Origin of the sequence: Shewanella sp. 10N.286.45.A1, from assembly GCF_041470405.1 — a bacterium.
Classification (GTDB): domain Bacteria; phylum Pseudomonadota; class Gammaproteobacteria; order Enterobacterales; family Shewanellaceae; genus Shewanella.
Window position 1 is genome coordinate 1 of record NZ_JBFRMK010000091.1, and the last position, 57671, is coordinate 57671.

Below are 57671 nucleotides of genomic sequence, written 5' to 3' on the forward strand. Positions count from 1 at the left end.
AAAACGCTCTGAGTAGATCAACTTCTAATACAGATTGGTATTACATTTCATTCTGCTATCACTTCGTTTGCAAAGTGTTAGCTGAGCCAAACAAGCGTTGCTTTAACCTTTTAATGCCGCTTTCAGTATCGGCTTGAATCATCAGCAACGACGGTGTTAATACTAAGGTTATCACTGTAGCAAATAGGATACCGTAACCTAATGCCGCTGCAGCAGGAATTAAGAACTGCGCTTGCATTGAGGTTTCACTTAATAGCGGAGCAAGACCTGCAAATGTGGTAATTGAGGTCAGTAACACAGCACGTAAACGTCCTGTACAAGCTTGCTCAATAGCATCGCCAATCGGCATCGACTTCTCACGTACTAACTCATTAAAACGCGATACCAGTAGTAGACTGTCATTCACCACCACGCCACTTAACGCCAAAATACCATTTAGCGATAAGATACTGATAGTTAAATCATTCCACCAGTGCCCCAAAATCGCCCCCACAATACCAAATGGAATCGCTATCATAATGATCATTGGCTGCACGTACGATTTAAGCGGTATCGCCAACAGCGCAAAAATTAATATTAGCGCCAATACAAAGGTCGCTTGCATTGAGTCGGTGGACTCTTTTTGCTGCTCAGCTTCACCTGTAAAGTCAATTTTTACCGTTGGGTAGTCAGCATTTAATTGTGGCACCATGCTTTGCTGCAATTGCGTGACCAACTCATTGGACGCAATCACTTCTTTATCAACCACAGCGGTAATGTATACCGCGCGCTGGTTATCAATACGGGTGATTTCTGACTGCTGATAATCAGAGTAAACGTTGGCGACCGAAATTAACGGCACAACAGTACCATCAGCGGTTCTGACATTGGCGGTCGTGACATCAGCAAACGTCTGACGGTTTTCCTCAGGGTAACGAACTCGCACTTTCACTTCATCTTTACCACGTTGAAAACGCTGGACAATATCACCACCAAACGCTTGCAATACTTGCTTGGCTAAGTCAGCGGTATCCATCCCTAAAGCGCGCCCTTGAGGTGTTAACTCAAAACGGTACTGCGGCTCACCTAAATCAAGGTTATCATCGATGCCACTCACGCCATCTATGGTTTGCAGTTTTTGCTTAAGTTTATTGGCCGCTTCAGTTAATAAGCCATCATCATTGGCTTTAAGCTCAACTTTAAAGTTATCGACCATTTCCTGCATCGACAATACTTTAAGCTTACTTACCCCTTCCATTTGCGCTGACATATCTGACCATGCATTGGCAAAATCACGCGCGGTATAAGCGGCATCACTGTCTAATTCGATGATCACCGAACCTGACTTATCGGCGCTAGCGGTAACCTGAATGCTACTAATATCAGAGTGTGAATCAGCACCAAAATCACTTAAAAACTCCGTCTCGCCTGCGGCTAAACGCAAGGTTTTATCAAGCTCAATGGCATTGGCTTCCAATGTCATCAAGTTAGTTTGAGTTTGGCCGTAGCTGCTGTCGTTAACCATGCGTATTTCAGCTCGCACTGTATCGCCTGCAATTTCAGGGAAAAAGGCCACGCGAACGCCACCGGTAAATGGCATACCAATCACTAACAAAAACAGTGCGATAAATACCATCACTACCGCATAACGCAACTTAAGGGCTTGGCTAATGACCTTTTTATAAACATGGTTGTTAAACCAATCTAGGCTATTATCAGCGCCTTGTTGAATCGTATTCCAAAACGTTTTTTTATCACTGCGCTGTGTATTCACATGCGCTAAATGGGCAGGCAAAATCAATTTAGATTCCACCAAAGACAGCAACAAACAGATGGTCACAATCGTGCCAAACTGTGCGTAAATCTCCCCTAGCTTACCTTCAATTGCGGCTATCGACATAAAGGCTACAACCGTTGTGAGTACCCCAAAAATCGTCGGTGCAGCAACTTTATGGGTACCGATAATGGTACTTCGGATTGAGTCGCCTTGTTGCTTACGTGTGGTATAGATACTTTCACCAATCACTACCGCATCATCAACCACGATCCCAAGGGCCATAATAAAACCAAAGGTGGTCATTTCATTTAAGGTAAACCCAGCAAAGGTGTCCGTCATAAAGAATAACGTGCCGCAGAAGACAAACGGTAAGCTGGCTGCCACCCAAAATGCGACACGGATATTTAAGAATAACGCTAAAATGATAAAAACTAACGCAATACCACTTAATGCATTTTTCGCTAACAGCGATAGCCGTTCAGTGATCAGATCACTCTTGTCATACCAACTTTCAATCTCAACATTTTCTGGTAATAGGTTGCTGCTACGCCATGTTTCGATAACCTGTTTTGCTTGTGCAACGATATCAACCACATCACTGTATTCATCCATGACGACCTGAATACCCATCGCGTTTTGTTGGTTATAACGAGATAAACTGAATGTATCTTCTTCAAACGTATCGGTAACCACGGCTATGTCAGACAGTAGAATATGACTGCCATCGGCATAGGTTAATACTGAGATATTTTTAAAGTCTTCAACTTCATAAGCTTGCTCAGACACTTTTAGGCGCACGGTTTTATCGGCATTACGTAAACTGGTCACGATACTGCTTGATGACTCAGCATTAATAGCATTAGAGACATCAGTCAACGTCAGGCCATATGCCTGTAGTTTGACCTCATTCACCTCAACTGAAATCATTGGATCAAGTTTAGCGCTAATCGATAAGTCACGAATAGCACTTTGACTTAACAAATCTGATTTAAGCTGCTCTGCTAAATCTTGTACGGTTTTGCGGTCAGCATCACCGTATAGTTGCACCCATATGGCATGCTCTTGGCGACGGGCTTTATCAATAACCGGATTGTCAGCATCGGTTGGTAAGTTATTGATCGCATCAACTTTGGTTTTAACGTCAGTTAGCAACGTATCTAGGTCATAGTTAGTTTCTTTTTCGATTGAAACATTACTGCCTGATGCATTAGAAGTTGAAGTAATACGCTTAACACCCGAAACGGTTTCAAGCGCTTCTTCAATCTTCATTGCGATACTTTCTTCAGCACGAATAGGGTCACCACTGTCGTAACTCACCGATACTGTTACTAAGTCTGGCTCAAGGCTTGGAAAAGCTTCTTTGCGAATATCATTAAATGAAAACAGGCCGACAATGATCACGCCCATCATTAATAAGTTTGCCGCTACTGAGTTTTGAGCGAACCAAGAAATAATACCTGATGGCAATGGCGCTTTGTCATTTACATGCTGACTCATTATAGTTCCTCAGTTGTTGGTACAACTTTCATACCCGCTTTAAAGTTGCTTAGTGGACGCTTAACCACTTGGGCTAATTCAGCCTCTTCTGTTGGGGTGACATAGATTTTATTCTGACGCTCGAACAAGGTATGTGCTGTTGATTTATGCAATAATCCTTGGGTATCAACCGTCCAAATTTCTCCTTGCTGTGAACGAGCTGATGAAGGCAGTTCCCATAGATAATCTAGTGTCATCCCTTCAATGGTTGCTTCAACAAAGGTGCCAGGATAAAGCGGCGCACCTTGCTCAAGTGGTTTCTCTACCACTAACACTAATGAACGTTGACGTGTGTCCTTGGCAACATATTGATGAGTACGTTCAACATAAGCAGACCACTGTTGCCCTTGTGTGGTGTCGCTGCCTGTTGCTTTAATTATTGCATGCCATTGCTGCGCACTATCACTATTAACAGTGGCAATATTAGTGCTATTACCCTCATTCATTTCAGCTTGCGGTAAGTTAGCCCATTGCTTTTCTGATAACGGGATCTCAATCTCAATGCGGTCAACGCTATACAACATCGCGACTTCACCACCGACATTAATAAAGCTGCCTAATTGCACATTACGGCTGACAATAACCCCATCAAACGGGGCTTTTATTTCTGTATAGTGAAGATCACGCTCAGCTTTTTCTAACGATTTTTGCGCATTCTCTAACGCAGCTTCAGCGCTTGCCAGTTGCGGCTCTCTAAGCACTAACGGTGAACTAGGTTCTCCACTTAACCCAGAGCGTTGCCACTCACTTCTTGCCTGTTCGCCTTCACGTTGCTCTTCTAGAAGTGCAAGTCTTGCTGTTGCGACATCGGCTTTAGCCTGTGACACTGCTTGCTGAAAACTGGTGTCATCTAATCTTGCTAACAGTTCGCCTTTTTTCACAACTCGACCAGACTCAAAGCTGTCAGCTAACCATGTAATTCGACCACTGATTTCACTGGTATAGGTCAGCTCGAAGCGTGGTTTGGTTTCGCCATATCCGGTGACTTGCGCCTGATAAGACTCCACAGTCGTCAGCTGTACCGCCACTTGCGATAACAAGGTGGTATTTGACGATGAAGCGGGTTTACCTTCAGGGCGCTCAGGTTGTTGTGCTAGAGTCGATGCCGCTGGCCCCTTCCCTTTTTCACCAGGTCCCATTTGACTGCCGTTATAAGCCGCGACGACAAATATTGAACCAGCAGCAGCTAAAGTGATAGCAATCGTTAAGGCATTCTTTTTTAATTTACGGGTAATGATTTGCTTCATGCTGATACTCCTAAACCTAGTGCTAGACCTAATTCAATTCGGTTTAATAATCTTTGATAAGTGGTGTTAGTTAATTGCGCTTCGATATCGTAAGCCTGTTGCTGAACGTTAAGTAAATCCAATATGTCAACTAAACCTTGGCGATACTTCTGCTGGTAACTGACGATGCTGCGCTGTGCACTTAAAAACGCATCGTCAAGATGGCTTTGCTGCAAGGTTAAAGCGCTTTCTTGGCCAATCGTATTCTCAACTTCGTTAACCGCAGTCAACAGGGTTTCTTGATAAGCCCAAAAGCTTTGCTCTGTCGTCAGCTGCGCAACTTCAGCTTGTGATTTAAGTTCGCCACCTTGAAATAACGGTGCCGACATTTGTCCTAACACACTCCAAAGTGGGTTAGACAGTAATGCTTCGCTTGGGGTTTGAGCAATATCAGTTAAACTTGCCGACAAGCTAAATGAAGGCAACATTGCTTTATAAGCTGCGTCAGTGCGCAAGGCTTCAGCTTCAATATTAAAGAAGGCTTGTTGTAAGTCAGGGCGGCCTGCCATATTTTGCACAGGCACGGCATCCAGCGGGTTAATGACATGAGGGAACTCACTGACAACATCAAGCGCTGGCATTTCACTTTCTGGCTGCCACTGACCAGTGAGTAACATCAAGCTTCGCTTGCTTTGGGCGACACTCTCTTGGTATTGAACCACTGTAGCGCGAGTTGAAGCTGTACTCGTTTTAGCATTATCCAACTCTTCTAATGAGCCTAGGCCAGCTTGGTAACGTTCAAGCACCAAGGTTTCATTTTGCGCAAGGATGGCTAAACGGCGCTGTTCAATATCTAATAATTGTTGGTTAACACTGATCTCAAGCCAACCTCGCATGATATTTGCTGCAAGCAGATTTTTAGCCGCATCTAAACTGGCTTGAGTCGCAGCAATATCTTTTGTGGCTGCTGCAGAGCTATCAGCCAACTTTTGCCAGATATCCAATTCCCAACTGACGGTGACATCAGCGCTATAAGATTCATCGCTATCTTCAGCGTTTTGGGCATCAAATCCAGCACTCACACTTGGTAAGCGACTAGCAGAGGTCACCCCTTGTTGTGCATAAGCAATCTTAAGGGCGATGATGCTTTGTTGTAAGCTTGGACTATGGTTTAACGCCGCCTCAAGGTAGGTATTCAATGCGGGTACACAGACTAAATCAGTCAATAACACATTGGCGTTAGTTGGTTGTTGCACGCCCGCATGACTCCCCACACTTTCATTGACTGTTTTAATCAACTTTTCAATAGTTTGAGTACGATTGTCTGATGCCTGAGTCGCAAAGTTTGCACTGTCATTGGCAGCGCAGCCGACGAGGCTTGTTAACACGATTGCAATGATGGAATGTCGAAACGTCATTGATGCTCTCCCACTAATATTGGGATAAGCATAATGAAGTGTGGGTTAAGGCAGGGTTAACGTCGATAAGTTGGTTCTGTCGCAAAGTTTAAGGTAGATGTAGGCATGCCGAACTCCAGAAGCAATTATACAGCGAGCGCGTAAAAGCGCTCCCAAACGGGTAAGCTTAAATCAGCAACTTGCTCTGTTTTAATTTGGGTTCAGATTTCCTGTCCTGACATGGTGGCAATCGCTCCATCTACGGGCTTCCAACCTAGCGTTTGTAGCATCTTCTGCTTAATTGGTCGATAGCTTTGCTCAACTATATGATTGAGGTATTTCACATCGACAACCTCTATTAAGTTCAGCATGAAAACTACACTTAGCCACGAGTTCACATTCATATTATGCAAGGCTAAAGCACTAGCACTGCTCTTATTAATAACCACTTTATCTGGTAATCCATTAGTCCCAATAGCCTTACGCAGAAAGGTTCGAGCCGCTTTTTCATTGAGCTCTTTGCTTAAGTAAAAATCAACAACGTCACCAAGTTTATCAATGGCTCGATAGTAGTACCATTCTCCTTTGATTTTGATGTAGGTTTCATTCATACGCTAAGATGATGAGACAGTTCGTTTAATTTGATGCGCTTTGGTTTCAATCATAGGCGCGAACTTCATAACCCAGCGGTTAATAGTAGAGTGGTCAACAAAGCTACCTCGCTCAGCAAGAATTTCCTCGATGTCGCGATAACTAAGCTTATAGGAGACGTAGTAACGAACAGATAGAAAAATGATGTCAGATGGATGTTGGTAGCCAGAAAAGTCCATGTAATACTCGATTTAATGTAAAAACACAACTTTGAGCATTACATAGATGATTTAATCCCCTGTCATGCGAAAAACCCTTTTTGGCAGATGTAGACTCTGTGTACTCATCTTCAAAGTCCATCATGTATTACACCAAATAGATGGATTACAAGTAAGATCATCATGATTCAAATCAACTTTTATCAAGCCTTCATTCATTTTTGCTAAATCATCTTCACGCTCGACTCCGAGCAGTACTAATAGGCCTTTACCTACCTCTCCAATGGTTTCACTGTCAACGACTACGTTAGCTTCACTTACACTCTATCCATTAAAAATTAACAACTTAAATAAAAAAGCGAAGACGAATGCTTCGCTTACGGATAACTGAACGATCGCAAATTCACTTACGGAAAATAGTTTTCCAGCATTCTGTAGGTTGGCATTTATACCGACAAATTCTAATAAAACAATTGATGGGCTAAGGCCCAACCTACAGAAGATACATACTTTTCGTAAGCACAAAGTTCCGTATGTAACCAAGTCACATCCGTAAGGTTATTTGCCTTAGCGTTCTCTAGGACCTTTCTTAGCCTGCCTAAAGCTTAGAGCTTTCTGCTCCTAGGCTTTATTTTCCTTGAGCCTTGTTTAAATCGACTGAATATTCTGCATTACTGGGATAGGTTTAATCACATCTTCCGAGCCTTCAGGTAGCGACTTGCCAACCTGGCGTAAACCTTCATCAGTCCACAGTATAAAGCGACGGATCTCTTCCATGCTAATCGTATCAACAAAGGTTGCCGCACCTTGCACTTGGATCACAGCCCCTCGCTCTCTCACTACAAACTTAGCAAAGTTAAGCTTCTGATTAAGGGTACCAATCATCACTAACATCTCTTTGCTACCCACATACTTAGGATGAATAGCATAGAAGCGGTTCATTAAAATGCGGTCAATCCCTTCAGGGTTAATGCTAGGTTGTAAGATAAACTGACTGTTATCAAAATTAACCGCCACACCATTTGGGCCCGCTTTTTTGGCTAAATAACTTTTACTCAATAGCGCTTCTAGAAGTTTATCGGTAGCCTCAGCATCCGTCATATCACCAAGAGTCACGCTATCAGGGGCTTTAGTCGTTACTTCAACGTCTGTATTACTCTCTGTTGCTGCACATGCTGTCAGCCCTAACATTAAAGCTATGATTATTAGTTTTCTCATTTATGCTTATTTCCTTTCTCTATTATTTGGGCCATTTCCCGAATCGCGCTTACCACGGCCCTAGTCATTTTTATATCAGCCAAGGCATGGTAACCGCCTTTAATTTCTACCAAGTTAATGTGTTGGTTGTTGTGATCTTGTAAAAAGCTAAATACCACCCCAACGGGGCAAACCCAATCCAGTTCTCCTTGTATAATGACGGTTCGCGTCTGAATATTTACCAATGAATCACATAGTTGCTCAAAAGCAGCAAAATAATTGTTAGCCACATAATAAAGCTCGATGCTTGCTAACACCTGACTGAGATTTGTATTTTCCTTATATTGCTTACAACCAGGGTAAGCCAAAGCCATTTCCCAACTGAGCCAGCGACGAGTAAAGTCCTGCCGAACACTGGCGCATTGATGCTCTAGTCCATCTCTATAACTTGTAAAAAGCTGCTGAGTATCAGTGGTTGCAACAACACTAAAATCAAGCTGTTCAGATGAAAATAACCGCGCAGCCCCCTGTTGACCATATAGCCACTGGATACTCTCCTCGCTAGGGATGAAAGCGCCCCACAACACTTGTTCGATGACCCTCGAAGGATATGCCGCGGCGTATAATAGCCCCAACGTTGCACCAAAGGAGCCTCCAGCAAGCGCCCATGTTGATATGCCCAGCCATTGTCGAACCTGTTCTATATCCGTGAGCAGCTTGCTAACATTATTGTGTTTAAGCTCTCCTCTAGGACGCGAGAGTCCCGCCCCCCTTTGATCCATGAAAATGACCCGATACACAGACAGATCAAACAAAGCCAACTCTTCGGTTGAGCAACCAGCTCCAGGACCACCATGCAGATATAACAACGGAATACCATCAACATTGCCATATTGAGCAATGTAGAGTTCATGCCCATCGCCAACAGTCAGCCAGTCCCTAGATATTGGCTGACAAGCCACTTTCTTAAGCTCCGTCTTCTGTTGTCGGTTTCGTCTGTTTTGCAGCTTGCTCCGTTCTTTCTGTCGCTAAATCTAATTCCTCTAACTGAGCAGCTTCCGCTATCCGAGCCGCTCTCGATAGTTGGCGCTCACGTAAATATTCAGGCATTGCAGCGGTAATTTCAGCGCCAACTAACACAATGATCCATGAAACATATACCCAAACAAACAAAATAGGGATCACCGCTAATGCACCGTAAATAGCTTCATAACTAGGAAATTGAGTCACATAAAATGCAAAGCCTTTTTTACCCAGCTCAAACAACATTGCTGCGACAATCGCTCCCAATAGTGCATGGAAAAACTTCACCTTCTTATTTGGCACGACCATATAGAGCAGCAAAAATGCCGCAACTGAGAACATCATCGGCAAGCGCTCGATGATTAATGGCACCACACCAGACAGCTCGGAGCCATTAAATAGCTTAAGCGACACTAGATAGGAGGTCGCAACCAGACTAGCCCCGACCAATACAGGCCCGAGTGTCAGCACCATCCAATACATAGAAAAAGACACGGCTATTTGACGCTTCTCTTTAGTACGCCAAATACTGTTGAGTGACTTATCTATTGCAGAAATCAGCATTAACGCCACCACAACCAAAGCGGCAATACCGACAGTCGTCCCTTTAGAGGCGTTATCCACAAATTCATTAATATAGATCTGTACCGTATCTCCAGCAGCAGGTAAGAAGTTGTCATAAACAAATCCTTCTAACTGACCTCGTATACCGGCAAAAACCGGAAATGCCGACAACATAGAAAACATCACCGCAACGATTGGAACTAAAGACAACAAAGTGACGTAAGCAAGATGTCCTGCCTTAATGTTGACTTGATCCTCTTTAAAGCGGCGCAGCAAATGTAAAAAAAATGCCCAAATACTCCACAAAAAAGACCGAAATTGATTTACTGCTATCTTATTTTTCACTTGTTACTCTTGATTCTGTTAAAGTTGTACCAAATCTGTACGACGATAAATGATTTATTTAGATCTATATTGGTACAATAAAGCTTATAACCTTCTCTTTACAAGTATAAGGATTGAATTGATGTCTCAACAAGGTTCCGCAGGCAATGTTATCGCCGCTATCGCCAGCTTTTTCTTTCCCGGTCTTGGGCAGTTAGTACAAGGTCGCATATTAGCCGCACTGATGTTTTGTATCGTCGCAGTAGTCGGTTATGCCATGTGGTGGTTAATATTCCCAGCTATCATCGGCGGTATTGCACATCTGTGGAGTATTATCGATGCGGCTAAATTTCGCGCCAACTAACGAATTTTACTTTAAGCCTAAATTTTAGAATCACTTTCAGGATTGAATAAGATGAAGAAAATATTATCGGTTGCCATTGTGAGTACCAGTTTATTACTGACTGGTTGTCAAAGTGCTTACTACGGTGCAATGGAAAAAGTCGGCTATCATAAACGCGATATCATGGTCGATCGTGTTGAAGACGCTAAAGAATCTCAAGAGGAAGCGCAGGAGCAGTTTAGCTCTGCACTGGAAGAGATGCAGGCACTGCTTAATCATGACGGTGGCGATTTAGAAAGTGCCTATAATAAGGCTAAAGATGAGTATGAATCAGCCCAAGACGCCGCCGATGATGTGACTAAGCGTATTGATAAAGTTGAAGATGTAGCCGAAGCCTTATTTGATGAGTGGCAAACAGAAATTGGTGAAATAAGCAAAGCCAGCCTTCGCCGCAACAGTGAATCGAAACTAAAAGAGACCCGTCGTTCATACACTCAGTTAGTAAAAAGTATGCGCCGCGCAGAAAGTAAGATGCCACCAGTACTCACCGCAATGAAAGACAATATGCTGTACTTAAAGCATAACCTTAACGCCCAAGCCATTGGTGCTATCAAAGGTGAGTTTACTAGCTTACAAACTGATATATCAGGTCTTATCAAAGAGATGAATAAATCGATTGATGAATCAACCAAGTTTATTGCTTCATTAGAAGGCAAATAAGCGCAGTCTAAAGTGAGGTTCCTAGATATTGAACTCTAGGAGCCATACTTGTGACCTTTCCCTTACTTTTTCACAAGCCATTTCCAATTACTCGATCCGCTGCACATCCTTGCTGCCGCAAAAGAACTTAATTGCTATAAAGTTTTCACATTAGTATCAATCATTACTAAACGTATTTGCTATGAGCTTTATCGAATCCTTAACGCTTACATTGGCACTCACCTACAGTGTTAGCCTGCTTTATTGGAGTGGCAAAAAATGGGGAGCAGCAACAAGCGGAGTCCTTGTTTCAGCCGCTGTCATATCGAGTCTATATTGGCCCCTAATAGCTGCTCTCGCGATTGCGGTCATCATCATAGGCTTGGTTAACAAGTTCCAGCCTCAAGTCGCTCAGGGCGGTATGAGGAGCAATAACCTTCGTGAAGGAGTTCAACATCTGCTGGCATTATCGATGTTGCTGGTTGGGGTGCAATTTGCCGTGAACAGTGCACTGCTCAAAGCTGGCGTGACCCCATGGCTAATGCGTCCAGATGTGGGCGACGCCTTTCTGCCCATTGCAGGCGGCATCGAACTAAAAGCCATTGTGACACTGGGTATATGGGATCAAACCCACCCTGCAGCCGCAGTCATGCTCACCGTCGTGCTATTAACTGGATTGCTCTGTAAGCGTGCTTTTTGCGGCTGGGCTTGTCCACTTGGGATCGCTGGAGAGTACCTGTATAAACTCAGAAAGCGCTTTATCAAAGCTGAATACTTGCCACCAGCATGGTTGGATTGGCCGCTAAGAATGCTCAAGTATCTAATCTTAGCCGGCTTGCTATACATTATTATAGGAATGCCAGCTGCTGGTATCCCAGGCTATTTAAATAGTAATTACCACAAGATAGCTGATCTAAAAATGGCGCTGTTTTTTATCACTCCAGGCTTAGTCACGCTGCTGTGTTTTGGCTTTATCTTGAGTCTGTCGGCATGGCGTCGACAAGGATTTTGCCGTTACATCTGCCCTTATGGTGCACTTCTGGGGCTAGTTAGCTTTCTAAGCCCCTTTAAAATTCGCCGTAGCACACAGCATTGCTTGATTGAAAGTAAAGGCATGAACTGTGATAAGTGCACTCGTGCTTGTCCGGCCAATATTAGCGTACATACTCAGCTTAATGTTCGCTCAGACGAATGCCAAGCCTGTATGAGGTGCGTGTCTGCTTGCCCGAAACCAGAGGCATTACACCTTAGCACTCGCAATGGCATTAAGTTGTCAGCACGAGGCCTTACCATTGGCTTAATAGTGCTACTGTTTTTAATCCCACTTATCGCCTATCTAAGTGGTTTCTGGGTCAGCCAGACTCCAACGGAAACGCGGATGTATTTGATCCAACATTTAAATTCGATAGGTCACTAGCGACTTATTAAAGCAAAAGCTATTGGGCAATTCATCACTATGAGTTGCCCTTTTTAAAATCTAAATTTTTGTTAATGGAGAAAGTTGGAACCATCTAAAACTTTCGCACTCTGATTATATGAGGCCAATGTTTACGCGCCAATTTTATTAGCTAACCACTGTAAAATGCTTTGCTAAATATTTGTTTTCTTGTTTTGTTCATCATCCCAACTGCACATTCCTAGTTAGGTTTGGCACCAGATTCAGTTTCGACGCTAGCGCACTCCAAATTGAACAACTTTTACGGCAATCCATATGGGTTGCCTTTTTTTTGTTTTAAACATTTACATGAAAAAGGCTAATTGATTCAGTTTGATAATATCCTTTTTAAGTTGGCGCTGATAATGTAACCAGCTCTTACAAACATGGAAGCTTTATCAAAGATGGAATTACAACAACAGTCACTACAGGGCAACAAGCTGTCGCTTGAGCCCGCCCGCAACGCTAATATCGATTCGATTAGAGGCTTAGCAGTGCTGGGCATTTTATTTATCAACATCTACTTCTTTGGTAATGGCTATTTGGGCTATGCCAATCATGAAAGTGTCCCACTGCATGACACCTTAACAATGCTGTTCAGTAACTTTTTTCTAGAAGGTAGATTCATTAGCCTCTTTTCAATACTGTTTGGTGTCGGGCTAGCCATTCAATACGATAAGTTGTCGACTCAAGGTGGAGACGCATACAAAGCCATGAAGTCCAGATTAAAATGGCTGCTACTATTTGGCGCGATCCATGCCGTATTTATCTGGTACGGTGACATACTCTTTACCTATGCCCTCGGTGGGTTTGTGGCACTTTGCTACCTTAAGCTCGATAATCGTAAACTGATTAAGAAATCAGTTATGTTCATCACTATCCCGCTATTTCTCATGACCATAATCAGTTTATTTGCACCAGAAGAGCCTATTATCCGTGGCACAGCCCTTTTTGAAGAGGACGTATCAATTTGGTCTTCAGCCTACAGTGAACAACTAATGATGCAATTTATCATCTTTATTGGAATACTGGTTATCACTCCGTTCACGACTATGTGGATGGCTGCAGGTTTAATGCTATTAGGAGTGATGCTGTATCGAAAAGGTGTATTTGAAAAAGGTTTTAGTCAAAAACAGCTAGTGGTGTTTGCCCTAAGTACCATACTGCTTTCTGCTGTTGATAGTTTATGTTCACTTGCCGCAGATCCTAAATTGGCCTCATTGTCCATGACGATAGTGATGGCCAGTGCTATTCCGATGGCGCTCATTTATCTCCACCTGGTGGTAAAACTATGCCAAAACCGTGCAAGCGTATTAGCTCCCCTACAAAAGGTCGGTCGCCTAGCATTTAGTCTCTACATACTACAGTCAGTTTGCGGGGTACTGCTGTTTCGCCATTTTGCACCAACATTAACGAGCACTCTCGACCGCCCAGAGTACATGTTGATTGCTATTGGCTTTTCTATCTTCCAAATCATTTTAGCCATTATCTACCTTAAGTATTTCAATCAAGGGCCACTGGAGTGGTTATGGCGCAGGCTAGCAAGCCAAAAACCGATAAAGCCAGAGTCAACGCCAATAGCTGCAATTGACAGCTGATATTGAGCCCTAAAGGGAGGAGGCTGGCGCCTCTCCCTTGTATGTATACTGCTGCTATTTACAGGTAATTATAATGGCTTGCCTTACTATGTTGGTTAAAGTCTAATAGGACTTTTATTAATTAAATCAGATTTATTCAAGAGGGAAGCATGAATAAACGCAATCTACTGAAGCTGTATGGTTTACTGCTAATTTTTGTAGTTTCTTTAAGTGGCTGCGCTAGCCAACAAGTCAATAGCAAAAGTAGTGTCATGGAATATCTATATCCTAACTCTACAGACACCTTTGAGGCCCCCTCTACGCCAAACTTAACACTCCCCTTACGTGTTGGTGTCGCCTTCGTTCCTGAAAGTAAAGACAGTGGTTCATCTCATCATTTTTGGGCAGGTAACTTGTATTCAGGCGGCATCGCAGAAGCGAAAAAGAGCCAGATCCTTGCAAATGTATCTAAACACTTTAGCTCGCTAGACTTTGTCAGCAGTATCGAGGTCATTCCAAGCGCTTACCTCACACCAGGCGGCAGTTTTGCTAACCTGTCACAAATCAAAACCATGTACGGCATTGATGTGATGGCTCTAGTATCCTACGACCAAGTGCAGTTCACCGATGAAGGCGCATTATCCCTTAGCTATTGGACCATCGTTGGCGCGTATATTGTTTCTGGAGAAAAGAATGATACCAACACTTTAATGGATACTGTGGTGTATGATATTGCCAGTAAAAAGATGCTCTTTAGAGCACCTGGCACTAGCCAAGTCAGTGGCAGTTCAACTCCGGTGAATTTAAGTGAAGAGTTAAGAGTCGACAGCATTAAAGGTTTTGAACTAGCAGCAGACAATATGACGCTAAACTTAGAGAAGCAATTAACGGTATTTAAACAGCGATTGAAAGACGATCCCAACCAAGTAACAATAAGCCATCGAGACGGTTATAGCGGAGGCGGTACTTTGGATTTGTGGGATTGTGTTGTATTACTGTTTTTATCACTGCTAGCTTGGCAACGTAAACGAGCTTTATACTCGCAGGAACTACAGCGCAGTTTTTAGAAGCCGTAACTAGAACGTTTACCTTGTATAAATACCTTTATTCCCATTCAAGGCTAGTTCTGACTTCCAAGGATGGAGGAAATGCCAGTAAATGAATGGAACACTCTTACTCATAAAGTGTTGGCCATGTATAAATACCAGCACTACCCATCCATGGGTACTGGCATAAATGTTCCAGACATAAGCCCCCTTGTAGTACATCCTGTACTTCGGGGATAAATACATCCATGTATAAATACCAGTACTACCCATCCATGGGTACTGACATAAATGTTCCAGACATAAACCCCCTTGTAGTACATCCTGTACTTCGGGGATAAATACATCCATGTATAAATACCATCACTACCCATCCATGGGTACTGGCATAAATGTTCCAGACATAAACCCCCTTGTAGTACATCCTGTACTTCGGGGATAAATACATCCATGCATAAAAAAGCCCCGAGCATTTTCATGCTCAGGGCTTTTATAACGTTATGCTTGAAACAAACTAACTGCGCAGCATCAGCTGCAGCAAATTATTTTGCGTCTTTAGCAGTACGGTTATGACGCTTACGTTCGTTTTCAGTCAAGTAACGCTTACGAACACGGATGTTCTCTGGAGTTACTTCTACTAGCTCGTCATCATCGATGAACTCAAGCGCTTGCTCAAGTGTCATTTCGATATGCGGAGTTAGTACCTGTGCTTCATCAGTACCTGATGCACGCATGTTGGTAAGCTGCTTACCTTTCAAACAGTTAACTGTAAGATCGTTAGCACGAGCATGTAGACCAACTACTTGACCTTCATAAACTTCTGCAGCGTGAGTGATAAATAGACGACCACGCTCTTGAAGGTTAAACAATGCGAATGTCAGTGCTTTACCTGTTGCGTTAGAGATCAATACGCCACGAGCACGTTGACCAATATCACCGCCTTTCACTGGACCGTAATGGTCGAATGAATGGTAGATAAGACCAGTACCAGAAGTCGCTGTCATGAACTCAGTTTGGAAACCGATTAGACCACGGCTAGGAATAACGAAGTCGATACGTACACGACCCTTACCATCTAGCTGCATGTCACGCATGTCACCTTTACGTGTACCAAGCTTTTCAATTACTGCACCTTGATGCTCTTCTTCAACATCAACAGTTAGTGTTTCGTATGGTTCACACATCTCGCCATCGATCTCTTTTTCGATAACTTCTGGACGAGATACAGCTAGCTCATAACCTTCACGACGCATGTTTTCAATCAAGATTGAAAGGTGAAGTTCACCACGACCCGATACGCGGAAACGATCTGGGCTGTCAGTCTCTTCAACGCGAAGTGCAACGTTGTGTACTAGTTCCTGCTCTAGACGCTCAAGGATGTTACGTGAAGTTACGTACTTACCTTCTTTACCCGCGAATGGAGAAGTGTTGACTTGGAAAGTCATTGTTAGTGTTGGCTCATCAACAGACAGTGCTGGCAATGCTTCTACAGAAGTAGGTGCACAGATAGTGTCTGAAATTTGTAGCTGACCAAGACCAGTAATTGCAACGATGTCGCCAGCGTTAGCTTCTGCTACTTCGTGACGCTCAAGACCCATGTAACCTAATACTTGGCCCATTTTACCGTTACGAGTTTTGCCATCAGCGCCAAGAATAGTCACTTGCTGGTTAGTTTTAACACTACCACGCTTGATACGGCCAATACCGATAACACCCACGTATGAGTTGTAATCGATTTGCGAGATTTGCATCTGGAAATCACCTTCAGCATCAGCATCTGGTGAAGAAACTTTCTCAACGATAGTTTCGAATAGCGGCGTCATGTTGTCGCTAGTTTCGTCTGGATCTAAAGTTGCAAAACCGTTTAATGCAGAAGCATAAACGATTGGGAAGTCTAACTGCTCGTCAGTTGCGCCTAGGTTGTCAAACAAGTCGAATACTTGATCGATAACCCAATCAGGACGTGCGCCTGGACGGTCAATCTTGTTAATAACAACGATTGGCTTAAGACCTTGAGCAAATGCTTTCTTAGTCACGAAGCGAGTTTGTGGCATTGGACCATCTACTGCATCAACTAGTAGTAATACTGAGTCAACCATAGATAGAACACGCTCTACCTCACCACCGAAATCGGCGTGACCAGGGGTATCAACGATGTTGATACGGTAATCGTTCCACTTGATGGCAGTGTTCTTGGCCAGAATCGTGATACCACGTTCTTTTTCAAGATCATTTGAATCCATCACCCGCTCAGTGGCTTCTCCTCGAGACTCAAGGGTTCCTGACTGCGCCAGCATCTTATCAACCAAGGTAGTCTTACCATGGTCAACGTGTGCAATAATGGCGATGTTACGTAAATTCTCTAACACGGCTAAACCTCTTACCATCGGTATAAAAATATAGGGTTACTGACAACTGCTAAAACCAGTTTAGTATAGTAGTTGCAATAAAAAGCGTGACATTCTACTCTAGGTAGCGAGTATCTCACAGGATTATTTTTAACCAATCGTTAAAAATAACGCTTGCGCGTTGCTTTTCTTCGCCATAACGCCCGCTTTATATACACTTTTTATCAATCAGTTTAATGATATTAATTATACTCTCCTCTCTGCTGCACTGCCCTTTTCAGCTGTTTGAGGTGATTTTTAGCCGTTGTGATGCCAAATATCCTGTTTAATTTGTATTTAGCAGCATCTCCTTGTTGTAGGCATTTCAATATAGATGCCCTTCTACAACACTTTACTGTCTTGTACTGAAATAACACTTATCTATATTTGGTCGACTTTTCTTTGACTTACACCCTATAAAAAATTCTTCTGCTTGCTATTCTGAGCGCCAGCTTTTGTATTTAGATAAGTTGCTTCTAAATAGATTGCACGATTATGACGCACGCACCAAAATGATCCACCGAGCGCACCATTACGGTGCAAAAAACTGCAGCGCCAGTTTTAAATTTTTACCATAACCGATTAATATCAAATAGTTATAGGTTTGGCACAACTCTCGCTTTAAACAAAGCAGAATCGCACTATGCGCTAAACATTAAGATAAGAACAAGGGATAACCCTTTACCCTACTCGGAGACTTTAGAATGTCAGCTGAATCAGTTTTACAACAACTAAAAGAATTAGAAGTTAAGTTTGTTGATTTGCGTTTTACCGACACCATAGGTAAAGAGCAACATGTTTCAATTCCTAGTCATCAGGTTGATGAAGACTTTTTCGAAGACGGTAAGATGTTCGATGGTTCTTCAATCTCAGGCTGGAAAGGCATTAACGAATCAGACATGGTATTAATGCCAGATGCTGCAAGTTTCGTACTTGACCCTTTCACTGCAGAAACAACAGCTAACATTCGTTGTGACATCTTAAATCCAGGCACTATGACAGGTTACAACCGTGACCCTCGCTCAATTGCTAAGAAAGCGGAAGACTACTTACGCTCTACAGGTATCGCAGATACTGTATTGATTGGTCCAGAGCCAGAGTTTTTCCTATTTGACGATGTTAAATATGGCGCTGACATGTCAGGTTGTTTCTACAAAGTAGATGCAGAAGAAGCTGCTTGGAACTCAGGTACTAGCTACGAAGATGGCAACAAAGGTCACCGTCCAGGTGTTAAAGGCGGTTACTTCCCAGTAGCGCCTGTTGATTCATCACAAGATATCCGTAGTGCTATGTGTTTAGTACTTGAAGAGATGGGCCAAGTTGTTGAAGCGCATCACCATGAAGTAGCAACTGCTGGTCAAAACGAAATTGCGACTCGCTTTAATACTCTTACGCTTAAAGCTGATGAAGTTCAGGTACTTAAGTACGTTATTCATAACGTTGCCCACGCTTACAATAAGACAGCTACGTTTATGCCTAAGCCAATCGTTGGTGACAACGGTAGCGGTATGCACGTTCACCAATCTCTAGCTAAAGATGGCGTTAACATCTTTGCTGGTGACAAGTACGGCGGATTGAGCGAAACAGCACTATTTTACATCGGTGGTATTATCAAGCATGCGCGTGCAATTAACGCATTTGCTAACCCATCAACTAACTCTTACAAGCGTCTTATTCCGCACTTTGAAGCGCCAGTAATGCTAGCTTACTCAGCAGCTAACCGTAGCGCTTCAATCCGTATCCCAGTGGTACCAAGTGCAAAAGCGCGTCGTATTGAGCTACGTTTTGGTGACCCAATGGCGAACCCATACTTAGCATTCTCTGCAATGTTAATGGCTGGCCTTGACGGTATTCAAAACAAGATCCACCCAGGTGAAGCAATGGATAAAGATCTTTATGATCTTCCTGCTGAAGAAGCTGCTGAAATCCCAACAGTTGCGACTTCACTAGAAAATGCACTTGAGTGCCTAGACGCTGACCGTGAGTTCTTAACTCGTGGCGACGTATTCAGCAACGACTTCATTGATTCTTACATCAAACTTAAGTCTGTTGACGTTGAGCGTGTGAACCAAACAACTCACCCAGTAGAGTTCGAGCTTTACTATAGCTTGTAATCTATAAGCCGCTGTGATGGCTTAACGGGTACAAAATACAAAGCCCTAAGCAGAATGCTTAGGGCTTTTTTGTGCAATGCGACTACAATGATCAGCAGCTATAGTTATGACAGTAAGTACTTGTCACACAAGAAGGAACTACTATGCCTGCTGGGATCTACGCTCAATGCCGCTTCATTTTTGCCGCTTTCACACTGATGTTGATTGGCCTAATTAATGCTAACGCTATCGAGTGGCCACAGGAAGTGACCGCTAAAGAGGGCAACATTGTGGTGTATCAGCCGCAGCCAGAATCGCTAGACGGTAATATCCTGCAAGGACGCGCCGCGATGTCTTTAGAGCTCATCGATAGAGATGACCCTATTTTTGGAGCCTTCTGGTTCAGTGCCCGCATTGACACGAGCGCTGATAACGCAACCGTTAGGGATGTAAAAGTGACTCGTGTGCGCTGGCCAGAATCAACTGCAGCCGACGAACAACGCTTTACCGAAGTGGTAGAGAAATCCATTGGCACCAGTAGCTTTACTATCTCGATGGAGCGTCTTTCAGCCAGCCTTGCCAACGCTAAACAGGAAAAGCAAAGCCTAGAGAATATTAAAAATGATGCGCCTAACATTATTTTTCGCCAGCAACTTACAGTACTCCTCTCCTATGATGGTTCACCGCAATTTAGAGAGATCGAAAATAGCCCTTATGAGCGAGCGCTAAACACCCCCTTTGCTGTTGCTCGCAATAAACAAACCAAGAAAATGTACTTGAGCAGCGGCACTTTTTGGTACACAGCTGACAACCCTATGGGGCCTTGGCAAGTTACTGAGTACCCACCTGAAGATTTGGTGAAAATGTTGCCAAAATCCGAGGACGCAGAAGCAAAAAGTAACGGGACGGCACCTGCCGTTATAGCAGTAAAAAACCCAACAGAATTGGTGGCAACCGATGGCAAACCCAAATGGAAGAGCCTAACCGAAGGTAAGTTGCTTTATGTCAGTAATACTGAGACGGCTTGGATAAGAGAGGTCTCTTCTGGTGACATGTACCTGTTACTTTCAGGGCGCTGGTTTAAAGCTAAAAAAGAAGCAGGACCTTGGGCTTTTGTCCGTGCTGATAAACTTCCCGCAAGCTTTAATGATATTCCGCCCGAGTCAGATATTGGTGGACTAAGGGTATCCGTCGCGGGCACTACCGAAGCAAATCAAGCGATGCTCGATGCCCAGATCCCTCAAACTGCTGCAATTAAACGCAGTGAAGCTAAGCTCAACGTCGAATATGATGGAGAGCCAAAATTTGATGCGATTCCAGGCACTAAAGTCGCTTATGCGGTCAATACCGCGACTCAAGTACTGAAAATAAATGGCCAATACTATGCCGTCGATAACGCGGTTTGGTTTGTTGCATCTACCGCCAAAGGGCCATGGAAAGTTGCCGATAATATTCCGACGGATGAAATAGCAAAAATCCCTCCAAGCTCGCCAGTTTATAACACCACTTATGTCGAGATTTATGACTCTACCCCCGAGGTTGTCTATGTCGGTTATACCCCAGGCTATATGTGGTCTTACCCCTATTACGGTGTGCCGGTATATGGCACAGGTTGGTATTACCCACCCTATTGGGGGCGTTACTACTACCCTCGCCCACCAACTTGGGGGCTGCATGTCGGCTATAACCCTTGGACTGGCTGGAACGTTGGCGTAAGTTGGAGTAACGGCTTCTTCAGCGTCGGTGTAGGCTGGAGCGCTGGCTGGGGTAACCATTATTATCCAGGTCGTTGCTGTGGTGGATATTACGGTGGAGGTTACCGACGCCCAGTGGTAATAAACACTGGCGACATCAACATTGGCAATAGCGTTAGTATTGGTAATAGAACTAACATCTCTAATAAGGTTGCGCGTAACAATAATATCTCAGGTAATCGTGTCGGTAAAAACAACCTATATAATCGCCCAGAGAATAGAGTTCGCAATGCTGATAGCACTAAAATAAACAGCAATTTCAAACAAGCTACTCATAATAGAGATCGCGCCAACAATGTTTTTGCAGATAAAAATGGTAACGTTGCGCGAGACTTAAACGGTGAATGGCAAAGTCGTGACAAAGGTAGTTGGACACCCGCCCCCCAGACTAGAGATCGAGTCGAAACAGGGCTAAATAACCGCGATATCAGTCAGCCGGTGACGCTGCCTTCTAGGCCAAATACGGAGTTAAACAGGCCTAACAATATGAATAGGCAGATGAATAACCGTAATTTTGATCGTGACAGCCTAAACCGCTCTCGTAATGCTCGTCAGCATGGCATGGTGCGCGAGGGGCGCAGAGGACGCTAACCCCGCTTTCACCATAGGAAAAGGCTTGCACATCGCAAGCCTTTTACATTTATGTATCCATACCTACGTCGCCCAGACTAAGTTGACACTCTGTTAATGGCTGGTTAGTTTAACGGTTAAAACACACCATAAGTCAGTGTTCTGACATCAAATAATAAGTGACTCCTGATCTATGTGGCAAAAACTTCAACCCTATCGTTCTTCGATAATTCTTTTGTCGGCGCTACTCATTGGTGGCGCTATCGGTATCGTGTTACCAGAGTTTGCTTTATCGCTAAAACCCATAGGCCAAGTGTTTCTAAATTTACTGTTTATGATCATTGTGCCGCTAGTCGCGATTAGTGTGACCTCCTCTATTGCCCGCATGACCGACTTAAAAAAGTTAGGCATCATTCTTATCACGTTGTTCATGGTGTCTATTGCCATGGCGATCATTCCTGCAGTATCGATTGTCGGTTTAGCATTGGCTTTTGACCCAGCACAAGGTGTGGTACTCGATCTGCATCAACAGGTTGAAGCCGGATCTGGCAACATGGATTTTGTTGGACTGCTGACCACCAATGACTTTGTCGGCTTACTGTCTAAATCTAACATACTGGCACTCATCATCATGTCAGTCATTGCCGGTATTGCGATAGGTCAATCAGGCAAAGATGGTGAGAAAGTCTCAGCCATGCTCGACAGCCTCAATACTGTTATTATGAAAATAGTTTCTATATTAATGGTCGCCGCGCCTGTAGGTTTAGGCGCTTACTTTGCCTCAACCATGGCTAGCCAAGATACCGAACTGCTCAGCACTTTTGCCCGCGCTATTGGCCTATTCTTTGTCGCCGCCTTTTTCTATTTTACTGTTGGTTCAACAATTTACGCATGGCTTGGTGGTGGAGTAACAGGCGTTACTCAGTTTTGGAAGAATGCGGTTGACCCATCGGTCACAGCATTAGGCACCAGCTCCTCGTTAGCCACATTACCAGTCAATATTCGTGCTGCAAATAAGATGGGGATAAAAGAGGAGATCGCCGACATCTGCATGCCTTTGTTGGTTAACCTCAATAAAGGCGGTGCATCAATGACTACCGCGTTGAAGATTGTCTTTATCTATTCAATCTTAGGCTTGGATTTTAGCGCCGATGTTTTTGCTCTGACAGTACTTATCTCAGTGCTATCCGCCTTTATTATAAGTGGCGTACCTGGCGGTGCATTTTTAGGTGAAATTTTCATTGTTACCACCCTTGGGCTACCTATCGAAGTGATCCCAATTCTAGTCATTATTGGCGCAGTTACCGACGCCCCGGCAACATTAATTAATGTCATACATGACCTTAATGCTACCCAGATCATCGAGCGAATTAATGGCAAGCGCTATAAAAGCGCAACGATTATTGAATAAGTGCTGATAACAAAATGAGTAATACAGATAAATTTAAGCTAACATTATCAGCTTCTTATAGATGTGACATTTGAAGTGTCATATGCCTATAGTGTGACTGTCATATCAATGACGCCGTAGACAATGGTAATTTGTGTTCAACTTGCTGCAATTCAAATGCAAACACAGCAAGGAGCACATTATGGAAAACTCAATGACTCGACATAAAATGGATACCACTATGGATATGCCCACAATTACTAATGGATATTGGTACTATTTTGAAGATGCTGGAGTGCGAGTTACTGCTCATGGTTCAGGGTATTCAGGCCAAGAAACCGTCTATGTTAATGATGAGGTGGTGAGTGATAAACGTAACCTTGGAATGAAAAGCTCGCACGAGTTCTGCCATATGGGTAACGATTACGAGGTGAGATTTCAAGTAACTAATCTTCTGACTGCCACTGTTGCTTGCGCCCTTTATAAAAATGGCGAGTATGTCACTACAGAAACCAAGGCCTATCGCAATATGGATGGCAAATCAGCCCTCAAGCCAATATCACTATTTTTTGTCGCAGGGCTCATTTTTGGTGGGCTAGCAGCCTGGTTAACCCATCAGTTTATAGCTTGATTAAAAGCTAGATATATCGAAAAAGCTAAAGGAGCAGTGGAGTAAAATATGGAGATTGATGCGATAACCGTAAAAGCACTGCGCCAGTCTAAAGGCTGGACACAACAGCATTTGGCCGATGCTTGTGCTATTAGCTTACGCACGGTTCAGCGAGTAGAAAAAGAGGGCAGCGCATCAAGTGAGACATTGTTGGGTTTGTGTGCGGTGCTGGAGGTTGAACAAAAAAACTTGTTACAGATCCCAATTCCCGACCGCCAACAGATGCAACAAGTCTCTTTGCGATCTCAATCAATAATACTCGCTATTGCAGTGGTATGTGGTGGCTGTATCGGTGCCATTATCACCTATCTAGCAATAAGCTAACACAAAGCCCAAGTTAAACACTTGGGCTTGTATGATTTCTTCATGTTGCTAAAAATTTTCCCTGGCAATTACTGCCTTTGTGGCATAGTAAATACTGCAACTCTGCCGTCATGCCCAGCAGCAATCACGGAGTCGTTATCAATCGCCAGCGAATAGTAACCTTGTTTTAATCCGTCTATCTGCAGCGGTTGCCAACTGTAACCATGGTCAAATGAAATATCGGTAGCGAGCTTTCCAGTCGCGATACAAGTGGCTTGATAACAAACCATTGCAGTGCGCAGGCCTGGGGTCGACTTTCGGGTTTTATGCCACACCTTATTCTTTAGATATACCATATTGGCATCATGTTTATCCCGTTGCTGGTAGTCGCCACCAACCACAAAAATATCATTAACGCTATTTTTAGAAATGCCATATCCGCCAGCAGTTTGAGTGTCATCAAACAAGGGGATATGCGTTCGTTGCCAATACTCGCCAAAGTCTTGCGAGGTATAAATCGAGCTACTGTAGCCGCCAGTAGTAAACCATGCTTGGCCAGACTCACCGACCATTAGGGTATTGCCACTGGCTGCAAATGCCACTTCCCTATCGAGCATTTCCGGCAATCTGCCCCGAGCAATTCGTTGCCAACTCTGTCCACCATCACGGGTTCGTAAGATAACAAAGCAGCCGTCAACAGGATCGCCTAACAACAAACCATTATTTCTATCCCAAAACGCAATCGAATCAAAAAAGCCTGCTTGATGTTTGTTTTCCAATAATAACTGCCATGAAGCGCCCTGATCTTCGGTAATGTAGAGTTTAGATAGCTCGCCTTCGCCAGCCCCCATCACTATCGCCGTATTGGCATCAAATACTTCAATATCACGAAAATCGGTTAATGGTTGGTTTTTAACAGAAACATCGAGCCAAGTTTTCCCTGCATCCTTGGATAGGAATACGCTATTTTTAGACCCACTAACCCAGAAGACACCGTCAGCAGCAGCGCTACCACGAAATGATAGATTGGCATCTATTTGCTGGGTATTCCACACACTGGAGGCAGCTGAAAAACTGAATAGACAAAGTAACGACATGATTAACTTCATTAAACTCACCTTGTAATACTGAAGTACTGTAACTATCACCTAATACTAGGTAATAGGCAACTAACGCTTAAAAGACAAAACCATATCAATCATCCTAATTCCCTCAGCGAACATTAGCACTCGGTTAATTAAGCCAATATTAAACAACAACTTAGCTTAAAGTAAATTCAAAAAACAGTGGACAATTATTGTGCAACACGCCTAAACTGTGACCTCAATCACAGTTTTATGGAAGGAACTAATAATGAAAACATCCCTTACGACTCCATTGATACTAGCAACACTTCTATTCTCAACATCAACTTTGGCAGCAATGGCGCCTGTGGCAAAGTGTAACGATTGCAGTGCAACAGCCGCACTTGATGCAGCCAAGGCATTAGCTGCAGACAATGTTTATGTCGTTGACTTTGTAAATGCAACAGCTCAGAAATTTGTATCTGATGATAAAGGCAACACTGTAGTCGCGAAAATGAGTCTGGGTGATATCACTAGATTAAACCAACAGTTTGACTACCGAAAAACACACTTACGTGCACTTAATCGCTAGACTTTGATGATCTTTCAAGGTTGTTGTTGCCGCAGCTTATGACTCTTTTGATAAAGCTGAGGCTATGGGGTTTAGTCAATCTCCGCAAGTAGCCTATAACGCAGTAAAAATTGCCAAGAAGCGCAACCCTTCGAGTTCGTTTCAATGCTTTTATCACTGCGTTACGCGCTTTTCACTTAGCTCGATGCCTTTAGCTGCCTATAGCTGCAGCAAAAGCGTCGCTTAGCTTTATATTGATTTAACCAGCTGTAAGAATCCTTGGATATCGGCCTCATCATTATAAATATGCGGTGATACTCGCATTCCCAAACTCCGCACATCAACACTCACATTAGCGCTTTTTAGTGTTTGTAAGACTTGTTGCTGCTTACCTGCAAAATCTAGAATGATGGTACCGCTACGTTGATTTTGTGCGCGAGGAGAAACCACTTTTTCTTCTAGTTCCTCAGTAATAACATCGAGTAACTGTTGGTTATGTTGCCGCAACGCAATCGAGCCCACGCGACTAAAATATTCAATGCTGTGAGATGCTATGGCAAAAGGAGCTATAGAGGGAGTACCGCCCCAAAATTTCAATGCTGTTTGATGATAACGAAAGTCATGAATATCAAATTCGAATGGATTCTCATGGCTAAACCAGCCGACATCTTTAGGTTGGCAATCTGCGAGATGTTGATTATTGACCCAGAGGTAAGCCGCTCCAGGCCCACCACATAGCCATTTAACGCTAGAACCTATCATGAAATCGGCCTGCAACGCGTTAAGATCTAGCGATACAACCCCTGCTGACTGTGCGATATCGATTAAGCTTAATGCCCCTTTTGCTTTAGCCGTTTCGACAATCTGTTCTATTGGCGATAGCTGCCCCGTATTTGAGTAAGCATGGCTAACAAACACCATATCAACATCTGAAGTTATATAGCTATCCCATACATTAGCGTCAGTAATGTCGCTTTCAGCGGGGATAAACCGCAGCTCACAACCACTAGGCAATGCCTTCTTCAGCGCAAACCCCATGCTGGGAAAATCAAGCTCACTCATTAACACTACAGCGTCATTTTGCTGCAAGCGCTCTAATGACATCACCAACTTTGTCAGTGCACTCGATAGGTTAACTTGCGGGCAAAACTCACTAGCAGGGGCATTAAACAATGTCGATAACGCCTGAGTAAAGCGCTCAATAATACCAAGCCAATCTCCCCAAGGTTCTACACCTGAATCTTGCCACGGGGTAAAGAACTGCTGTTTAAAAGATTGCTCTGCTGTTTTTAGTGGCCGCCCCACGGAGTGATTCAATAAGTAACAGCCCGGAGCCAACATAAAATCGTTTTTAAAGTCTTTCATATTAAAGCGCCTCTAAACTGGCTTTGAGCGACTTAATATCATCATAACGCGTGTTGATATCACTGCGCTCAGCGGCAGCTCGGCGATCGCGTAGTTTTTCTAATGCATTCAAAAGTACCGGTAATGGTGGACCACTGGCGGTCACCTTGTCCATATGCTGTTGTTGCAGTTTCTTTGAAGGAACAGCAATGTACTTGTTCACTAGCTCGTTATGATGTTGAATTGCAGTATCACCATGCAAGGCGCAAACCTCTAAGAACAGTGTTACATTTTCTGTAAACCAGGATTGCTGATTCAGATGCTGTAGTGCTAGAAGCTCATCCATAAAGCTAGTCCGGCGCATGCAATCACGCAAAATGCTTTGATCTTCTGGCATCATATACAAAAACTTATCCACCAGCATTTGCGAATAAGCAGGTTCGTTGGCCTCGCACAGCCCTAACAACATATCGATGACGTTAATGCCGGCAAAATCACCCGCGTTGGCACCACGATACACCTGGCTGCCCACTCTATATGGCTTGTAATAGGGTCTTACACAATAGAAAAAGTCATCAGTATCGAGCTTTTTAAATAACTGTTGATTTGATTCTTTAACATCAACTAACGCTTGCTTCGCTACCTTGAGTAAATCAGCTGCAATAGGGTGAGTGATCCCGAGAGGCTCAATTTTAATCAGCGCGTCGGCTGCACGCTTATACGCCAAAATACCCTTAGTGTTGTAATCAACAAATAGCTTTTCAGCAGGCAGGTTAGTAAAGCGTTTATAGAGACCATTTTGCGCACTGTTATGAGTGGTTAAATGGGCAGTCGCAAACCTTGGCGTTACACCGATAGAGGCACCAATGTGCATTGCTAACGCCGATGCTTCAGTGAGTGGTGATACTCTTTCTCGCGAAGGCTCAGTGATCTCATGACGGCGACAAGCCGCCATATACAAACCTACATTACCCAATAGATCAAAAGCATGATCAAAGCCTTCATCGGTGTTTCCCTCTGCCAGCAGGGTCGCAATCATCTCACGCCCTTCTGCTTCCAAGGCTTGCTTTAGATGTTCACCAACACCTTCGACGTTGGCACGGTCAGCCTGCTCAGCATAAAGTTGCTCTAATTCAGTATTAATTTCGACAAATCGAGTGCGGATCCAGTGATCAAAGGCGCGGGTATTGAGAGTCATAGAGTAAATCCTATTATTGTTATTATTTTGTTGAATTAGCCTATCAGTATCTCTTGGGTTGAAATCATCATTTTTCGTTGAATAACTTCAGTTTAAGATCGGATTTCACTACAAAATATCGCTATAGTATTGAAATAGACTAAAAATAAATAATGGGATGACTCATTGGACAGTAAAGATCGTAATATTCTCGCTATTTTGCAAAAGCATGGTCGCATTGCAATCTCTGAGCTCGCCTCACGACTCAATATGTCTGATACCCCTTGCCTGCGCAGAGTCAGAAAACTCGAAGACAGTGGTGTGATCAGCGGTTACGCTGCTCAAATAGAGCCAAAAGAGGTTGGCCTTAACGTGGTGGTATATGCGTTTGTGCGCCTCACCGAAAACTCAGACCATCATGCTGAGCGCTTTGAAACTGCCATGCAGAACCTTGAGCAAGTGATGGAATGTTCAGTGGTAACCGGCGGACATGACTACGTTTTAAAAATCGTCGCGAGCGATCTACTTAGCTACGAAAGTTTTGTAAAAAAATCCCTTGGTAGCCTTAATTGTATTGCGGGTATTGAATCTACCGTGGTGCTAAAGCAAAATTTTTCTCGTAGCACCTTACCGTTGTAGTCAAGTTAACCAATTGACTATAAACAATTTAATTTGACGTATTTTCTAAAATTTAGATCGAGAAGATTATTGATAGAGTAAGTATGATAAATTAACTAGACGACCGGTCTAATAGAGGGTAGACTAATACCCATGAAAATTGAATCTCAGCAGACACGTCAACATATTATCGACTCCGGCTATAGCCTTATTTCTAGTAAAGGCTTTTCGAATGTCGGCTTATCGCAGATCTTAAAATTTGCCGATGTGCCAAAAGGCTCGTTCTACCACTACTTCAAATCTAAGGAGCAGTTTGGCGAGGAGATAATCAATAGCTATTTCAAAGGATACCTTAACAGTATCGATGAACTGTTTGAGCCTCGACATGGGTCGGGTCTTGAGCGACTGATGAGTTATTGGTTACGCTGGCAAACAACACAGAGCGATTGCAGTATCGACCAGAAGTGCTTAGTGGTTAAGCTCAGCGCTGAAGTTGCCGACCTATCTGAATCAATGCGTCTTGCGCTTGATAAGGGGTCATCGGCAGTAATAGCTCGCCTTGCTGGATGTATTCAAGCTGGTATTGAAGATGGCTCACTGCCAACAATGCAAGCAGATATAACAGCAGAAACCTTATATCAGCTTTGGTTAGGTGCTAGCTTAAAAAATAAGTTATCCCGTGATCCAAATGCAATCGAACGCGTATTGCAAGTCACCAAAGCCCTGTTGGCACAGCCTATCCCTCCGCTGAAATAGCCAACAGTTTTATCTCCCCCGCCTATGCTTAAGGCGGGTATTTTTTAACTATTTACTAGACGACTGGTCTACTAAATTGTATTCATTCGGTGTATAGCATCGATAGATAGGAACCATTATGAATAGCTTTGATTATTACAATCCAACCCACATTAGCTTTGGTGAAGGAAAGATTGCGGAACTGGACAACCTAGTGGCAAAAGATGCCAAAGTGCTAGTGTTATTTGGCGGTAGCAGCGCGGAAAAAACAGGCACTCTAGGCGAAGTAAAAGCCGCACTAGGACAACGTGAAATCGTTGAGTTTGGCGGTATCGAAGCAAACCCGACTTATGAGACATTAATGCAAGCTGTTGAAATCGTTAAACAGCAGAACATCGACTTTCTACTTGCTGTAGGCGGTGGCTCAGTTATCGATGGTACTAAATTCGTCGCGGCTGCAGCACTTTTTGAAGGTGAGCCATGGGATATTCTTTTAAGCTGGGGCGCAAAAGTCACTCAAGCAATGCCTTTCGGTACTGTACTGACACTGCCTGCAACAGGCTCTGAGATGAACAGCGCCAGCGTTGTAACTCGTAAAGAGTATCAAGCTAAGCTGTCATTTATGAGCGATCATGTCTATCCAAAATTCTCTGTTTTAGATCCAAGCAAAACCTTTACCCTGCCAGAGCGTCAAGTCGCCAACGGTGTGGTAGATGCATTTATTCATATCACTGAGCAGTACTTAACCTACCCTGTAAATGCTGCCGTGCAAGACCGCTTTGCAGAAGGTTTACTACAAACATTGATTGAGCTTGGCCCTAAAGCCTTGAGCGAACCAAAAGATTTTGATGTTAGAGCTAACCTAATGTGGGTAGCCACAATGGCACTTAGTGGTGTAATTGGCCGTGGTGTTCCCCATGACTGGGCAACACATATGATTGGTCACGAACTCACAGCACTTTATGACATCGACCACGCCCGCACTATCGCTATCGTATTGCCAGGCATGCTTGATTGTCGCCGAGAAGGTAAGCAAGAGAAGTTACTGCAGTATGCCGATCGTGTTTGGGGACTCACTCAAGGCACTAACGACGAAATTATCGATGCAGCAATCGCTAAAACACGCGAATTTTTCGAAGCTATGGGTATCAAGACTCGCCTAACCGACTATGGTTTAGATGCCAGCAGCATCGACAAAGTGATTGAACAACTAGAAGCTCACGGCATGACAGCTTTAGGCGAAAAGCAAGATGTTGATCTCGCCATGAGCCGCAAAATTTTAGAGCGCAACCTGTAAGCATAATAACTCTACTGCAATCAACTTATCGCATAGCCCGTTGGACAGCGGGTTATGCCTACAACAATTAAGCATGAATAAGGATTATTAAATGAATGTATTAATGGTATTAACCTCACACGATAAACTAGGCGACACAGGGTTAAAAACAGGTTTTTGGTTAGAGGAATTCGCCAGCCCATACTATCGCTTTAAAGACAGCGGGTTTAATGTCACCCTCGCATCACCAGCTGGCGGCCAGCCACCACTCGATCCAAGCAGTGAGCAACCAGACTTTCAAACTGCAGCAACAGATAGATTCAATAAGGACAGTGATGCACAGCAACAACTTGCTAGCACTCAAGTGCTTGCACAAGTTAACGCTGATGATTATGACGCTGTTTTTTACCCAGGCGGTCACGGCCCACTTTGGGATCTAACCAATGATGCGAATTCGATTGCACTGATAGAAAACTTTTATCAAGCAAGTAAACCTGTCGGCCTAGTATGTCATGCACCTGGCGCACTTAAAAACGTCAAAGCAGCTGATGGCACGCCATTAGTTGCCGGTAAAAAAGTAACAGGTTTTACCAACACAGAAGAAGCCGCTGTACAGCTAACTGACATCGTCCCTTACCTTGTTGAAGATATGATGCTAGCTCACGGTGCGCTCTACAGTAAGAGTGATGATTGGGCGAGCTATTTAGCCGTTGATGGCAACCTCATTACCGGTCAAAACCCAGCATCTTCTGAAGTTGTGGCCGATGAGATCATCAAGCAGCTTAAGTAATAGCCATCGCTAATGATAAGCGGTGTACTTTTGAGTCCGCCGTTCAATATATTTTGTAAAGGACAGCCAATGATCACTCTGCATCATCTCAACAAATCACGCTCAAAGCGGATTATCTGGTTACTTGAAGAGCTGGGACTAGACTACCAAGTTAAAGCGTATCAGCGAGATAGCCAAACCTTCTTAGCGCCACCAGAGCTTAAAGCGATCCACCCATTGGGTAAGTCTCCGGTAATTGAATATAAGCAACAGGTTATTGCCGAGTCAGGTGCGATTACCGAGTACCTTATTGATACTCATGCAGCAGGCAAGCTCGCTCCAGAAAAAGGCAGCAGTGATTATGTCGAGTATCTGCAGTGGCTTCACTTCGCTGAAAGCTCAGCCATATTACCTTTACTACTGAGAATGTTTGTTGCTAAAGATGGCTGCCAAACCAATTTCTTAGAAGGTTACGCGGCCGTAGAAACTGAAAAAATTCTTAGCTATGTCAACCACGCTTTAGCTGGAAAACGCTACTTAGTTGCAGATAAGCTCACTGGGGCAGACATCATGATGTCGTTCATCGTAGAGCTGTTAGTGGCCAGTGGTGAAGCGGAGAAATACCCTCATATCGCCACCTATGCCAAACAGTTAGCTCAACACGCTAATAGCATTAAGGCGGGTGAAATAGAATTAAAGTACGAGAATAGCTAAGCTTGCTTGAAGAAGTACAAAGGCAGCTTATAGCTGCCTTTATTATTTTCGGATTCTACATTTCGCCGCAGTGTCAAAATAGCGAACGCTAGCTTCGCCATGATGCTCCCAAAACTCAAAGTTTTGCCCCTGATACTTGGCGCCACTCGCACTGATCACATTGCTGGCAATCAACTGTTGATCATCAAAGCTAAAAACTGCAGTTATCGGGTCTAATTGAGTATAAAAAACGGCACTGATCTGTGGGAACTCACCGCAGTCAAATACGACACTTGAAGGAACCTCTAATAGCCCACCTTGGATCTGTAACTCAATGATGCGGCTTTGGTAGTTTTGCGCTGTACATTGACGAACATCTGCTGACTTCCAGCAATCATTGCGCCCTTTTATCCAACCTCTTTGCATCGCCTTAGGTTGCTCTGCCGCTGGGATATTGGCCAAGGCTTGGCGGTATACGCTTGCCAGTTGCCTATCTAACTTAGCCAGTCCTTCATCGTTGCAGATCAGTATTTCAACTTCACCACTTGCCTTACTACAGTCAAAACTTGGCGACGCCGCTAATGATGAGAAACTGATAAAAAGCGTCAACATCAGCCAAAATCTAATTGTCATAAAGCCCTCTTCGAAAATTATTCAGCTTAACTACAATCGGTTAGATCTAATTCAACTATCGGTAAGGTTCCGAGACCAACCACGTTACCACGGTTAGGGGTGTAATAATAAAGGTAGCATGCATCATTGTTGACATTATTCCCTTGTGGGTAAATAACAAAACCGCGACCACGCTCTACGCTATAACCACGGCTATTAAACCAATTACGATTTCTCTCTCGCGCGCACCAAGCTGTAGCAGAGTTATCTTCACTGCACTGGTTATTAGTCACGAAGGTCACGCTATCAAAGTCAACAATCTGGTCGAAAGTATCTTCCCATCTACCATCTGGATATTGACCACGCACCTCAATGACTTGGCCATTTTCAAGCGTAAACCTTAGATTGTCAGCACTTAAATTTTCCGGCCTAAGCGCTATTTGGGCAGCCACTAGATCTCGTGCTGACTTTAAACTACCTTGCATGCCTTTTAACACTGATGCGTCAGCATCTGTTCTTAAGTCGAGGAATTTTGGCGCTGCGATCACCGCTAAAATACCCAGTACAATAATCACTACAACCAGCTCAATTAAGGTAAAGCCTAGATTAGATTTTTTCACACCCTATTCCCTATATCTACTATATCCATGTACGCTGCACGCTTCTCTATTCAACAGTAGCACAAAAGTCGCCGTGGCTTAGGTTTAACATGAATAGTATAAGAGTCAGTATAAGTTAGCGGCAACAAAGTTCATGATTTATTGTTAAAAAAGCGTTAATCTGACAAAGCCAATGTTCATCAAGGAAACCACTATGCGCCTTAGTTTACTTATGTTAGCTCTACTCATTAGCCCGCTGATCCATGCGACGGTATACAAGTGGGTAGATGAAGATGGCAAAGTTCATTTTTCTGACGAGCCAGTAAATAATGCCGAAGTGGTGGAATTTAATAAAAATACCGAAAACCAAGTAAAACTTCCCCAGCCTTATAGCAAGGCAGAGTCCGCTCAACTGACGGCTGATCGCGTCAATTATAATATGCGTATCACTTCGCCAAGCGAAGAGGAAACCATTAGAAGTAACGAAGGTGAAATCTCAATCGCGGTACAGCTTGAGCCAGAACTCGCCTCTTCTCACCTACTTGTTCTATTCATGGATGGCAAGCAGTATGGAGATGCGCAGCAAAGAGGCTTGTTCCGAGTGACCAATATCGATCGTGGCGAGCATAGCTTTGTGATTAAGGCGCTAACACAAGACGGCAAACTACTTGCATCTACCCCACCAAGAAAAGTATTTCTTCATCGAACAATACAAAATAGAGCTAGATAGTACTTACAACAAAGGCGATAAAACACATTAAAACCTTTAAATACAAAGCCTTAATTATTAACGGTTAGTATTGTTGCTTCGATGAAGTCTAGTTGCAGAGCGCACCACTTTGGTGCACCATAGTGGTGCAACCGAATTAAAGTCCCAAAATGGTGCAACTGAATAAGGCGGAGTCGTAGATGGATACAGGTTTATTGCTCAATCACTTAGTGACTGCTGTGCTAGTCATAAATGATGAACTCGAGTTGCTTTATACTAATGTCGCCACTGAGCAACTTTTAGGCGTGAGTAACAATAAGCTGCTTGAGCTGAGCTTTCCTAACCATTATCAAACCTTAGCGGTCGATCTCCCCCTGTTGCAAGTTGCCATTAGAGACAATCAGGGTCTTACGGTTAACACTGTATCCCTCGTCACTTTAGATGGGCAACAGTATACTGTTGATGTCACCTTAACCCCAATTGAACAAGAAAATAGCCAAGCGTTACTTGAGTTGAGGCAGGTCGATCAACAGCGAAGGATCCATCAGCAACTCACTCAAGATGCTCAGCAACAGGCAGCACAATTTCTTGTTAGAAACCTTGCCCATGAGATCAAAAACCCACTAGGAGGGTTACGCGGCGCGGCGCAACTGTTATCACGAGAACTAAAAGAGCCTGAGCTCAATGAGTTTACCGACCTTATTATTGAGCAAGCTGATCGTCTACGGAGCCTTGTTGATCGGTTATTAGGCCCACAAAAGCCAACTCAGCACAGCCTCTATAACATCCACGAAGTGGTACATAAGGTATTGCAGCTAGTGAACTTAACATTGCCTGACAATATCAGCCTGACTCAAGATTATGATCCTTCGATCCCTGATATCGAAATGGATCCCGATCAGCTGCAGCAAGCTCTGCTAAATATTGTGCAAAATGCGGTTCAAGCACTCGACAAAGCCGGCGGAAATATCAGTATAAAAACCCGCACCCAACATCAAGTCACAATCGGTACCCAACGGCACAAATTGGTATTAATGCTATCTGTTATTGATAACGGTCCGGGCATTAACCCTGAGCTGATGGATACCCTATTTTACCCAATGGTTACTGGTCGAGAACAAGGTTCTGGCTTAGGTTTGTCCATTGCTCATAATTTTGCCCGGCTTCACGGCGGTCGAATTGATTGTGACTCATCTATAGGTCGTACCGCCTTCACCATCACCTTACCCATCAATAGTTAATTGAGGAATATATAAACATGACAGAACAAGTGTGGGTCCTCGATGATGATAGCTCTATTCGCTGGGTACTTGAAAAATCGCTCAAAAGTGCCAACTTAAGCAGCGCCAGCTTTGCTGCTGCAGAGTCACTATGGGATGCTTTAGAAATGGCGGAGCCCAAAGTCATCGTGTCTGATATTCGTATGCCAGGCACCGACGGATTAACTTTATTAGAACGCTTGCAAAACCACTACCCACATATTCCCGTTATCATTATGACGGCTCACTCAGATCTTGATAGCGCCGTTAGCGCCTACCAGGCAGGCGCATTTGAATACCTGCCAAAACCGTTTGATATCGATGAAGCTATCTCCTTGGTTGAACGGGCGATAACACATGCTAACGAACAGAATAGCAGTAATACGGCGGCAGAACCTGTCATTGCCACACCAGAAATCATTGGCGAAGCCCCGGCGATGCAAGAAGTCTTTAGAGCCATTGGCCGACTATCACGATCATCGATTAGTGTATTGATTAATGGCCAATCAGGAACGGGTAAAGAGCTGGTAGCAAGCGCGCTGCACAAGCACAGCCCGAGAAAAGATAAATCATTTATTGCCATCAACATGGCGGCTATTCCTAAAGACCTCATTGAATCAGAGCTTTTTGGCCATGAAAAGGGCGCTTTTACGGGGGCAGGCAGTGTGCGCCAAGGGCGATTTGAACAGGCTAATGGCGGTACGCTATTTCTCGATGAAATCGGTGATATGCCACTAGATGTACAAACACGTTTACTCAGGGTGCTAGCTGATGGGCAATTTTACCGAGTCGGTGGTCACTCACCAGTGCAAGTCGATGTGCGAATTATTGCAGCAACCCACCAAAATCTAGAGTTACTAGTGCAACAAGGTGAGTTTCGAGAAGATCTGTTTCACCGACTGAACGTTATTCGAGTGCATCTGCCACCGCTATCGCAACGCCGAGAAGATATTGCTCAGCTGGCTCGTCACTTTCTCGCGATTGCCGCAAAAGAGATCGATGTTGAACCCAAAACATTGACCAAAGAAACGGCCAATAAACTAGCAACTTTGCCGTGGCCGGGTAACGTACGTCAACTGGAGAATACCTGTCGTTGGTTAACCGTAATGGCCTCTGGGCAAGAGATCCTCCCCCAAGACTTACCGCCTGAATTACTACAAGATACCAATGTATCCACTGAGATAAATAGTCATGATAATGATTGGGAAACGGCACTTAAGCTGTGGATTGATCAACGCCTAGCAGATGGTGAAAGTGATCTGCTTACGGAAGTTCAACCAGCTTTTGAGCGTATCTTGTTGGAAACAGCACTAAAGCATACCAATGGTCATAAACAGGAAGCAGCTAAGCGCTTAGGTTGGGGACGTAACACCTTAACTCGCAAGCTTAAAGAGCTCGCAATGGAATAGCTGAAGCCCCAGGCTCAAAACTAAAAAAGGATATCAAACGATATCCTTTTTTATTACTAGCCAGATACAGCATCAACTCAGCTTAGAACTGGTAATGCATGCCTAGCGTAACGTTTGACAGATCCATATCAATATCTTGGGCACCAAAATCATCTGAATCAAGGTCTGCAGAGGTAAAGTCATAACCCAAGCGGATGTTTAACTTATCAGTGACTGCAGCATTAACACCTGCACCAACAGTTAAACCGAAACCTTGGTAATCAACATCACGGATAACGTTATCAGCAACAACAGCTACTGATGCCACACCGATTTTACCGTACAAAGAAAACGTATCGTTAAGCACAAGCGTAAACTTAGGCGCAACACTAAAAGATGCAGCATGTATGCTACCGAATTCATTATCAACAAAGTCGTTAGTGACGTAGATAGTACCTTCTAAACCAAACCATTCGTTAAAGTTGTATCCACCGTAAGCACCATAGCTTTGTCCAGACTCAGAATCGCCTTCAACATCTGCTGAAAAAGCACCAATTTGACCACCAACGTATGCGCCAACACGATCTGCCTCTGCAGAAGCAACTGTTGAAGTGGTTAAACCTAATACTGCTAGCGCTATAATTGATAATTTTTTCATGATTCATTCCCTACATCGTTTTTGATGCGAAGGAATTTACCATAGCGACGATACAAACTGCTACATTCATATGTAAATAATTATTTTAATTACCTTTTTGCAACCATCAAAGCCACATGCACAACATTTATTCAACGAGGTTGTGGCTCATTTCTGTATCAAACTAGCTCGATTTCATACTGGATCTTGGTGAATAATCACCTCTGCTTCAACAAACTCTTGTCGGATCCTGGCTGAGGTAGCAACCGCTATCTGATGGGCTTGCTCAAGACTTAGCGCTCCATCTAACTCTAAATGGAATTGAATAAACATGGTTTTTCCTGATTCACGAGTACGAAGATCATGAATACCTTTAACTTGAGGATCATTAATGGCGATACCAGTGATCTTATCTCGCGTTTCATCGTCAAGTTCACGATCAAGCAGCGATTGCACTGAGCGATAAGCCAGTCCAACCGCCTGCTGACCAATAAACAGTGCAATCAACACAGCAAACAAGCCATCAGCCCACCACCAGCCATACTGCGATAGCACTAAGGCAAGCAAAACCGCAGCATTTAAAAATAGGTCTGACTTATAGTGTAAAGCATCGGCTTCAACCACAGTGCTAGAGGTTGCTGCAAGCGCCCTTTTCTGTAGTATCACCAGTGCAAAGGTCATGATTATCGCAATAATAGAAACAATCACACCTAAAGTGGCATGCTTAACTTCTACAGGGTTAATTAGACGCTCTCCACCGTGGAAAAATAACAGGAAGGCAGAGCCTAAAATAAAGGCTGATTGCGCGAGAGCCGCTAAAGGCTCCGCTTTACCATGACCATAACGATGGTCTTGATCAGCCGGCACAATCGCATAGCGAATCGCAATAAAGTTAACGATAGAAGCCAAAGCATCAGCAAAAGAATCTGTTAAAGAAGCCAACATACTGGCTGAGCCAGAATACATCCATGCAGCAAGCTTAATAACAATAAGGGTTAAAGCTGTCGCAACCGCCGCGCGGCTAGCCAGCTTCACCCAGAAGTCATATTGGGAAGAGTCATTCATAAGATCGAGTTACTAATTCAGTATGGGAAGTCTAGATCTTAAGTTTATATCATACTGAGGGGAAAACTGATGATTCCCCTCAAGTTAATAGCAATCACTGTAATAGATAAATACTATGGGTATTTATCAGCGTTAGCTATCTTTTACCGTGCTTAGCAAAACGTTGCTTAAACTTCTCTTGCTGCTCAGGTGTTAATATTTGATAGGCTTGGTTTTGCAGTTTTAGCATATCTACGGCTTTTTGCTGACGCGCTTCTTGCTTAGCTGCTAATGCTTGTCTAACTTCATCTTCACTAAAGTTAGTGGCTGTAATAAAGTTCAACATCTGCTCTTTCTGTGCAGCCCTTTCCTCTTTTGATGGACGGCTCTGCTTCATCTCATCACGATGCGAAGTAAACAATGCCTTTAATTCAGTTTTTTGTTCATCTGTTAGATCTAAACCGCGGAACATTTTGCGCATGTCTTTATGACCGCCACGATCACCTTTCATTTGGTGATATCCTTGTTTACCATGACCGTCGTTAGAGTCTTTAGCGTTATCAGCGGCGTAAACACCTGCAGTTAATAGTGCCGTACTAGCCACTATGGCGAGCAAACTTGCTTTCAATGTATTGTTTTTCATAATGGTAGCCTCTTAAAATATTATTGAACTTAGCATCACTAAGCTGTAATTGACGCTTTCCAGTATAGTGATCGTAATGTAAGTGAGAGTTTTGCGCGCGTAAAACACTGTAAAGCTCCTGCAACTAAACGTGTCAATAAGCATCTTTACGTTCGATTACATTCCTAAACTGCAATTGACATCAAACAAGGTATACTCCAAATATTAAGTAAGCTAAAAAGGGTTAACATGAGCCGTATATTGTTGATAGATGATGACTTAGGTCTTTCAGAACTGCTGGCACAGCTATTAGAACTTGAAGGATTTGAACTGACGTTAGCCCATGACGGACAGGCGGGACTCGATCTAGCTGTTGGGCAGCCCTTTGACCTTATCTTGCTAGATGTCATGCTCCCAAAACTCAACGGCTTTGAAGTGTTACGTGCACTACGCACTAAAAAGCAAACCCCAGTGTTGATGTTAACCGCACGTGGTGATGAGATAGACAGAGTTGTCGGCCTTGAAATTGGCGCTGATGACTATCTGCCAAAACCTTTTAATGACCGTGAACTTGTTGCTCGAATTCGCGCCATCATTCGCCGCACCAATGTACAGCCCGATGACAAAATTCAAGCAGTACACACTTTTGGCGATCTCAACTTAGATCCTGCCCGCCAAGAAGTGCACTGCCAAGAACAGCTTATTGTACTCACAGGCACTGAATTTAGTTTGCTATACGAATTGGTTAAAAATGCTGGTGAGCTCGCCTCCAAAGAGACACTCAGCGAAAAAGTCCTTGGTAAAAAGCTGATGCCTTTTGATCGCAGTTTAGACATGCACCTGTCTAACCTACGAAAGAAAATGCCCGAACGCATTGATGGTCGCCCAAGAGTAAAAACGATCCGTGGCAAAGGCTATATCTGGTTACCTTAGATGCCAATAAGAAAAAGCCCCAATAATATTTTTGTAAAATTACTGCTTGGCTTCTGGCTCTGCAGCTCACTCATCATTGCGTTAATCGGCCTATTACCACTGTTGCAACAAAATCATGACCAGTCGGCACTGCCGCCTCATTTCGAAAGGTTGTTATCTAAATTTGCTAAAAGGATAACCGAATCACCACAGGTATTGCAGCCTGAGCGGATCAAACGTTTTCACCGTTTCAAAGAAAGCGACGGTCGCCCGGTGAGGATCTACCTTGTCGATGAGAATGCCAATGTGCTCAATACCCACAAGCCTTCACGTGCACTACGCCGATTTATGCTCTTAGCTGATGAAGCAGGTAAGCCAATAAAGCACCAATTTAGGGATGAGCTATTATTTGGCCCTTATGAATTTCAAGTCGAAGGTAAACAGTATGCGCTATACGGTCGGGTTCCTGAGCACCATCCCCGTCCGTGGTTCTTCTTCTTTATTGACAATAAACTGTTAACGTTAACCATTGCGATTTTATTGTCTGGTTTCCTTTGTGGGCTGTTTGCTTGGCACCTAGGTAAACCGCTGCGATCACTTAAAAACAGTGCCGATGCACTCGCTAACGGCGATCTCAGCAGCCGTGTCGATACAGCAACAGCTAAGCGTAATGATGAAATAGGTCAACTGGCGCAAGCTTTTAATGGCATGGCAGATTCCGTTGAAGATATGGTCAACAGCCAACAACGACTCATAAGCGATATCTCTCATGAGCTGCGCACCCCTCTGACACGACTAAAACTATCACTAGCATTGAGTCGTAAGAAAGGGCAAGACACACTGGAAACTGAGCGTATTGAATACGAGGCTGATCAACTAGAGAAGATGATTGCGGAGCTATTGGAGCTTTCACGGGTGAAGCTCAATGCCAATGAAGCTAAACACCAATTAGAGCTTGCCGAAGCGTTAAGTCAGGTGCTCGATGACGCTGACTTTGAAGCCCAACAACAGAACAAGCTACTGCATATTGATATAGATGAATCGATACAGCTGCCCATTTACCCAAGGCCGCTCACTCGAGCCGTAGAGAACTTACTGCGTAATGCTATTCGTTATGCAACGTCACAAGTCACCATTCGAACTTCACTTTCCGCTCAACAGCTGAAGCTTGAAATTATTGATGATGGCCCAGGGATCCCAGATGCTGCCGATTTAGAAGCTATTTTCAAACCGTTTTATCGACCACAATCTGCAAGAGATAGGGAGTCCGGAGGTTGGGGCTTAGGCTTAGCGATCGCAGAAGCGGCAATTAGCGCTCATCAAGGTCAAATAAAGGCCGACAATTGTCAGCCTAATGGCTTGAAAGTAACGATTACTCTACCGCGCTAACCTTAGCTTATATAGAGGAAAATGCAGCTATTCTCAAGCCGCGTTGGCAGAACCTTCTAGCTCGGCAAGCCAGTCGATATAGTAATTTAACGTTGGTAGGCGTTTATTTGAATGCCCGAGTAGCTGCGCTAACGCATAACTAAATTGATAGTAGAGATTTGGATCATTATATTGCTTATCAGCATCGTTACAATTTATCTGGGCGCCGCGCAAGTAGTTAGCCACCAGCTCAGCCCTGTTAAAGCCTTCCACAACCCCCATAGACTCAACCAGATAACGATTCCACTCAATGTATTCAGCATAAACCTGCTCGAAGGCATAGCGATTATCATCCGTGGCTTGCGCTAGTAATTCAGAGTTAGGCATCACTCGAGCTATGATAAACCGATCATGTAAAAGATCATCACGGATTGACCAACAATGGTGCATTAGAAAACATTTGAGATAATCCGGATAAAGTTCACTATCAATAGCCGCTCTTTCTAATCGATGCTTAAAATGTGCCGTCGCCACTGCAACCACCAAATCTGCTTCACTCGGGAAATGATTATAGATAGTCCCTTTAGAGATTTGGCTCGCTTCAACCAAATGAGACCGGCGCAAATCAAAACTTTTGTGACCGCGTAAACATCGCTCTGCCACTTCAGTCAAATAGCTTTCTCGCTGCTGCCAATTACTCATGTCGACCTCTTCACAAATCTAACAATAAACTTAAATAAACTTCACATTCATACATTAGCAGCCTAGGAGCTATAGGGTTATTGAGTAATACTGATAGCATCATGAATAAACTCAATAGCCCATGCTTAAAATTGAACTATTAGAAAGCTTTATTGCGGTAGTTGAATGTGGAAACTTATCCAAAGCGGCAGACAAACTATGTCGAACACAATCAACGATTAGCTTGCAAATCAAAAAGTTGGAAGAGAGTGTCGGCCAACCTTTATTGTTAAGAGACAATAAGGGAGTCAGCTTAACGGAGTCAGGAAAGACGCTGCTTAACTATGCATACAAGATGATGCAGCTTAGTTCTCAAGCACTTGACGAGCTTAAAGAATGTCAAAACCGTGAAGTCATACGACTCGGAGTACCGACAGATTACATCAATCGATATCTAGGTAGCTGCTTACTTGAGTTTATTCGCGAATTTACCTGTATTGAGTTAGTCATTGATACCGATGTAAGCGGCAACCTTTATAAACGCTTACATAACGGCGAATTCGATGTCATTGTGGCCACTCATTGGCAAGCGCCTGCGGCAGGTCTTGGCGAATTGTTGTTTGAACGCCGATTCCATTGGGTAGCCGCTAAAGGTGGCAGCGCCTATAAACGTGAGACAGTCCCTGTAGCGCTATATCCTGAAAACTGTCCGATACGAGCGCAAGTATTTGCCAACCACCAAATATCGATGCGACCAATGAGCGTACTGCTATCGACACCCTCACCAGCGGCAATGTGCTTAGCGGTAGAAAATGACATAGTCATTTCACCCATTGCAGAGTTTCGTATTAACGACAAGATGCAGATCCTCGATCCGGTAGAGCATAACATTCCACCGTTACCAGTATTCAATGAATCGCTGTACCTCAATCCAGAAACTCAAACAGATGCGACTCATCAACTGATTAACCTCATTAAAGCCAACGTGACTGAATTAGGTGAAGCATCACCTGCTAAAGAAGCTGATTCAGATTACCAATAAAGTTTTTTGAACATAAAAATGCCAACGATAACGTTGGCATTTTTGTTTAATACCTATATGTATTAAAAGCTTACCTAGAAGTAGTAAGCAAAGTTAATGTTGAAGCGATGATCCCAATCATCATTAGCTTGGGTCAATCCAAGGCTGTTGCCACCAAGCCAAAGCACATTTTTTGCTGCGTAATAATCAACGTAAACGAATACAGGTCCATAGCTTAGTGAAACACCTGTGGTATTCAGTATCGAGTCATCGTATTCATCAAAATCTGGCTGAACCATGCTGAAATCATTGTAGATAGTATAACTACCCCAAGAAGTCGCAATGTTCTTTGATAGGTTAGCCGTGTAGATATTACCTTTACTGGCTACTTCAAAGAAACTATCTAACATACCCATACCAATCTTATTTGGATCAATACGACCATCATCATATTGGTCATAGTCATAAGCTAGGTATTGTGCCTGAAAGCCCCAACCGTCGTAGTTCATATCTAGATGCACGGCGTAATTGAGTGTGTCACCATTTTCGCCAAATTCGGTATTGTATAGCTGACCATACTCAACCGATGCACCAATAACCGTGGTTAAATCTCCACTGTTTAAGGTGAAACTCTGACGACCTGCGATGGTGTTAGTTTCTTCGTTATTGTAGTCGATATCACCGATGGTGCCTTTAGCCACCGTACCGGCAAAATCTCGGTGGTCACTGCTACCGTATACCGCATTTTTAATAAATGCGAGTTCAGTTAATGAACTACCTTTTTGATATTTAGCAGCAACACCAACGCCATAGTCATCTTCAAAGCCTAGGTAGTAGTTTAAGCTATACCACCAGTTATGAGATGCATAACCTTTATTGCCAAAAGGTTTATTGATAACACCACCACTAACGGTAAGATCTTCATTAACGTCCCAGTAGGCATAACCATATTTTAAAAAGTCATAGCCTTGGTAAAAACGATATTCAGCAGCAACACCAATATCGTTCCATTTGTCGGCAAAAGTGATTGAAACCAAGTTAAAATCGAAATCGCCAGCTTTATCTTTTGAAGAATCAGAATAATCGCTATAACTGTAGTTAGCTCTAACAGAACCACCAATTTTTAAATCATCTGCAACTGCTGGAGCAACAAGCATTGGAAATAAAACACTTGCAACCGCTAAGCTTATAGTTTTATTTTTCATCATTACCTCTAATCGAATCCTTGCCGTCGCAATATGTTATTTTTATATTCGTGAAAACATAAAAATTTGTGCGACGGATATATGTAGATATTTCTTATAATTTAATTAAAACAATATTCCTTGGCGTTAGTGGCAAGGGGAGCTCTTGCCACTAACGCCTAAAATATATTTACCACTTCAACTTAGTTAAATCACACTGAATGACTTCACCACGTTTAGCGGGAGTACCAGGATTTGCAGCGGATTCACAAAGTAGAGTCGTTCCATAGTCATTACGCTTGTCATGAGCATTACTTCGAGCCCATACAGACACAATTGCGCGCTCTTCAGGCTTGGCTTCACAGCTGCCGTCGATGTCAAAAGCGTGAATAGTATTTTGATGGAAGTACATGAGTGGATCTTGCTCTGCACTTGCTGATAACCACATCGTTTGCGAATTATGTTGACCTTCATCGAACTGTACGCGACGCATACTATCGTCTTCTTTAACCGTCTTAACTAATGGTGAGTCTTCGCGCACAGCCATTGTTTTAAACTGATTAGTACATGCTGGCACACGCATGTTGTAGTATATTTCAGAGATAGCGTGGTTATGGAATGGGTAAAGAGTATCAACTGACTGCACTGTCATACCCACTTCAGCACCAACCTTTTCACCATTGATCTCGTCAATGCGCAGTAAACCCCAGTGACCAAAAATTTCGGCATAGGCGTAACCACCACGAATGTTGTTAAAGTTCTTGTCATTACGCTTACTTTCTTCGGCGTACATAGGGAACCAACCCGCTGCAGCCCATAGGTTTGGCAATGCTTTAGCGCTAATGTCATACGGGAATACGGCAGGCATTTTAACTTCATCACCTGTCACCATTTTGTAGAAGTTTTTGGTGAATTGCTCACCATATTTTTTAACGTTTTTGTCGGTGACTTTCTTATCAAAAAACTCTTTAAATGTCGTACGCTTAAAATGCTGCGCAACCGGTGAATTTTTAGTTAACTCTCCGCCTGGATTGTAGATCCAACTAACGTCTTCTCTGGCACCAAAACATTTTTTAGCTTCATCTTTATTATTCAATACTTGATAGATATTCTTCACCATGAGCTTCATATCGCGTCTATCCATAACGCACATGCTCTGGCCACCTTCAGTTGAATCAACCAAGGCAGTGTCTGAATTTAAACAACCGCTTGATTGGTCATTAGTCAGCGCGACTGCGTAGGCTTCTAAATAACTTAGCGTTTCATTCCATAAAGTATCAATGTACTTTTGATCTTTAGCTGAATAACTTGGTTGTTCCCCCAAACAAACAAATTCAGCAGACTTCACTTCTTTGGCATCTAGAAAGTCAGGAATATCTGCAGCAATAGCGCCATTAGATAATAATAGAGCTCCTAATAATACTTTAGTCTTCATACATCACACCTGTTTATTTATAATTATTTACATCAGGAATAATACATGTGGAACTGATTCCAAAAACTGGTAACAACCCAACTTTAAATAAAAAACAAAAATTAAATAACCGCATAAAAGAGTTAACAATATTACTAACGAATTATAAAGCTACAACTAAAAAAGAGAACAGAAAAATATAAAAACAAAAAAGACCTCTAATAGAGGCCGAATAAAATTCTTTGCAGGGAATTTTTAAATTTAAATAAAAATGGCTATAACTAATAACGGTTATAGCCACTACCTAATTTTTTAGGACAATTGAGATGGAACTTAACTCAAAGTAAAGCTAATTATTACTCTTTAAACTTATCAAACTTGAATGTATGACAGTTACTACAAAGTGGTTGCTTTGAAGTATGCTCACCATGACATTCTTGACAAGGTAACTCTTTGCCATAGTGAAGGTTATTATGTGGATTTTGCCACTTATCTTCTTCACTACGTGCAGTTTGCTCAGCTAAGTCATCAACATCATGACACTGCAAACAGGCTTGGTCTGATGGGAACTGCTTGATGCCATTGTCATGACATGTCTTACAGTCTTTACCAATCACTTCCTTATGGTGGTCACGTATTTCAACAGCTTGTACCGATAAGCTTAATAGGCAACCTAAGGTTAGTGCCAACATCGCTTTTAATTTAATCATCACTCATTCCTCTTATTATCTGGCAGAATTAGGCTTTCATGACACTGCGAGCAGCTGTCATACCCATCACCATGCATTCAGGAATTGAGCAACTACCTAAGCGACTCACACCGTGAATACCACCACACACTTCACCAGCAGCATACAAACCTGGAATTGACTGACCAGTAAAGCTATCTTTCACTGCTGCGTCTGTATTGATCTGTACACCACCTTGGCAGTAGTGAACTTTTGGCCACAAACGAACCACGGTAAATGGAGCTTGAATATACTTGTCTTTGGCTTTTGTCATATTCTTGCCAAACTGCTTATCTTCACCTGATTTAACGTACTCATTGTACTCAGCAATTTGTGCTTTAAGCGGTTTAAGTGGCACATCAAAATGCTTAGCCAACTCTTCAACCGTATCGAATTTCCAACCTACGTTGTACTTGATCACTTTCTTGGTATTTGGATGCTTTTTAGAATCCTTGTAGCTAGTAATCAAAATCGGAGGCAGTGCTTCACCTTTCTCATCACGACATGCTAGTTCTGCATCTGCACGAGTCTTACGGTCAGCAATTTCATTCATAAAACGCTTACCTGTTAGACGGTTAACAGCCATTGAATGAGGGAAATTGTAGATTGAGTAGTTAGATACGTAGCCGAAGCCACCTTCATCTGGTGATGCCCAAGGGCCAGATTGGATATGAGCTAAATGTACTGGGATAGCACCTAGACGGAACATCTCGTACATACCTTCACCGGTAGCGCCTGGAGCATTGGTACAACCCACTTCTGAAGTAAGTGTTGGATCTTGCGCCATACGTAGATCGACGTTTTGCGCAAAACCACCAGTCGCCATAATCACGCCACGTTTTGCACGAATATTACTGACTTTACCCGGTTGGTCTTCACCAAAGTGATAGTTCTCACGCATTTTAACGCCGACTATTTCGCCCTTTTCACCCACTAAGAAACCTTCAAACTTAGCGCGGTTATGAGTATGAACGCCTAGTTTACGACATTCATTTAGCAATGGTTGAGTAATACCAGCACCACAACTAACGGTAGTCTGATAAGTACGAGCGACCGAGTGACCACCAAGCTGTTGTAGGTACGGATGGTATTCAGAACCTGCATCTAATGTCATTTGCAATGCTTCAACGGCATGCTCTGCAACGTGACGTAGTAGCGCTTCATCGGCGATACCACGGCCAGATTTAAGCTGGTCATTAACCATACGATCAACTGAATCTTTAACACCTTCCTGCTTCTGCATAGGTGTACCTGGCGCAGCGAATAAACCGCCGTTAATCGCAGAGTTACCACCGAAGTAGGACATCTTTTCGAAAATATGAACGTCTTTTGCGCCTTTACGTGTAGCTTCAATAGCTGCCGCAAGTCCCGCAAAACCCGAACCAATAATTAGGACTTCAACTTCTTTGTCCCACTTAACGCCATCCGCTTTCTCAGAAATAGCCATTGCTGGTGCAGCCATTGCGACACCCGCAGCAGCTCCCATTCCTTTAATGAAATTACGGCGTCCCAGCAGATTGTTATTGCTCATCTGTCATCACCTTTTAGTTTTAATCGACAGGAACATAATATGACTGGAACCAGTTCCAAAACGGGAGTAAAACGGCGGAACATTTAAAACAATAAAATAACATCTGAGAATTCAAAGCTAGGTCTAATGTTTAAGGTTTTTACTACTTTAGGAGTATTTTGGAATCTATTCCAAACAATGCGCCATCGCAACAAGTTACCTATAAGTACCATTACAACGCTAATTTAGCGATTCCACCAATCTCAACTTTACTTTTATAACCACCAAAACCAAACAAAAGTATCTAAATAAGCCAATGGGGTTTCAATGGTTAATAAATCGTAAAATCCAGCAAGAGAAGAACATCTGAATGTAAGCAATAGTTCCGAGAAATACACTTTCATGCCATCATTAGGCCTGCCAAGCAGAGAAGCGACTGCTGAGCGCGCAATAAGCTAAGGAATCCAATGGAATTAGAAGAGATCTACCGCCAAGATCTGAGCCTACTGATAGCGCTACAAATTTTGGTAGAGGAACGCAGTGTCACTCAAGCGGCTAAAAGGTTGCACCTTAGTCAATCAGCCACCAGTCGCATTCTGGCTAGGCTGCGTGAGATGCTCAACGACCCACTGTTTTCTCGGGTAGGCCAACAGCTGGTACCAACACAGTTTGCGCTCGACTGTTACCAACAGCTACAGCAGCCAACTGGGCAACTCATTAATTTATTAACGCCGAAAGCATTCGTACCAAATGAGTGTCAGCAGCAGTTTTCTATTGCGGTAACCGATTATGCGATGCAGGCATTAGTGCCCTTCATCTTACCGAATATTTATCAGCAAGCCCCTAATATCAGGCTTGAGATTTTACCAGTGCAACACACTGAGTTGCAGGCGCAGCTCAGTGTAAAAGGTGCAGATATGGCGATATGTCGTGCTATAGGGCAAACCGCTAATTTACAACATATATTTTTAGGTAAAGTGGGCGTTAGCTGCTTACTGTCACCTAACCACCCTCTTGCGAATAACGACATAAGCTTAGCTGATTACCTCAACTATCCTCATGCAACGATAGCCATCAGTGATGGAGTCAAAGCACTACTCGATGATGCGATTAGCCACTACCCTGCGCGCACGGAGTTACTTAGAACGCCTCATATTGATACCGCCCTCGCCCTGCAATCGATTCATCCTATTATCATTACCCTACCAGAGGGAATGGCGGAAATAGTCGCTCAGCGTCATAGGCTTAAAGTAAAACCGCTGCCCTTTAAATTACCCAGCTTAGATTACAATCTTTTTTGGCATTCTCGCTGTGAGCAAGACAAAGCACAAAAGTGGTTACGGGAAGAGGTAAGCACTGCTACACAAAAATTGTTAGATCAGAGCCCGCAAAATGTATAACAATCTAAGATCTAGATATAAAAAAGCCCAGCATTTAGCTGGGCTTTACGCTATTGCTCAGTTAGAGATTAACCAAAACGCGGCCAGTAACTTGGCCTTTAATGATACGCTGCGCAAACTCTGGTACTTGCTCTAGAGCAATCGCTTCACAAGCTGCTTCAAAATAGCTTGCTGGCAGTAATCTAACTACATCTTGCCATGCTGTTTGACGCTTTTCGAATGGGCATGATACTGAGTCGACTCCCAATAAGTTTACCCCACGTAAGATGAACGGCATAACAGTAGTAGGCAAAGCAAAGCCACCTGCTAATCCACAAATTGCTGCTGCACCGCCGTACTGCATCTGTGCCAATGCTGTTGCTAATACTTTATTACCTACAGTATCGACAACGCCCGCCCAGCGCTGCTTTTCCAATGGCCTAGCATCAACTTCAAGCTCACTACGCTCTAATACTTCGCTGGCACCTAGCTTGGTCAATAGCGGTCCGTTCTGTTCAACACGACCAGAACTTGCCACAACCCGATAACCTAACTGCGCTAGCAAGGTTACCGCAACACTGCCTACACCACCGCTAGCGCCTGTCACTAAAATATCGCCATCGCTAGGCTTAATCCCTGCTTGCTGTAATGCCTGAACACATAACATGGCAGTCAAACCTGCAGTGCCAATTTGCATCGCTTTAGCTGCGTCGCAATTTTCAGGCATCGGCACTAACCAATCTGCTTTAACTCGTGCTTTTTCAGCTAAGCCGCCCCAGTGATTCTCACCAACACCCCAGCCAGTTAAAATAACTTTGTCACCTGCTTTGTAACGCTCATCGCTTGATTCGAGTACTGTTCCAGCAAAATCGATACCTGGCACCATAGGGAAATTACGGATAATTTTTCCTACACCAGTAACGGCCAAGCCATCTTTATAATTCAAAGAAGAACATGCAACTTCAACTAATACATCACCTTCAGGCAGTTCAGCCTCAGATATTTGACGAACGTTAGCGTGAGTAAGCTTTTCTTCTTGGGTCAATACAAGTGCGTTAAACATGACGAGTTCCTATTTAAACTAATACAGAGAGCATAGGCTATAAACAACTATGGCTGAAGTGCATATTTTGCATAGAAGCAATGCGCCACACGCATTAACTGCGATAAATTAAACTACCGAGCCTTAATATAACTAATTCCTCTGCTCACAAACTACCCGACTTTATTCCTATACCTTGACGATTGCTTTGGGGCTACACTGAGTTGTCGCATAAAAAACGTACAAGGAATAACAGTATGATTTATAGCAAACCTGGAACTGCCGATGCAGTCATTAATTTCAAACCACAGTACCAAAACTTTATTGGTGGTGAGTGGGTTAAGCCCGTCAATGGTCGTTACTTTGATAACCCTTCTCCTGTTGATGGCCAAGTTTTTTGCCAGATCCCGCGCTCTGATGCCAGTGATATTGAACTTGCACTTGATGCCGCCCATCAAGCTAAAGATAGCTGGGGGAAAACCTCAGTCACCGAACGCTCCAATATTTTGCTCCGAATTGCAGATCGTATTGAACAGAATATTGAAGCACTCGCCATCGCTGAAACATGGGATAATGGAAAAGCAGTGCGAGAAACATTAGCTGCAGACTTACCGTTAGTTGTTGATCACTTTCGTTACTTCGCAGGCTGCATTCGTGCTCAAGAGGGCAGCGCTGCAGATATAGATGCCAATACTGTTAGTTACCATTTCCCTGAACCTCTGGGAGTTGTCGGACAAATCATTCCATGGAATTTCCCTATATTAATGGCTGCATGGAAGGTTGCTCCCGCACTCGCAGCGGGCAATTGCATCGTATTAAAGCCAGCAGAACAAACTCCGGCTTCTATTCTAGTCATGCTTGAACTCATTGAAGATCTACTTCCTAAAGGCGTACTCAATGTTGTTAATGGCTTTGGTAATGAAGCGGGTCAGGCATTAGCTACGAGCACTCGTATTGCCAAATTGGCATTTACAGGCTCCACTGAAATCGGTCATCATATTTTAAAATGTGCCGCTGAATCTTTAATCCCCTCCACGGTAGAGCTGGGCGGTAAGTCTCCTAATGTCTATTTTGCCGACGTAATGGCTCATGAAGATGAATATCTCGATAAAGCAGTGGAAGGCATGTTACTAGCCTTCTTCAATCAAGGGGAAGTGTGTACCTGTCCATCTCGAGTATTGATCCAAGAATCTATCTACGACAAGTTCATTGCCAAAGTCATAGAACGTAGTAAAACGATAAAGCAGAGCAACCCACTCGATACCGAAACTCAGGTGGGTGCTCAAGCCTCTCAAGAACAGTTTGATAAAATTCTGAGTTACCTGCAAATAGGCAAGAATGAAGGCGCTGAAGTACTAGTAGGCGGAGACTCTTGCAAGCTTGAAGGTGAACATGGTGAGGGCTTCTACATTCGACCAACGATCTTAAAAGGCACTAATGACATGCGGGTCTTTCAAGAAGAGATATTTGGCCCTGTTATCTCAGTCACCACCTTTAAAGACGAAGCAGAGGCACTGGCTATTGCCAATGATACTGAATACGGTTTAGGTGCCGGCGTATGGACTCGAGACATGAATACCGCCCAACGAATGGGTCGTGGTATTCAAGCAGGCCGGGTGTGGATAAACTGCTACCATGCCTACCCTGCCCATGCGGCATTTGGCGGTTATAAAAAATCTGGTATTGGCCGTGAAACCCATAAGATGATGCTCGACCACTATCAAAACACCAAGAATTTGCTTGTTAGTTACGATGCAAATCCACTTGGCTTCTTTTAAAAACGATCAATAATCATAAAAATATAGCTTGCTCAGATACAAAGCCAAATATAGTCACTGTTAACTGCACTATATTTGGCTTTAACTTTCTGAAAGCCTGCGATCTCCGTTGCCAGGTTTCCATTATAGAAAAACCATCTTGCTGGCTTTTCACTATAGGAATCTAGAAGCTTACTTTAAAATATTATCCATAGAATATTAGTGGATATTACGCCATGACCTTACTAACACGCCTCAGTCAAATTACTCGCGACGCAACACTTTCTCCCAAGCAGAAGTCTAATTTTTTGGCGCTTGAAGCAGATGCTAGTTTGCCCTATGTTGCTGTGTCACCAGCGGTTAAGCAAGCCATGCAAGCAGGGGTTATTTGCGATATGTTTGAAGGGAATGCACCTTTCAAGCCTAGATACGTTCTGCCAGATTATGCTAAGTATTTAAAACAGGGCTCTAAATACTTAGAGCTAAATGCTGCGCAAGACTTAGATGAAGCACTGAATGCACTAACAATTATCTATCATCATGTACCTTCCGTTACTAATATCCCGGTATATTTGGGTCAGCTAGATGATGTTCTCATGCCATTTTGCCGCGACCTAGATAGCGATACCATTTATCGTAAATTGAAACTGTTCTGGATAATGCTTGATAGAACTCTGCCTGATGCCTTTATGCACGTTAATATTGGCCCGACTGACAATATCGTATGCCGTACAATTTTAAAGATAGATGCAGAGCTTAAACAGATAGCCCCAAATTTAACTTTTATGTATGACCCAAGCATTACACCTGATGAGCTGCTGCAAGTTGCCACAACTAACATCTGCGAATGCAGTAAACCGCATATTGCCAACTATCCAATCCACGCTAACAGCTACGATGATAAAGGGTTTGGCATCGTCAGTTGTTACAACTCTCTGCCCCTAGCAGGTGGAGCGAACACCTTAGTACGCCTTAATTTAAAAGAGGTTGCATTAAAAGCTGCTGACATCACTGACTTCTTCGAAAGTACACTGCCACACTACTGCCAACTGACCTATGAGTTGATAAATGCTCGCTGCAGATTTCTCCATCAAGAATCTAACTTCTTTAGCAGCTTTTTAGTGAAGGAGGGGTTAATTGAAGAATCTCGCTTTGCCCCCATGTTTGGGATTTATGGTATGGCAGAAGCCGTTAATATTCTGCGCGGACACCCAGAGTTAACGGAATCAAACTCAGAAAAGCCAAGCCCGTACTATGGTCACGACCGTGCAGCCAATGAATTGGGTCATCAAATATCCAAAGCACTTGATGCCATTGTGAAAGCAACTGCTGTCGAGTACGGCTATAACGATAGAGCCTCTCTGCACTCTCAAGGCGGAATTAGTCTAGATAAAGATGTCACTCCAGGTGTGCGGATCCCTTATGGAACAGAGCCAAACCCCATTGCTCATATCAAAGCTCTAGCGGCTCATCATCAATATTACTCTTCGGGGATCAGTGATATTCTCACCATAGATGAAACCGTTAAATCAAATCCGCTCGCCATGTTTCAACTTTGCAAAGGCGCCCTGCAACATGGTTTTAGAGAGTTTACCGTCAACGTCGCATCCAATGATCTAGTGCGCGTCACAGGCTATATGATTAAGCTATCTGACATTGAAAAATTCAAAGAGAACGGCTCCAGAACTAACACTACTTTTTTAGGTGCAGAAGCTGCAGCAAATACCAAGATATTACTACGCCAGCCGCGAGTGATCGCGCATGAATTGACACCAAGCTATTCGGATTAAACTTTGACTAATATGGCAGTGGTTAACCAGATAATCCCCTTTTCCTGCGTTGATGGTCCTGGCAGCAGGCTGGTTATCTTTATGCAGGGCTGTAACTACCGCTGTAAAAGCTGCCACAACCCCCACACAATAGATTTATGTAATAACTGTGGTAATTGCCTACCAAGCTGCCCAACACAAGCTCTCAGCTTGATAACAAGTAACAATAAACCGCAGGTTATCTGGAATGAAGCATTGTGCACTCAGTGTGATCTTTGCTTAAGTGCGTGTCCTAAGCAATCAAGCCCAAAAACCCAACGATATAGTGTTGAGCAGTTACTAACGAACATTCGTCAACAGGTACACTTTATTAATGGTATTACTGTCAGCGGGGGGGAAGCGAGCCTTCAATTGCCTTTTCTCATCGAATTGTTCAGTGCTATAAAAGCGGATGAAGAGTTAGCACACTTAACCTGCATGTTAGATAGCAATGGCAGCCTGAGTATTAACGGTTGGCAACAATTACTGCCTGTACTCGATAGTGCGATGGTCGACTTAAAATCTTGGCAGCAGGATACCCATCGTTATATTACCGGCAGAGATAATCACCGAGTTATTAGCGCGATAGAGTTATTAGCCTCAAAGGGGAAATTATACGAAGTACGCTTACTTCATATTCCTGGAATTACCGATTTCGACACAGAAATTACTGCTGTGGCAAGCCACCTCAAAACCTTACCGAAAAAAGTTCGAATCAAACTCAATGCATTCCAGCACCATGGCGTTACCGGAGCCGCCCTAAACTGGCCAACTTGCAGCGAAGCACAGATTAAACAGCTAGCAACCGAGCTTACGCAACATGGTGTGATTAACATAGTACTACCAAGCTCTTATCTGTAGCTCTTGTTCAGTTTTTTCTAGATTTCTTTCTTATTAAACAGTTCAGCAGTAACCACTTTTAACCGCTCGTAGAACCAGCGATGGGCGGGATCATTCATACTTTGCTTGTGCCATACCAAGCTATAGGCGACTTCACCATAATCAAAAGGTAACTCCTTAATAACTAACCCCTTGGCTTGCAGAGCATTTTCTGCCCAGTGCCGTGAACAAGTAAATAACAACTCACTGTGATGACACATCAATGCCGCACTGCCAAAATCCGCCACAGATAAAGGAGTCGCGCGATTCCGTGCTTGCTGTTCAAGTTTCAACTCAAAAAAAGGTCGATTGAGATCGCTATCACTGATCCCTACATGGCTAAAATTTAGGTAATCATCGATTGAAATCATTCTCTTTTCCGCCAGCGGATGACAAGCGTTCATCAAGCATACCATCTCATCACCAATCAGCGTCTCCCATACTAGATCCGGCTGCGAAATGGGTGGTTGACTCCTATCATGGGGTAATAGAATAAAATCTAAACTTCCCTTAACTATTCCTTCGAAACCTATACTGTCTTTAGCATGAATATCGAGTTTAATGTGCGGGGCTAGTTGTAGTACATCTGCCAATAGTTTGGCAGCAACCAACTCAAACGTACTTTCACGCATAGCTAATGAAAAACGTCCCTCATATTCTGCTGCAGAAAACTCCTCCTGGGTGATCAGCAGATTCATATCATGAATGATTTGATGGACATTAGGCCCTAAACGCCGTGCTAAAGGCGTTGCCACCAACTTATTGCCATGACGATAGAAAAGTTCATCATCTAAGCTTTGTCGTAGCTGGCTCAATGTCTTACTTACAGAAGAGGGGCTTAAACATAACCGCTTAGCACTAGCTGTTACACTTTGCGTATCTAGCATCACATGTAAAGTGATTAAATGCTTCATACTGATCCGTGAGAGTTTAGCAATATCCATCATAGTGCCTATTAGTGGAGGGAGCTCTAATATAGTGCAATATAGACCTAATTGGGTTTTGTGCATATCGATCTAACTCAGATATACGAGCAAACTCACGTCACGACGCTATTTTCAGTACCCCTTTGTTTGCCGTATAATGTTTTACTCTTTGAATAATGATCAAATAAAAGCGCTTAGTGTCTCGTATCAATCAAGTGAGTAAATTTTCAATTTATTGACTAACCAATACTTACGATTGGAGTAGATCTCAGTTCTTAAATTTAGGCAGGCCCGCATGTTTCATATAGCACTTTACGAACCGGAAATAGCACCAAATACCGGTAATATAATAAGACTCATCGCTAATAACGGCTGCCAACTGCACCTCATTGAGCCTTTAGGTTTTGACTTGGAAGATAAAAAGTTACGTCGTGCCGGTTTAGACTACGCTGACTTGGCAAAGGTTACTCACCATAAAGATTTCGAATCGTTTCTCGAAGCAATGCAAGGCAAACGAATTATGGCTTGTACCACTAAAGGTAGCCGCCCACATTCAGAGTTAACCTTTCAACAGGATGACGTGTTACTTTTTGGCCCAGAGAGTCGTGGCTTACCTGCGGATATAATAGATTCGATCCCAACTGAGCAACGACTTCGAATTCCAATGATGTCTACAAGCCGCAGTCTAAATCTCTCTAACGCCGTAGCGATCATCAGCTACGAAGCTTGGCGACAGCTGGATTACTCTGGAGTTTAAGCCTTTCGATACTGGTTATAACTTCGGCGAGCTACTTAAGCTAATCACCGCGACATTAAGGCCGTCTCTTGGCGGCTTTATCTTTTGTAAACGCAATAACCCACCCTTAGTACTTTTCCACCAAGTCACTCAGACCCCACAATACAATTAACCATGTATACTGCAGGACAGCTTTCGCCACGACCACAATTTAACTAGCGCCCCTCTAATGCTAATACCAGCTCCATCAAAGAGTTGTTCATTCAGCGGCAGTTAAAATCAATTTAGACAAGTCAGTGGCTTATCGCCAACCGTTATTCTCGGCCTGTCATCCTGCTTCGATCTTGATAATTGCTCCTGCATTATTCTACTTTCGACCATCCTTGGTTTCGTACCTCCTAAATCTGACTGCCAAGGAGCGCCGGAATGTCTTATTTTGTATGGTACAAAATAGACGATTTTGTCGTATATCGAAGGTCACATACGCTGTGTTAAGTGATTTCCCCATGCCTTAAATATCAGCCGCACGTTGTGAGCATCTCAGGACTTTCACTACTACGTTGTATTGTCTCAAAAGGGAATAACCATTTCTTCCACAACGCGCCTTGAATTGAAAGCTCTGAGAAAGCTCTGGACTAAGTATATCCTTAATGGAATTGGTATAACTCTTAAACTATCGAGATAGATTACAGACAAACCATAGTTACAAGTAACCAGACTTAAGCTACGCCGAGGCTGCTCTAGCAGCATATCCACAAACACAGCATGACCACTCCAAAGCTAAGCACTGTGACACTTGAGAAGAGATATAAACCACACAACTATCATACAGCTTGTTCAATAAAACGCATTAAACGTAAAAGGCCCGTTACTTAGGCAAAGGGCTTTCATCTCTTCTATTTCGAAAGTGACTGATAAACGTCTAATTATTACTAGTGCATATCTGCCACACAGGTATTTAGTGCGTCGCTAAGGGCTATAGCCAATAAATTAACGGGCCTTCTTGTATTAGCCGCCTGGAAATGACCTACTCTCTATTACCCTCGTAGGGGATACATGGCGGCGAAGAAACCCTGATTTGAATTCAGCGCATTCATGGACTTAGTAGCG

Annotated in this window: 49 protein-coding genes and 2 pseudogenes; 27 read left to right on the forward strand and 24 right to left on the reverse strand. The window is 43.4% G+C overall.

Features of this window, described 5'->3' with window-relative positions; genetic code table 11:
- Window positions 1–58: 58 nt before the first annotated feature.
- From AB4238_RS08025 to AB4238_RS08060, 8 genes and pseudogenes are all read right to left on the reverse strand, one after another.
- Window positions 59–3253, reverse strand: coding sequence for an efflux RND transporter permease subunit (locus tag AB4238_RS08025; protein ID WP_372032728.1), 3195 nt, complete (start codon window positions 3251–3253; stop codon window positions 59–61).
- Entirely contained in the window at window positions 3253–4539 is a 1287-nt protein-coding gene (locus tag AB4238_RS08030) for an efflux RND transporter periplasmic adaptor subunit (RefSeq protein ID WP_372032730.1), read from the reverse strand. The genes AB4238_RS08025 and AB4238_RS08030 overlap by 1 nt, the downstream gene beginning before the upstream one ends.
- Window positions 4536–5936 carry a TolC family protein gene (locus AB4238_RS08035; protein WP_372032732.1) on the reverse strand — a complete coding sequence of 467 codons (1401 nt, stop codon included), beginning with the start codon at window positions 5934–5936 and terminating at the stop codon, window positions 4536–4538. The genes AB4238_RS08030 and AB4238_RS08035 overlap by 4 nt, the downstream gene beginning before the upstream one ends.
- A gap of 200 nt (window positions 5937–6136) precedes the next feature.
- A pseudogene (locus tag AB4238_RS08040) lies at window positions 6137–6745 on the reverse strand (IS6 family transposase).
- A 174-nt stretch (window positions 6746–6919) separates the two neighbouring features.
- Window positions 6920–7045: pseudogene (locus tag AB4238_RS08045) on the reverse strand (D-aminoacyl-tRNA deacylase); the annotation flags it as partial.
- A gap of 327 nt (window positions 7046–7372) precedes the next feature.
- Entirely contained in the window at window positions 7373–7942 is a 570-nt protein-coding gene (locus tag AB4238_RS08050; protein ID WP_372032734.1) for a hypothetical protein, read from the reverse strand.
- Entirely contained in the window at window positions 7939–8883 is a 945-nt protein-coding gene (locus AB4238_RS08055; RefSeq protein WP_372032736.1) for an alpha/beta fold hydrolase, read from the reverse strand. The genes AB4238_RS08050 and AB4238_RS08055 overlap by 4 nt, the downstream gene beginning before the upstream one ends.
- Window positions 8884–8887: 4 nt before the next feature.
- Complete coding sequence (locus tag AB4238_RS08060) at window positions 8888–9853, reverse strand: virulence factor BrkB family protein (protein WP_372032737.1); 966 nt, start codon at window positions 9851–9853, stop codon at window positions 8888–8890.
- Window positions 9854–9974: 121 nt separating this feature from the next.
- On the opposite strand from AB4238_RS08060, the gene AB4238_RS08065 reads away from it, so the two are divergent.
- The 5 genes from AB4238_RS08065 to rhlP all read left to right on the forward strand — a co-directional run bounded on the left by AB4238_RS08065 (window position 9975) and on the right by rhlP (window position 14953).
- Window positions 9975–10196 (forward strand): hypothetical protein, encoded by a 222-nt coding sequence (locus AB4238_RS08065; protein ID WP_371989649.1) that lies wholly within the window; start codon window positions 9975–9977, stop codon window positions 10194–10196.
- 51 nt (window positions 10197–10247) lie between these two features.
- Complete coding sequence (locus AB4238_RS08070; protein ID WP_372032739.1) at window positions 10248–10895, forward strand: DUF2959 domain-containing protein; 648 nt, start codon at window positions 10248–10250, stop codon at window positions 10893–10895.
- A gap of 181 nt (window positions 10896–11076) precedes the next feature.
- Entirely contained in the window at window positions 11077–12291 is a 1215-nt protein-coding gene (locus AB4238_RS08075; RefSeq protein WP_372032741.1) for a 4Fe-4S binding protein, read from the forward strand.
- Window positions 12292–12713: 422 nt separating this feature from the next.
- Entirely contained in the window at window positions 12714–13907 is a 1194-nt protein-coding gene (locus AB4238_RS08080; protein WP_372032743.1) for a DUF418 domain-containing protein, read from the forward strand.
- 149 nt (window positions 13908–14056) lie between these two features.
- Window positions 14057–14953, forward strand: coding sequence for a rhombotarget lipoprotein (gene rhlP / locus AB4238_RS08085; RefSeq protein ID WP_372032744.1), 897 nt, complete (start codon window positions 14057–14059; stop codon window positions 14951–14953).
- A gap of 521 nt (window positions 14954–15474) precedes the next feature.
- Here the strand turns inward: rhlP and typA are convergent.
- On the reverse strand, window positions 15475–17319 hold the full coding sequence (gene typA / locus AB4238_RS08090) for a translational GTPase TypA (protein ID WP_372032746.1): 1845 nt from the start codon (window positions 17317–17319) through the stop codon (window positions 15475–15477).
- Window positions 17320–18023: 704 nt separating this feature from the next.
- Here typA and glnA point away from each other — a divergent pair.
- The 5 genes from glnA to AB4238_RS08115 all read left to right on the forward strand — a co-directional run bounded on the left by glnA (window position 18024) and on the right by AB4238_RS08115 (window position 24120).
- Entirely contained in the window at window positions 18024–19433 is a 1410-nt protein-coding gene (gene glnA, locus AB4238_RS08095) for a glutamate--ammonia ligase (protein WP_020910491.1), read from the forward strand.
- 143 nt (window positions 19434–19576) lie between these two features.
- Window positions 19577–21757, forward strand: coding sequence for a carbohydrate-binding family V/XII (locus AB4238_RS08100; RefSeq protein WP_372032747.1), 2181 nt, complete (start codon window positions 19577–19579; stop codon window positions 21755–21757).
- 172 nt (window positions 21758–21929) lie between these two features.
- Window positions 21930–23147: a dicarboxylate/amino acid:cation symporter gene (locus AB4238_RS08105; RefSeq protein ID WP_372032749.1), complete on the forward strand. Its 1218-nt coding sequence runs from the start codon at window positions 21930–21932 to the stop codon at window positions 23145–23147.
- Between the two features lie 181 nt (window positions 23148–23328).
- Complete coding sequence (locus AB4238_RS08110; protein ID WP_372032750.1) at window positions 23329–23757, forward strand: hypothetical protein; 429 nt, start codon at window positions 23329–23331, stop codon at window positions 23755–23757.
- A gap of 48 nt (window positions 23758–23805) precedes the next feature.
- A complete protein-coding gene (locus AB4238_RS08115; protein WP_372032752.1) occupies window positions 23806–24120 on the forward strand; it encodes a helix-turn-helix domain-containing protein in 315 nt (104 codons plus the stop codon).
- Between the two features lie 68 nt (window positions 24121–24188).
- Here the strand turns inward: AB4238_RS08115 and AB4238_RS08120 are convergent, their stop codons facing one another.
- Window positions 24189–25208, reverse strand: a complete 1020-nt coding sequence (locus tag AB4238_RS08120; RefSeq protein WP_372032754.1) for a WD40/YVTN/BNR-like repeat-containing protein — start codon at window positions 25206–25208, stop codon at window positions 24189–24191.
- A gap of 244 nt (window positions 25209–25452) precedes the next feature.
- Here AB4238_RS08120 and AB4238_RS08125 point away from each other — a divergent pair, with 244 nt between their 5' ends.
- Entirely contained in the window at window positions 25453–25755 is a 303-nt protein-coding gene (locus AB4238_RS08125) for a hypothetical protein (protein ID WP_220738089.1), read from the forward strand.
- Between the two features lie 228 nt (window positions 25756–25983).
- Here the strand turns inward: AB4238_RS08125 and AB4238_RS08130 are convergent, their stop codons facing one another.
- Together AB4238_RS08130 and AB4238_RS08135 are read right to left on the reverse strand one after the other, a co-directional pair.
- Window positions 25984–27099 carry an aminotransferase class V-fold PLP-dependent enzyme gene (locus tag AB4238_RS08130; protein WP_372032756.1) on the reverse strand — a complete coding sequence of 372 codons (1116 nt, stop codon included), beginning with the start codon at window positions 27097–27099 and terminating at the stop codon, window positions 25984–25986.
- Between the two features lies 1 nt (window position 27100).
- Complete coding sequence (locus AB4238_RS08135; protein ID WP_372032758.1) at window positions 27101–28276, reverse strand: monodechloroaminopyrrolnitrin synthase PrnB family protein; 1176 nt, start codon at window positions 28274–28276, stop codon at window positions 27101–27103.
- A gap of 165 nt (window positions 28277–28441) precedes the next feature.
- Here AB4238_RS08135 and AB4238_RS08140 point away from each other — a divergent pair, with 165 nt between their 5' ends.
- The 5 genes from AB4238_RS08140 to AB4238_RS08160 all read left to right on the forward strand — a co-directional run bounded on the left by AB4238_RS08140 (window position 28442) and on the right by AB4238_RS08160 (window position 32367).
- Entirely contained in the window at window positions 28442–28894 is a 453-nt protein-coding gene (locus AB4238_RS08140; RefSeq protein WP_372032760.1) for an Lrp/AsnC family transcriptional regulator, read from the forward strand.
- Between the two features lie 132 nt (window positions 28895–29026).
- Window positions 29027–29629, forward strand: a complete 603-nt coding sequence (locus AB4238_RS08145; protein WP_372032762.1) for a TetR/AcrR family transcriptional regulator — start codon at window positions 29027–29029, stop codon at window positions 29627–29629.
- A 118-nt stretch (window positions 29630–29747) separates the two neighbouring features.
- Complete coding sequence (locus tag AB4238_RS08150; protein ID WP_372032764.1) at window positions 29748–30905, forward strand: iron-containing alcohol dehydrogenase; 1158 nt, start codon at window positions 29748–29750, stop codon at window positions 30903–30905.
- 91 nt (window positions 30906–30996) lie between these two features.
- Window positions 30997–31674, forward strand: coding sequence for a type 1 glutamine amidotransferase domain-containing protein (locus tag AB4238_RS08155; RefSeq protein ID WP_372032766.1), 678 nt, complete (start codon window positions 30997–30999; stop codon window positions 31672–31674).
- A 69-nt stretch (window positions 31675–31743) separates the two neighbouring features.
- Window positions 31744–32367, forward strand: a complete 624-nt coding sequence (locus AB4238_RS08160) for a glutathione S-transferase family protein (RefSeq protein ID WP_372032767.1) — start codon at window positions 31744–31746, stop codon at window positions 32365–32367.
- 42 nt (window positions 32368–32409) lie between these two features.
- On the opposite strand, the gene AB4238_RS08165 is transcribed toward AB4238_RS08160, so the two are convergent.
- Together AB4238_RS08165 and AB4238_RS08170 are read right to left on the reverse strand one after the other, a co-directional pair.
- A complete protein-coding gene (locus AB4238_RS08165) occupies window positions 32410–32979 on the reverse strand; it encodes an MliC family protein (protein ID WP_372032769.1) in 570 nt (189 codons plus the stop codon).
- Window positions 32980–33005: 26 nt separating this feature from the next.
- A complete protein-coding gene (locus AB4238_RS08170) occupies window positions 33006–33578 on the reverse strand; it encodes a type II secretion system protein (protein ID WP_372032770.1) in 573 nt (190 codons plus the stop codon).
- 193 nt (window positions 33579–33771) lie between these two features.
- On the opposite strand from AB4238_RS08170, the gene AB4238_RS08175 reads away from it, so the two are divergent.
- The 3 genes from AB4238_RS08175 to glnG all read left to right on the forward strand — a co-directional run bounded on the left by AB4238_RS08175 (window position 33772) and on the right by glnG (window position 36934).
- A complete protein-coding gene (locus AB4238_RS08175) occupies window positions 33772–34287 on the forward strand; it encodes a DUF4124 domain-containing protein (RefSeq protein WP_372032771.1) in 516 nt (171 codons plus the stop codon).
- A gap of 179 nt (window positions 34288–34466) precedes the next feature.
- Window positions 34467–35507: a nitrogen regulation protein NR(II) gene (gene glnL / locus AB4238_RS08180; RefSeq protein ID WP_372032772.1), complete on the forward strand. Its 1041-nt coding sequence runs from the start codon at window positions 34467–34469 to the stop codon at window positions 35505–35507.
- Window positions 35508–35518: 11 nt separating this feature from the next.
- Window positions 35519–36934, forward strand: coding sequence for a nitrogen regulation protein NR(I) (glnG, locus tag AB4238_RS08185; RefSeq protein ID WP_372032797.1), 1416 nt, complete (start codon window positions 35519–35521; stop codon window positions 36932–36934).
- Window positions 36935–37016: 82 nt separating this feature from the next.
- On the opposite strand, the gene AB4238_RS08190 is transcribed toward glnG, so the two are convergent.
- The 3 genes from AB4238_RS08190 to AB4238_RS08200 all read right to left on the reverse strand — a co-directional run bounded on the left by AB4238_RS08190 (window position 37017) and on the right by AB4238_RS08200 (window position 39237).
- Entirely contained in the window at window positions 37017–37571 is a 555-nt protein-coding gene (locus AB4238_RS08190; protein ID WP_372032773.1) for a porin family protein, read from the reverse strand.
- Between the two features lie 174 nt (window positions 37572–37745).
- Window positions 37746–38615 (reverse strand): cation diffusion facilitator family transporter, encoded by an 870-nt coding sequence (locus AB4238_RS08195; protein WP_372032775.1) that lies wholly within the window; start codon window positions 38613–38615, stop codon window positions 37746–37748.
- Window positions 38616–38751: 136 nt separating this feature from the next.
- Window positions 38752–39237, reverse strand: a complete 486-nt coding sequence (locus tag AB4238_RS08200) for a Spy/CpxP family protein refolding chaperone (RefSeq protein WP_372032776.1) — start codon at window positions 39235–39237, stop codon at window positions 38752–38754.
- 228 nt (window positions 39238–39465) lie between these two features.
- Between AB4238_RS08200 and AB4238_RS08205 the strand changes: the two genes are divergently transcribed.
- Window positions 39466–40149 (forward strand): response regulator, encoded by a 684-nt coding sequence (locus AB4238_RS08205; protein ID WP_372032778.1) that lies wholly within the window; start codon window positions 39466–39468, stop codon window positions 40147–40149.
- Entirely contained in the window at window positions 40150–41517 is a 1368-nt protein-coding gene (locus AB4238_RS08210) for an ATP-binding protein (protein WP_372032779.1), read from the forward strand.
- A gap of 33 nt (window positions 41518–41550) precedes the next feature.
- Here AB4238_RS08210 and AB4238_RS08215 read toward each other — a convergent pair whose 3' ends face one another.
- Window positions 41551–42198 (reverse strand): TetR/AcrR family transcriptional regulator, encoded by a 648-nt coding sequence (locus AB4238_RS08215; RefSeq protein WP_372032781.1) that lies wholly within the window; start codon window positions 42196–42198, stop codon window positions 41551–41553.
- A gap of 121 nt (window positions 42199–42319) precedes the next feature.
- On the opposite strand from AB4238_RS08215, the gene AB4238_RS08220 reads away from it, so the two are divergent.
- Window positions 42320–43219 carry a LysR family transcriptional regulator gene (locus AB4238_RS08220; RefSeq protein ID WP_220738106.1) on the forward strand — a complete coding sequence of 300 codons (900 nt, stop codon included), beginning with the start codon at window positions 42320–42322 and terminating at the stop codon, window positions 43217–43219.
- A gap of 74 nt (window positions 43220–43293) precedes the next feature.
- Here the strand turns inward: AB4238_RS08220 and AB4238_RS08225 are convergent, their stop codons facing one another.
- The 4 genes from AB4238_RS08225 to AB4238_RS08240 form a co-directional block, all read right to left on the reverse strand.
- Window positions 43294–44406 carry a hypothetical protein gene (locus AB4238_RS08225; protein WP_372032783.1) on the reverse strand — a complete coding sequence of 371 codons (1113 nt, stop codon included), beginning with the start codon at window positions 44404–44406 and terminating at the stop codon, window positions 43294–43296.
- Window positions 44407–44572: 166 nt separating this feature from the next.
- Entirely contained in the window at window positions 44573–45817 is a 1245-nt protein-coding gene (locus AB4238_RS08230; RefSeq protein WP_372032784.1) for a hypothetical protein, read from the reverse strand.
- A gap of 335 nt (window positions 45818–46152) precedes the next feature.
- The gene (locus AB4238_RS08235) at window positions 46153–46506 is read right to left on the reverse strand and encodes a cytochrome c3 family protein (RefSeq protein ID WP_220738109.1); all 354 of its coding nucleotides are present in this window, start codon (window positions 46504–46506) and stop codon (window positions 46153–46155) included.
- Window positions 46507–46534: 28 nt separating this feature from the next.
- On the reverse strand, window positions 46535–48055 hold the full coding sequence (locus tag AB4238_RS08240) for a flavocytochrome c (protein WP_372032786.1): 1521 nt from the start codon (window positions 48053–48055) through the stop codon (window positions 46535–46537).
- A 446-nt stretch (window positions 48056–48501) separates the two neighbouring features.
- Here AB4238_RS08240 and AB4238_RS08245 point away from each other — a divergent pair, with 446 nt between their 5' ends.
- A complete protein-coding gene (locus AB4238_RS08245) occupies window positions 48502–49434 on the forward strand; it encodes a LysR family transcriptional regulator (RefSeq protein ID WP_372032788.1) in 933 nt (310 codons plus the stop codon).
- A 61-nt stretch (window positions 49435–49495) separates the two neighbouring features.
- Here AB4238_RS08245 and AB4238_RS08250 read toward each other — a convergent pair whose 3' ends face one another.
- Window positions 49496–50476, reverse strand: coding sequence for an MDR family oxidoreductase (locus tag AB4238_RS08250; RefSeq protein WP_372032790.1), 981 nt, complete (start codon window positions 50474–50476; stop codon window positions 49496–49498).
- Between the two features lie 236 nt (window positions 50477–50712).
- Between AB4238_RS08250 and AB4238_RS08255 the strand changes: the two genes are divergently transcribed.
- The 3 genes from AB4238_RS08255 to AB4238_RS08265 all read left to right on the forward strand — a co-directional run bounded on the left by AB4238_RS08255 (window position 50713) and on the right by AB4238_RS08265 (window position 54881).
- The gene (locus tag AB4238_RS08255; RefSeq protein ID WP_372032792.1) at window positions 50713–52233 is read left to right on the forward strand and encodes an aldehyde dehydrogenase family protein; all 1521 of its coding nucleotides are present in this window, start codon (window positions 50713–50715) and stop codon (window positions 52231–52233) included.
- A gap of 215 nt (window positions 52234–52448) precedes the next feature.
- Complete coding sequence (locus AB4238_RS08260) at window positions 52449–54002, forward strand: YjjI family glycine radical enzyme (RefSeq protein WP_372032793.1); 1554 nt, start codon at window positions 52449–52451, stop codon at window positions 54000–54002.
- Between the two features lie 12 nt (window positions 54003–54014).
- Window positions 54015–54881: a YjjW family glycine radical enzyme activase gene (locus tag AB4238_RS08265; protein ID WP_372032799.1), complete on the forward strand. Its 867-nt coding sequence runs from the start codon at window positions 54015–54017 to the stop codon at window positions 54879–54881.
- Window positions 54882–54898: 17 nt separating this feature from the next.
- On the opposite strand, the gene AB4238_RS08270 is transcribed toward AB4238_RS08265, so the two are convergent.
- The gene (locus AB4238_RS08270) at window positions 54899–55843 is read right to left on the reverse strand and encodes a LysR family transcriptional regulator (RefSeq protein ID WP_372032795.1); all 945 of its coding nucleotides are present in this window, start codon (window positions 55841–55843) and stop codon (window positions 54899–54901) included.
- 277 nt (window positions 55844–56120) lie between these two features.
- On the opposite strand from AB4238_RS08270, the gene trmL reads away from it, so the two are divergent.
- Window positions 56121–56582 carry a tRNA (uridine(34)/cytosine(34)/5-carboxymethylaminomethyluridine(34)-2'-O)-methyltransferase TrmL gene (gene trmL, locus AB4238_RS08275; RefSeq protein ID WP_220738117.1) on the forward strand — a complete coding sequence of 154 codons (462 nt, stop codon included), beginning with the start codon at window positions 56121–56123 and terminating at the stop codon, window positions 56580–56582.
- Window positions 56583–57671 lie beyond the last annotated feature (1089 nt).

Coding starts and splice junctions, on each gene's coding strand:
- AB4238_RS08155 (WP_372032766.1), top strand. CDS start 30,997: ATGAATGTATTAATGGTATTAACCTCACACGATAAACTAGGCGACACA.
- AB4238_RS08245 (WP_372032788.1), top strand. CDS start 48,502: ATGGAATTAGAAGAGATCTACCGCCAAGATCTGAGCCTACTGATAGCG.
- AB4238_RS08065 (WP_371989649.1), top strand. CDS start 9,975: ATGTCTCAACAAGGTTCCGCAGGCAATGTTATCGCCGCTATCGCCAGC.
- AB4238_RS08210 (WP_372032779.1), top strand. CDS start 40,150: ATGCCAATAAGAAAAAGCCCCAATAATATTTTTGTAAAATTACTGCTT.
- AB4238_RS08100 (WP_372032747.1), top strand. CDS start 19,577: ATGCCTGCTGGGATCTACGCTCAATGCCGCTTCATTTTTGCCGCTTTC.
- AB4238_RS08215 (WP_372032781.1), bottom strand. CDS start 42,198: ATGAGTAATTGGCAGCAGCGAGAAAGCTATTTGACTGAAGTGGCAGAG.
- AB4238_RS08025 (WP_372032728.1), bottom strand. CDS start 3,253: ATGAGTCAGCATGTAAATGACAAAGCGCCATTGCCATCAGGTATTATT.
- AB4238_RS08270 (WP_372032795.1), bottom strand. CDS start 55,843: ATGGATATTGCTAAACTCTCACGGATCAGTATGAAGCATTTAATCACT.
- AB4238_RS08125 (WP_220738089.1), top strand. CDS start 25,453: ATGAAAACATCCCTTACGACTCCATTGATACTAGCAACACTTCTATTC.
- AB4238_RS08260 (WP_372032793.1), top strand. CDS start 52,449: ATGACCTTACTAACACGCCTCAGTCAAATTACTCGCGACGCAACACTT.
- AB4238_RS08150 (WP_372032764.1), top strand. CDS start 29,748: ATGAATAGCTTTGATTATTACAATCCAACCCACATTAGCTTTGGTGAA.
- AB4238_RS08255 (WP_372032792.1), top strand. CDS start 50,713: ATGATTTATAGCAAACCTGGAACTGCCGATGCAGTCATTAATTTCAAA.
- AB4238_RS08205 (WP_372032778.1), top strand. CDS start 39,466: ATGAGCCGTATATTGTTGATAGATGATGACTTAGGTCTTTCAGAACTG.
- trmL (WP_220738117.1), top strand. CDS start 56,121: ATGTTTCATATAGCACTTTACGAACCGGAAATAGCACCAAATACCGGT.
- AB4238_RS08130 (WP_372032756.1), bottom strand. CDS start 27,099: ATGAAAGACTTTAAAAACGATTTTATGTTGGCTCCGGGCTGTTACTTA.
- AB4238_RS08115 (WP_372032752.1), top strand. CDS start 23,806: ATGGAGATTGATGCGATAACCGTAAAAGCACTGCGCCAGTCTAAAGGC.
- AB4238_RS08160 (WP_372032767.1), top strand. CDS start 31,744: ATGATCACTCTGCATCATCTCAACAAATCACGCTCAAAGCGGATTATC.
- AB4238_RS08200 (WP_372032776.1), bottom strand. CDS start 39,237: ATGAAAAACAATACATTGAAAGCAAGTTTGCTCGCCATAGTGGCTAGT.
- AB4238_RS08265 (WP_372032799.1), top strand. CDS start 54,015: ATGGCAGTGGTTAACCAGATAATCCCCTTTTCCTGCGTTGATGGTCCT.
- AB4238_RS08105 (WP_372032749.1), top strand. CDS start 21,930: ATGTGGCAAAAACTTCAACCCTATCGTTCTTCGATAATTCTTTTGTCG.
- rhlP (WP_372032744.1), top strand. CDS start 14,057: ATGAATAAACGCAATCTACTGAAGCTGTATGGTTTACTGCTAATTTTT.
- AB4238_RS08220 (WP_220738106.1), top strand. CDS start 42,320: ATGCTTAAAATTGAACTATTAGAAAGCTTTATTGCGGTAGTTGAATGT.
- AB4238_RS08080 (WP_372032743.1), top strand. CDS start 12,714: ATGGAATTACAACAACAGTCACTACAGGGCAACAAGCTGTCGCTTGAG.
- glnA (WP_020910491.1), top strand. CDS start 18,024: ATGTCAGCTGAATCAGTTTTACAACAACTAAAAGAATTAGAAGTTAAG.
- AB4238_RS08190 (WP_372032773.1), bottom strand. CDS start 37,571: ATGAAAAAATTATCAATTATAGCGCTAGCAGTATTAGGTTTAACCACT.
- AB4238_RS08070 (WP_372032739.1), top strand. CDS start 10,248: ATGAAGAAAATATTATCGGTTGCCATTGTGAGTACCAGTTTATTACTG.
- AB4238_RS08030 (WP_372032730.1), bottom strand. CDS start 4,539: ATGAAGCAAATCATTACCCGTAAATTAAAAAAGAATGCCTTAACGATT.
- AB4238_RS08250 (WP_372032790.1), bottom strand. CDS start 50,476: ATGTTTAACGCACTTGTATTGACCCAAGAAGAAAAGCTTACTCACGCT.
- AB4238_RS08050 (WP_372032734.1), bottom strand. CDS start 7,942: ATGAGAAAACTAATAATCATAGCTTTAATGTTAGGGCTGACAGCATGT.
- AB4238_RS08035 (WP_372032732.1), bottom strand. CDS start 5,936: ATGACGTTTCGACATTCCATCATTGCAATCGTGTTAACAAGCCTCGTC.
- typA (WP_372032746.1), bottom strand. CDS start 17,319: ATGGTAAGAGGTTTAGCCGTGTTAGAGAATTTACGTAACATCGCCATT.
- AB4238_RS08145 (WP_372032762.1), top strand. CDS start 29,027: ATGAAAATTGAATCTCAGCAGACACGTCAACATATTATCGACTCCGGC.
- glnL (WP_372032772.1), top strand. CDS start 34,467: ATGGATACAGGTTTATTGCTCAATCACTTAGTGACTGCTGTGCTAGTC.
- AB4238_RS08225 (WP_372032783.1), bottom strand. CDS start 44,406: ATGATGAAAAATAAAACTATAAGCTTAGCGGTTGCAAGTGTTTTATTT.
- AB4238_RS08165 (WP_372032769.1), bottom strand. CDS start 32,979: ATGACAATTAGATTTTGGCTGATGTTGACGCTTTTTATCAGTTTCTCA.
- AB4238_RS08110 (WP_372032750.1), top strand. CDS start 23,329: ATGGAAAACTCAATGACTCGACATAAAATGGATACCACTATGGATATG.
- AB4238_RS08235 (WP_220738109.1), bottom strand. CDS start 46,506: ATGATTAAATTAAAAGCGATGTTGGCACTAACCTTAGGTTGCCTATTA.
- AB4238_RS08195 (WP_372032775.1), bottom strand. CDS start 38,615: ATGAATGACTCTTCCCAATATGACTTCTGGGTGAAGCTGGCTAGCCGC.
- AB4238_RS08135 (WP_372032758.1), bottom strand. CDS start 28,276: ATGACTCTCAATACCCGCGCCTTTGATCACTGGATCCGCACTCGATTT.
- AB4238_RS08120 (WP_372032754.1), bottom strand. CDS start 25,208: ATGAAGTTAATCATGTCGTTACTTTGTCTATTCAGTTTTTCAGCTGCC.
- AB4238_RS08175 (WP_372032771.1), top strand. CDS start 33,772: ATGCGCCTTAGTTTACTTATGTTAGCTCTACTCATTAGCCCGCTGATC.
- AB4238_RS08240 (WP_372032786.1), bottom strand. CDS start 48,055: ATGAGCAATAACAATCTGCTGGGACGCCGTAATTTCATTAAAGGAATG.
- AB4238_RS08230 (WP_372032784.1), bottom strand. CDS start 45,817: ATGAAGACTAAAGTATTATTAGGAGCTCTATTATTATCTAATGGCGCT.
- AB4238_RS08075 (WP_372032741.1), top strand. CDS start 11,077: ATGAGCTTTATCGAATCCTTAACGCTTACATTGGCACTCACCTACAGT.